At 58.5% G+C, this 46,170-nt stretch carries 41 protein-coding genes (1 of these 41 only partly in view); 20 read left to right on the top strand and 21 right to left on the bottom strand.

Annotation, left to right across the window (positions count from 1 at the left end; all coding sequences use genetic code 11):
- Window positions 1-154 precede the first annotated feature (154 nt).
- The 6 genes from ACEN2T_RS09790 to ACEN2T_RS09765 form a co-directional block, all read right to left on the bottom strand.
- On the bottom strand, window positions 155-1,465 hold the full coding sequence (locus ACEN2T_RS09790) for an MFS transporter (RefSeq protein WP_095185281.1): 1,311 nt from the start codon (window positions 1,463-1,465) through the stop codon (window positions 155-157).
- Window positions 1,466-1,652: 187 nt separating this feature from the next.
- A complete protein-coding gene (gene dgoD / locus ACEN2T_RS09785) occupies window positions 1,653-2,801 on the bottom strand; it encodes a galactonate dehydratase (protein WP_003170741.1) in 1,149 nt (382 codons plus the stop codon).
- Window positions 2,802-2,848: 47 nt separating this feature from the next.
- Window positions 2,849-3,469 carry a 2-dehydro-3-deoxy-6-phosphogalactonate aldolase gene (locus tag ACEN2T_RS09780; RefSeq protein ID WP_099601821.1) on the bottom strand — a complete coding sequence of 207 codons (621 nt, stop codon included), beginning with the start codon at window positions 3,467-3,469 and terminating at the stop codon, window positions 2,849-2,851.
- A gap of 1 nt (window position 3,470) precedes the next feature.
- The gene (locus ACEN2T_RS09775) at window positions 3,471-4,436 is read right to left on the bottom strand and encodes a 2-dehydro-3-deoxygalactonokinase (protein ID WP_442116620.1); all 966 of its coding nucleotides are present in this window, start codon (window positions 4,434-4,436) and stop codon (window positions 3,471-3,473) included.
- Window positions 4,437-4,613: 177 nt separating this feature from the next.
- Complete coding sequence (locus ACEN2T_RS09770) at window positions 4,614-4,940, bottom strand: DOPA 4,5-dioxygenase family protein (RefSeq protein WP_032885120.1); 327 nt, start codon at window positions 4,938-4,940, stop codon at window positions 4,614-4,616.
- 31 nt (window positions 4,941-4,971) lie between these two features.
- Window positions 4,972-5,922, bottom strand: a complete 951-nt coding sequence (locus ACEN2T_RS09765) for a choline sulfate utilization transcriptional regulator (protein ID WP_122754138.1) — start codon at window positions 5,920-5,922, stop codon at window positions 4,972-4,974.
- 103 nt (window positions 5,923-6,025) lie between these two features.
- Here ACEN2T_RS09765 and betC point away from each other — a divergent pair, with 103 nt between their 5' ends.
- The 3 genes from betC to ACEN2T_RS09750 all read left to right on the top strand — a co-directional run bounded on the left by betC (window position 6,026) and on the right by ACEN2T_RS09750 (window position 10,199).
- The gene (betC, locus tag ACEN2T_RS09760) at window positions 6,026-7,540 is read left to right on the top strand and encodes a choline-sulfatase (protein WP_442116619.1); all 1,515 of its coding nucleotides are present in this window, start codon (window positions 6,026-6,028) and stop codon (window positions 7,538-7,540) included.
- Between the two features lie 16 nt (window positions 7,541-7,556).
- A complete protein-coding gene (gene choX / locus ACEN2T_RS09755; RefSeq protein ID WP_095185278.1) occupies window positions 7,557-8,471 on the top strand; it encodes a choline ABC transporter substrate-binding protein in 915 nt (304 codons plus the stop codon).
- Between the two features lie 159 nt (window positions 8,472-8,630).
- Window positions 8,631-10,199: a SulP family inorganic anion transporter gene (locus ACEN2T_RS09750; RefSeq protein WP_442116618.1), complete on the top strand. Its 1,569-nt coding sequence runs from the start codon at window positions 8,631-8,633 to the stop codon at window positions 10,197-10,199.
- On the opposite strand, the gene aroE is transcribed toward ACEN2T_RS09750, so the two are convergent.
- Window positions 10,200-11,021, bottom strand: coding sequence for a shikimate dehydrogenase (gene aroE / locus ACEN2T_RS09745; protein WP_032885125.1), 822 nt, complete (start codon window positions 11,019-11,021; stop codon window positions 10,200-10,202).
- On the bottom strand, window positions 11,021-11,953 hold the full coding sequence (hemF, locus tag ACEN2T_RS09740) for an oxygen-dependent coproporphyrinogen oxidase (RefSeq protein ID WP_032885127.1): 933 nt from the start codon (window positions 11,951-11,953) through the stop codon (window positions 11,021-11,023). The genes aroE and hemF overlap by 1 nt, the downstream gene beginning before the upstream one ends.
- 160 nt (window positions 11,954-12,113) lie before the next feature.
- Here hemF and ACEN2T_RS09735 point away from each other — a divergent pair, with 160 nt between their 5' ends.
- The gene (locus ACEN2T_RS09735; RefSeq protein WP_442116617.1) at window positions 12,114-13,091 is read left to right on the top strand and encodes a quinone oxidoreductase family protein; all 978 of its coding nucleotides are present in this window, start codon (window positions 12,114-12,116) and stop codon (window positions 13,089-13,091) included.
- Between the two features lie 80 nt (window positions 13,092-13,171).
- On the opposite strand, the gene ACEN2T_RS09730 is transcribed toward ACEN2T_RS09735, so the two are convergent.
- The 3 genes from ACEN2T_RS09730 to ACEN2T_RS09720 all read right to left on the bottom strand — a co-directional run bounded on the left by ACEN2T_RS09730 (window position 13,172) and on the right by ACEN2T_RS09720 (window position 15,739).
- A complete protein-coding gene (locus ACEN2T_RS09730) occupies window positions 13,172-13,729 on the bottom strand; it encodes an L-threonylcarbamoyladenylate synthase (RefSeq protein WP_122754142.1) in 558 nt (185 codons plus the stop codon).
- Between the two features lie 75 nt (window positions 13,730-13,804).
- A complete protein-coding gene (gene dprA, locus ACEN2T_RS09725; RefSeq protein ID WP_442116616.1) occupies window positions 13,805-14,908 on the bottom strand; it encodes a DNA-processing protein DprA in 1,104 nt (367 codons plus the stop codon).
- Between the two features lie 63 nt (window positions 14,909-14,971).
- Window positions 14,972-15,739 carry a peptidoglycan-binding protein gene (locus ACEN2T_RS09720; RefSeq protein WP_442116615.1) on the bottom strand — a complete coding sequence of 256 codons (768 nt, stop codon included), beginning with the start codon at window positions 15,737-15,739 and terminating at the stop codon, window positions 14,972-14,974.
- Between the two features lie 135 nt (window positions 15,740-15,874).
- Between ACEN2T_RS09720 and def the strand changes: the two genes are divergently transcribed.
- From def to ACEN2T_RS09695, 5 genes are all read left to right on the top strand, one after another.
- Entirely contained in the window at window positions 15,875-16,381 is a 507-nt protein-coding gene (def, locus tag ACEN2T_RS09715; protein ID WP_032885135.1) for a peptide deformylase, read from the top strand.
- A 69-nt stretch (window positions 16,382-16,450) separates the two neighbouring features.
- Window positions 16,451-17,404 (top strand): methionyl-tRNA formyltransferase, encoded by a 954-nt coding sequence (gene fmt, locus ACEN2T_RS09710; RefSeq protein WP_442116614.1) that lies wholly within the window; start codon window positions 16,451-16,453, stop codon window positions 17,402-17,404.
- The gene (gene rsmB, locus ACEN2T_RS09705; protein ID WP_032885139.1) at window positions 17,401-18,711 is read left to right on the top strand and encodes a 16S rRNA (cytosine(967)-C(5))-methyltransferase RsmB; all 1,311 of its coding nucleotides are present in this window, start codon (window positions 17,401-17,403) and stop codon (window positions 18,709-18,711) included. Before fmt ends, rsmB begins: the two co-directional genes overlap by 4 nt.
- Window positions 18,712-18,734: 23 nt before the next feature.
- Window positions 18,735-20,108, top strand: a complete 1,374-nt coding sequence (gene trkA, locus ACEN2T_RS09700; protein ID WP_032885140.1) for a Trk system potassium transporter TrkA — start codon at window positions 18,735-18,737, stop codon at window positions 20,106-20,108.
- Between the two features lie 18 nt (window positions 20,109-20,126).
- Entirely contained in the window at window positions 20,127-20,438 is a 312-nt protein-coding gene (locus ACEN2T_RS09695) for a tetratricopeptide repeat protein (RefSeq protein ID WP_442116613.1), read from the top strand.
- 77 nt (window positions 20,439-20,515) lie between these two features.
- On the opposite strand, the gene ACEN2T_RS09690 is transcribed toward ACEN2T_RS09695, so the two are convergent.
- Complete coding sequence (locus ACEN2T_RS09690) at window positions 20,516-21,403, bottom strand: lysophospholipid acyltransferase (RefSeq protein WP_032885142.1); 888 nt, start codon at window positions 21,401-21,403, stop codon at window positions 20,516-20,518.
- Between the two features lie 40 nt (window positions 21,404-21,443).
- On the bottom strand, window positions 21,444-22,001 hold the full coding sequence (locus tag ACEN2T_RS09685; protein ID WP_032885143.1) for a DNA-3-methyladenine glycosylase I: 558 nt from the start codon (window positions 21,999-22,001) through the stop codon (window positions 21,444-21,446).
- 81 nt (window positions 22,002-22,082) lie between these two features.
- Here ACEN2T_RS09685 and glyQ point away from each other — a divergent pair, with 81 nt between their 5' ends.
- The 4 genes from glyQ to ACEN2T_RS09665 all read left to right on the top strand — a co-directional run bounded on the left by glyQ (window position 22,083) and on the right by ACEN2T_RS09665 (window position 26,479).
- Window positions 22,083-23,036, top strand: coding sequence for a glycine--tRNA ligase subunit alpha (glyQ, locus tag ACEN2T_RS09680; protein ID WP_003213601.1), 954 nt, complete (start codon window positions 22,083-22,085; stop codon window positions 23,034-23,036).
- Entirely contained in the window at window positions 23,033-25,087 is a 2,055-nt protein-coding gene (gene glyS / locus ACEN2T_RS09675; RefSeq protein WP_095185271.1) for a glycine--tRNA ligase subunit beta, read from the top strand. The genes glyQ and glyS overlap by 4 nt, the downstream gene beginning before the upstream one ends.
- A gap of 2 nt (window positions 25,088-25,089) precedes the next feature.
- The gene (gene gmhB / locus ACEN2T_RS09670) at window positions 25,090-25,626 is read left to right on the top strand and encodes a D-glycero-beta-D-manno-heptose 1,7-bisphosphate 7-phosphatase (RefSeq protein ID WP_012721458.1); all 537 of its coding nucleotides are present in this window, start codon (window positions 25,090-25,092) and stop codon (window positions 25,624-25,626) included.
- Window positions 25,627-25,708: 82 nt separating this feature from the next.
- Window positions 25,709-26,479, top strand: coding sequence for a lysophospholipid acyltransferase family protein (locus ACEN2T_RS09665; protein WP_442116612.1), 771 nt, complete (start codon window positions 25,709-25,711; stop codon window positions 26,477-26,479).
- 178 nt (window positions 26,480-26,657) lie between these two features.
- On the opposite strand, the gene ACEN2T_RS09660 is transcribed toward ACEN2T_RS09665, so the two are convergent.
- Window positions 26,658-28,940 carry a CHASE2 domain-containing protein gene (locus tag ACEN2T_RS09660; RefSeq protein ID WP_122764016.1) on the bottom strand — a complete coding sequence of 761 codons (2,283 nt, stop codon included), beginning with the start codon at window positions 28,938-28,940 and terminating at the stop codon, window positions 26,658-26,660.
- A 381-nt stretch (window positions 28,941-29,321) separates the two neighbouring features.
- Between ACEN2T_RS09660 and ACEN2T_RS09655 the strand changes: the two genes are divergently transcribed.
- Window positions 29,322-30,044, top strand: coding sequence for a response regulator transcription factor (locus tag ACEN2T_RS09655; protein ID WP_032885147.1), 723 nt, complete (start codon window positions 29,322-29,324; stop codon window positions 30,042-30,044).
- A gap of 103 nt (window positions 30,045-30,147) precedes the next feature.
- Here ACEN2T_RS09655 and gyrB read toward each other — a convergent pair whose 3' ends face one another.
- The 4 genes from gyrB to dnaA are packed head-to-tail and all read right to left on the bottom strand — an operon-like array spanning window position 30,148 to window position 36,356.
- A complete protein-coding gene (gene gyrB, locus ACEN2T_RS09650; protein ID WP_032885149.1) occupies window positions 30,148-32,565 on the bottom strand; it encodes a DNA topoisomerase (ATP-hydrolyzing) subunit B in 2,418 nt (805 codons plus the stop codon).
- Window positions 32,566-32,569: 4 nt separating this feature from the next.
- Window positions 32,570-33,673 carry a DNA replication/repair protein RecF gene (gene recF, locus ACEN2T_RS09645; RefSeq protein WP_012721452.1) on the bottom strand — a complete coding sequence of 368 codons (1,104 nt, stop codon included), beginning with the start codon at window positions 33,671-33,673 and terminating at the stop codon, window positions 32,570-32,572.
- 20 nt (window positions 33,674-33,693) lie between these two features.
- Window positions 33,694-34,797, bottom strand: coding sequence for a DNA polymerase III subunit beta (gene dnaN / locus ACEN2T_RS09640; RefSeq protein WP_122756192.1), 1,104 nt, complete (start codon window positions 34,795-34,797; stop codon window positions 33,694-33,696).
- Between the two features lie 38 nt (window positions 34,798-34,835).
- Window positions 34,836-36,356 (bottom strand): chromosomal replication initiator protein DnaA, encoded by a 1,521-nt coding sequence (dnaA, locus tag ACEN2T_RS09635; protein WP_032885151.1) that lies wholly within the window; start codon window positions 36,354-36,356, stop codon window positions 34,836-34,838.
- A 586-nt stretch (window positions 36,357-36,942) separates the two neighbouring features.
- Here dnaA and rpmH point away from each other — a divergent pair.
- The 5 genes from rpmH (at window position 36,943) to mnmE (ending at window position 40,871) form a co-directional block, all read left to right on the top strand.
- Window positions 36,943-37,077, top strand: a complete 135-nt coding sequence (rpmH, locus tag ACEN2T_RS09630; RefSeq protein WP_003213577.1) for a 50S ribosomal protein L34 — start codon at window positions 36,943-36,945, stop codon at window positions 37,075-37,077.
- A 16-nt stretch (window positions 37,078-37,093) separates the two neighbouring features.
- On the top strand, window positions 37,094-37,498 hold the full coding sequence (gene rnpA, locus ACEN2T_RS09625) for a ribonuclease P protein component (RefSeq protein ID WP_026013533.1): 405 nt from the start codon (window positions 37,094-37,096) through the stop codon (window positions 37,496-37,498).
- Entirely contained in the window at window positions 37,491-37,736 is a 246-nt protein-coding gene (gene yidD, locus ACEN2T_RS09620; protein ID WP_010207715.1) for a membrane protein insertion efficiency factor YidD, read from the top strand. The genes rnpA and yidD overlap by 8 nt, the downstream gene beginning before the upstream one ends.
- A 2-nt stretch (window positions 37,737-37,738) precedes the next feature.
- The gene (gene yidC, locus ACEN2T_RS09615) at window positions 37,739-39,421 is read left to right on the top strand and encodes a membrane protein insertase YidC (protein ID WP_032885153.1); all 1,683 of its coding nucleotides are present in this window, start codon (window positions 37,739-37,741) and stop codon (window positions 39,419-39,421) included.
- A gap of 79 nt (window positions 39,422-39,500) precedes the next feature.
- Window positions 39,501-40,871 carry a tRNA uridine-5-carboxymethylaminomethyl(34) synthesis GTPase MnmE gene (gene mnmE, locus ACEN2T_RS09610; RefSeq protein WP_442116611.1) on the top strand — a complete coding sequence of 457 codons (1,371 nt, stop codon included), beginning with the start codon at window positions 39,501-39,503 and terminating at the stop codon, window positions 40,869-40,871.
- 19 nt (window positions 40,872-40,890) lie between these two features.
- Here the strand turns inward: mnmE and ACEN2T_RS09605 are convergent, their stop codons facing one another.
- From ACEN2T_RS09605 to ACEN2T_RS09595, 3 genes are all read right to left on the bottom strand, one after another.
- Window positions 40,891-43,329, bottom strand: a complete 2,439-nt coding sequence (locus ACEN2T_RS09605) for a TonB-dependent siderophore receptor (RefSeq protein ID WP_442116610.1) — start codon at window positions 43,327-43,329, stop codon at window positions 40,891-40,893.
- 88 nt (window positions 43,330-43,417) lie between these two features.
- A complete protein-coding gene (locus ACEN2T_RS09600) occupies window positions 43,418-44,362 on the bottom strand; it encodes a FecR domain-containing protein (RefSeq protein WP_442116609.1) in 945 nt (314 codons plus the stop codon).
- Entirely contained in the window at window positions 44,362-44,868 is a 507-nt protein-coding gene (locus ACEN2T_RS09595; RefSeq protein WP_099601805.1) for a sigma-70 family RNA polymerase sigma factor, read from the bottom strand. Before ACEN2T_RS09595 ends, ACEN2T_RS09600 begins: the two co-directional genes overlap by 1 nt.
- 565 nt (window positions 44,869-45,433) lie before the next feature.
- Between ACEN2T_RS09595 and mnmG the strand changes: the two genes are divergently transcribed.
- Window positions 45,434-46,170 carry the 5' end (the start) of a tRNA uridine-5-carboxymethylaminomethyl(34) synthesis enzyme MnmG gene (gene mnmG, locus ACEN2T_RS09590; RefSeq protein ID WP_442116608.1) on the top strand. It continues 1,156 nt past the right edge of the window, so the window shows 737 of its 1,893 coding nt (coding positions 1-737); its start codon is at window positions 45,434-45,436; its stop codon lies beyond the right edge, outside the window.

Genomic DNA, 46,170 nt, shown 5'->3' with positions numbered 1-46,170 from the left:
GGGGGGGGGGGGGGGGGGGGGGGGGGGGGGGGGGGGGGGGGGGGGGGGGGGGGGGGGGGGGGAGAGGGGGGGGGGGGAGGGGGGGGGGGGGGGGGGGGGGGGGGGGGCGTGGGGGGGGGGGGGGTCCAAAAAACCCCCCCCCCCCCGCCACAGGTTATTCATTCAGCTCAATACGTTCGACTTTGCCTACAAGCAATATGTAAGAAAGCGCCCCAAGCAACGCCAGCACCGCAATATAGGTAATCGCCGGCGCAAACGAATCGCCGCTGGCCAAAAAGCCAATCACGATGGGCGTGGCAATCGCCGACAGGTTGCCGATGAAATTGAATACGCCGCCGGTCAGACCCAGCAAACGCGCAGGCGCGAGGGTCGATACCAGCGACCAGGTAATCGACGCCAGGCCGTTACCAAAGAACGCCACCGCCAGGAACGCAATCACCCACGCCGTTGAGTCCACGTAGTTGGCGCCGATGATCGCCGTGGAAATCAACAGCCCGCCAATGATCGGCAACTTACGCGCAAAACCCACCGAAGCGCCTCGGCGAATCAGCCAGTCGGAAAAAATCCCCGAACACAGCACACCCACAAACGCGGCCAGGAACGGCAGCGACGCCAGCAGGCCGGACTTGATGAAGTCCATGCCGCGATATTTCACCAGGTAGGTTGGGAACCACGTCAGGAAAAACCACAGCGTTGAGTTCAGGCAAAACTGGCCCAGGTAGATGCCCCAGAGCTTGCGCTTGCTCAGCACGATGCCCAGGTCGACCCAGCTGAATGGTGCCTTGGTGGCTTTTTCCTGCATATCCACGAGGCCGCCGCCATCACGGATCAGTTGGATTTCAGCGTCGTTGGCGCCTTTGAAGTCCTTCGGCTCGCGGTACACGGCGTACCAGATCCCCGCCCACAAAATACCGACACCACCGGTCACGACAAACACCATGTGCCAGCCGTAATAGTGTTGAAGCCAAGCCAGTACCGGCGTGAGGAACGCCAACCCGACGAATTGCCCGGAGGTGTAGAAACCGATCGCCGTCGCGCGCTCACGCTCAGGAAACCAAGTGGTGACCACGCGGCTGTTGATCGGGTAGGCCGGGGCTTCGAGCGCGCCAACGGCCATGCGCAATACAAACAGCGCGATGAAGCTGGCAGCGAAGCCGAGCATCACCGTGGCGATGGACCATAACAGCAAGGCTACGGTGTAGAGGATACGCGGCGGCACTCGATCCACCAGCCAACCGCCGGGGATCTGCATGGCGGCATAGGTCCAGCCGAACGCCGAGAAAATCAGCCCGACATGTACCGGGTCGATGCCCAGCTCGCTGGTCAACGCCGGGGCGGCAATCGACAGGTTGCTGCGGTCGAGGTAGTTGATCACCACGGTGATAAACAACAGCACCATGATGAAGAAGCGCTTTCTGGTAGGCGTGACTAAAGAAGCCTGCCCGGTGAAGGATTCAGGGTGCATGGGGGTTGCCTCTTCTTATGTTTGTTGAGGACTGAAACTGAGCTGACTGAAGAAATCGGATCAACCTGTGGGAGGGGGCTTGCCCCCGATTGCAGTCTGCCTGCTATGGATGTGCTAGCTGACACACCACTATCGGGGGCAAGCCCCCTCCCACATTTTTTGACCGCATTGATTCAGTCAGAGGCTATTACCACTCGGCAAAGCTGCCATCAGCATGGCGCCAGATCGGGTTGCGCCAGCGATGACCGATGGCCGCGCGTTCGATCACGTATTCCTCGTTGATCTCAATGCCCAGGCCCGGCCCGTTAGGGATCTTCACGAAACCCTGGTCATAGTCGAACACGCCCGGATCACGCACATAGTCGAGCAGGTCGTTGCTCTCGTTGTAGTGAATGCCCAGGCTTTGCTCCTGGATAAACGCGTTGTAGCAAACCGCGTCCAGCTGAAGGCAAGCCGCCAGGGCGATCGGGCCCAGCGGGCAGTGCAGGGCCAGGGCCACGTCGTAGGCTTCGGCCATGTTAGCGATCTTGCGGGTTTCGGTGATGCCGCCGGCGTGGGAGGCATCCGGCTGGATGATGTCGACGTAGCCTTCACTGAGCACGCGCTTGAAGTCCCAACGCGAGAACAGGCGCTCGCCCAGGGCAATCGGCGTGCTGGTCAGCGGTGCCAGTTCCTTGAGCGCTTCGTAGTTTTCGCTGAGCACCGGCTCTTCGATAAACATCAGTTTGTACGGGTCCAGCTCTTTCATCAGTACCTTGGCCATGGGCTTGTGCACCCGGCCATGGAAGTCGACGCCGATGCCCACGTTAGGGCCGACCGCATCACGCACGGCAGCCACGTTGGCCAGGGCCAGGTCGACTTTTTCGAAGCTGTCGACGAACTGCAATTCTTCGGTGCCGTTCATTTTCACGGCGGTAAAACCGCGAGCCACGGCCTCTTTGGCAGCGCGGGCGGTGTCGGCCGGGCGGTCGCCGCCGATCCACGAGTACACGCGAATCTTGTCGCGCACCTGGCCACCCAACAGGTCGCTGACGGACACACCGAGGGCCTTGCCCTTGATGTCCCACAGCGCCTGGTCGATACCCGCGAGGGCGCTCATGTGAACAGCGCCGCCACGGTAGAAGCCGCCGCGGTAGAGCACGGTCCAGATGTCTTCGATATTGCGTGGGTCTTTGCCGATCAGGTAGTCGGACAGTTCCTCGACGGCAGCGGCCACAGTGTGAGCGCGGCCTTCGACTACGGGCTCACCCCAACCGGTCACGCCCTGGTCGGTTTCAACCTTGAGGAAGCACCAGCGCGGCGGGACGATAAAGGTCGTCAGTTTGGTGATTTTCATCTGTTATCTCTCTTATAGATGCAGCGCCAGGGGCGCGGAACTTGATATCAGCTCAGGGCTTTCCATGCGGCGACATACGCTTGGGCGCGGCTCGCTACCTGATCAACTGTCATACCCGGTTTGAACAACCCGGAACCCAGCCCGAACCCTTTGGCGCCGGCATCGGTAAACACCTGCATGTTGTCCGGGGTGATGCCGCCCACCGGCAGCAACAGCGTGCCGGCTGGCAATACTGCAAGCCACGCCTTGATCACCGCCGGGCCCATTTGCTCGGCCGGGAACAGCTTCAACACATCGGCGCCTTCGTCCAGCGCGGCGAACGCTTCGGTGGGCGTAGCCACACCCGGCGACAGGTACAGGCCTGCGGCTTTCGCGGCGCGCAAGACCTTGGCATCGCTGTGGGGCATAACGATCACCTGGCCGCCAGCGGCTTTGACCTGCTCGACCTGCTCCGGCGTCAACACCGTCCCGGCACCGATCAGGCAATCGGCGGGCAGGCTGTCGCGCAGGGTGCGGATGCTGGTGTAAGGGTCCGGCGAATTCAGCGGGACTTCGATCACACGAAAACCGGCGTCGTACAGCACCTGGCCGACCGCCTGGGCCTCGTCAGGGCGCAGGCCGCGCAGGATCGCGATCAAACCGTTTTGTGCGAGTGCTTGCTTGAGCATGTCAGGCCTCCGTTGCAGGTTGAGTGAGCCCGGCGGCCACTGCCAGTTGCCACAGGCCGCGCTCGGTCGCTTCCTGCGCCAGGCTGACGTGGGCGAAACCGCAGAGGGCGAGGGCGCGTTGGTAGCGCACGCACAGCGGGCCGGCGCCTACCAGGATGATGGGGATGTGCCGTGCACTGGCTGGCAAGCCGGCCAGTTCATGACCGATCAGCAGGCCGGATAAGTAATCGGGCTGCTGCTCAGGGGTGAGTTCGGCGGTCAGGCCCAGGGTGCGCGCACTGAACAAGGTCGACAGCACGCCGCGCTGGCCATCTTTTGACAGCGCCACTTGAACGCCGCGGTCGAAAGCCTCGGCCTGGAACTGCTCGGATACCTTTTGCGTACGCCCCAAGAGGCTGTGCTTGCTCAGCACCGCGAACAGTTCACCGGTCATGAAGGTATCGAAGTGGGTGATGCAACCTTCCACCACCTCGACCCATTTGGAATGACTGCCGGGCAGGCCGATCAGCAATTCACCAGCGACCGACAGGCTTTGCAGCACACCCAGCACCTGGGTTTCTTCGCCGCGCATCACGTTGGGCAAGCCGACCTGCTCGATCACGCCGGGCACGATATGCACATCGACACCGCGCAGGCTGCGTACCGTGTGCAACGCCTTGCCCAGGCTGGCGACGTCGACCGGCGTACTGCGATACGCCGCTTCGCTCCAGCCTTGGGCGCTGCCGACCATGCCGCAGGCAATCACCGCAAGATCGGGTTGGGCGTCGAGCCAATCGCCGCACGCCGTATCGAACGCCAACTCGAAGCCATCGCTGCAGCGCACACCGGCGATGTCCCGGGGCTCGCTGGGCAAATGCATGATGCCCGACGCCAGCGAGCGCTGTTCCAGCACTACGCCCGCGGGGCCGAGTTTATAAGCACGAAGGGAGCTGGTCCCCCAATCGAGCGCGATCAATTGCGCCTGCATCGCTTCACCTGAAATGAGTGGGTGCTGAAAAAAGCAGATGGGCGAATATAAACCTATGGCCGGATATATCTCAATATATAAATAACAGTCCCATATAGTGAGACGAAACAAGATAAAACCTACAACTTCCTCGCCTTTTACTGGGGGAAGGAACGGGTTTCATCTGATAAAGAGAGGTTAAAAAACCGACAGGTCCAGCTCGCGCATCGCACCCATCCAGATCGCGTAGTCGGTGTGATCCTTCAAGTCATCACCGGTATCAGGGTGCAGGAACACCACCAAACCGTTGCGATGGATCACCAGCCACGGCAGCACCACGCCGATGTATTCGGGGTCGAACGCCAACTGGCAGCTCCAGTCCGGGTGTGGGCCTACGGGTTTTTCGTGCACACGCCCCATACGCAGTGGGAAGAGTTTGGCGGCGTCTTCGCACAGGGTGCGCGCCTGCTCAATGGTGCTTGCGTCAAAGTAGATATGGGCGTGGTAACCCTTGATACGTTGCATGACGGACTCCGGATCCAATGTGCGGCAAATCCTAGACCGCAATCGACGGCAGGGCCAGTCCGGTCAGGGACTGCGCGCTGCTGGCCTGTTCTGCCTGCAACCAGTCGACGAAACGTTCGACCAACTGTCCACGCCGCTTGCGCTGGGGCTGCACCACGTAATAGCCAAAGCGCGAAATCACCGTATTGCCGATCGGTCGGCACAACCAGTTCTGTTCCAGCAGGTTATCCACCAAATGGCGCCAGCCGATCGCCACCCCTTGGCCGGCAATCGCTGCCTGGATCAATAAGGTGTAGTTGTCGAATCGCAGCTGGCCGGGCGTGGGCGCGGCGGTGATACCCAGCTCGCGGAATACGCCACTCCAGTCGAACCACTGGCTGTTGTTTTCCTGGCGCAAGTGCAGCAAAGGCACATCGTGCAGATTCTGTAACGTCAGCGGCGCGGATTGGTCCTTGAGCCACTGCGGGCTGCACACCGGGAACACTTCCTCATTGAACAGCCACAGGCTGTCGCCCTGCTTGAAGCGGCCATCGCCAAACAGCACGGCCACGTCAATGTCGCTGCGCAGGGTCGCGTGATTACGCTCGCTGGTCACCAAGCTCACATCGACCTGAGGGTTGGCCTGATGGAAACGGTGCAGGCGCGGCATCAGCCAGTAGGCCGCGAAGGCGAAGTCGGTGGCCACTTGCAGGACTTCGTGCTGATCCTGCTGGGTGATGGCGCTGAGGCCCTGATTAATGGTTTGCAGGCCACCTTGCACATGCTCGAACAGCAAGGCGCCGGCGTCCGTCAGTTCGATGCCGCGGTAGATGCGATCAAACAGGCGGACCGCCAACTGTTCTTCCAGGCGCTTGATCTGCTGGCTGATCGCTGGTTGAGTGGTGCCCAGCTCCATCGCGGCGGCGGTAAAGCTGCGATGACGTGCCGCCGCTTCAAACGCGCGCAGCAGGTCGAGGGACAGGTCACCAAGGGATTCATACATAAGCTGTGCTTATCCTAGACATTGCTTTTCATGGGCTTTACCCCATTTTCCATGGGCCGCATGCTCAATCGCATAAACACCGCCTATGGAATGCCGAGAACCCATGAAGCGCAAGAACATTCTTTTCATCATGGCCGATCAAATGGCCGCGCCGATGCTGCCGTTCTACGGTTCCTCCCCGATCAAGCTGCCGAATCTGAGCCGCCTCGCCGAGCAAGGCGTGGTGTTCGACGCCGCCTATTGCAACAGCCCGCTGTGCGCACCCTCGCGCTTTACCTTGGTCAGCGGCCAATTGCCGAGCAAGATCGGCGCCTACGACAACGCGGCTGATTTCCCCGCCGATGTACCGACCTACGCTCACTACCTGCGTCGTCTCGGTTACCGCACTGCGCTCTCGGGCAAGATGCATTTCTGCGGCCCCGACCAACTGCACGGCTATGAGGAGCGCCTGACCAGCGACATCTACCCCGCCGACTACGGCTGGGCAGTGAACTGGGAAGAGCCGGACGTGCGCCCCAGCTGGTACCACAACATGTCCTCGGTGCTGCAAGCCGGTCCTTGCGTGCGCACCAATCAGCTGGATTTTGACGAAGAGGTGGTGTTCAAGGCCCAGCAGTACCTGTTCGACCATATTCGTGAGGACGGCGACCAGCCGTTCTGCCTGACCGTATCCATGACCCATCCCCACGACCCGTACACCATTCCCAAGCCGTTCTGGGATCTGTACGACGACAACGACATTCCTTTGCCTGCAACGCCCGCGCAAAGTGATCTCGACCCGCATTCCCAGCGCCTGCTCAAGGTCTATGACCTGTGGGACAAGCCGCTGCCTGTGGATAAGATCCGCGATGCGCGCCGGGCTTACTTTGGCGCCTGCAGTTACATCGACAGCAATGTCGGCAAGCTGCTGCAAACCCTGGAAGACACCGGCCTGGCCGACGACACGGTTATCGTGTTCTCCGGCGACCACGGCGACATGCTCGGCGAGCGCGGCCTCTGGTACAAAATGCACTGGTTTGAAATGGCAGCCCGCGTGCCGCTGCTGATCTGCGCTCCGGGGCAGTTTGCGGCGGGCCGCGTGTCCAACGCCGTGTCCACCGCCGACCTGCTGCCGACCCTGGTGGAACTGGCCGGCGGTCAACTCGACCCACACCTGCCACTCGATGGCCGCTCGCTGATCCCGCACTTGCAAGGGCAGGGCGGGCACGACGAAGTGTTCGGCGAATACATGGCCGAAGGCACCATCAGCCCGCTGATGATGATTCGCCGTGGCGCCTACAAATTCATCTACAGCGAAGACGACCCTTGTCTATTGTTCGATGTTCACAACGACCCACGGGAGCAGGAAGAACTCAGCCAGTCGCCGCAGCACCGGGCACTGTTCGACGCCTTCCTGGCTGAGGCGCGGGCCAAATGGGACATCCCGGCGATCCACCAGCAGGTGCTCGCCAGCCAACGCCGTCGACGCCTGGTGTTTGAGGCGCTGACCCAAGGCAAGCTGAAGAGCTGGGATCACCAGCCACTGGTCGACGCCAGTCAGCAATACATGCGCAACCATATCGACCTCGATGACCTGGAGCGCAAGGCACGTTATCCACAACCCTGCCAAAACCAATAAATACAGAGGGAAGGCCATGCAAAAGTTATCTGTGATAGTGGGCATGCTGGTGCTGGGCAGCGCCAATGTGTATGCAGACACCAGCTGTGAAACCGTAAAAATGGCCGATCCGGGCTGGAGCGATATCGCGGCCACCAATGCCATCACCGGTTTTCTGCTGACGAGCATGGGCTACAAACCCAAGGTCGACACCCTGGCGGTGCCGATTACCTTTGGCGGGCTCAAAGACGGCCAGGTGGATGTGTTCCTCGGCAACTGGATGCCCGCGCAGCAGGGTTTTTACGACAAGTTCGTGGCCAATGGCGATGTGGTGCAACTGGCGAAAAACCTCGACGGCACCGAGTTCACCCTCGCCGTGCCGGACTACGTGTGGGACGCGGGTGTGCATGACTTCGCCGACCTGAACAAATTTGCCGACAAGTTCGACAAGAAGATCTACGGCATCGGCTCCGGCGCGCCGGCGAATATCTCGTTGCAGGAGATCATCAAGAAGAATGACTTTGATCTGGGCCAATGGAAGCTGGTCGAGTCCAGCGAACAAGCGATGCTCGCGGAAGTGTCGCGGGCGGTGAAGAAACAGCGCTTCGTCACCTTCCTCGGTTGGACCCCGCACCCGATGAACGTGCAGTTGAAAATGCACTACCTCAAAGGTGGGGAAAAGTATTTTGGTGACACCGGCAGCGTTTATACCTTGACCCGCAAAGGTTATGCACAAGCCTGCCCGAACGTAGGAAAACTGCTGACCAACCTGAGTTTCACCCAGGAGATGGAGAACAGCATCATGGCCGAAGTGGCCAACAACAAGGTCAGCAACGCCGATGCGGCGAAGGCATGGATCAAGGCCAATCCGGCAGTATTGGATAAGTGGCTGGATGGGGTGAAAACCGTGGATGGCAAGGACGCGTTGCCGGCAGTAAAGGCCAAACTCTAGGGCCTTGCGCTATTCCAATGTGGGAGGGGGCTTGCTCCCGATAGCGGAGTGCCAGTCAGAGAGATTTAGACGGGTCCACCTATATCGGGAGCAAGCCCCCTCCCACAAGGACCAGTGTGTACTGATACCCTGAGTCAAACCTTTTCAGCCGAGTTATAAATGCCCCGGCCCAACCGCCATACACTCTTCCCCTTCCTCAGCTGGCTCCCGCGTCAAACCCGAGCCACTGTGGGCCGGGACGCGCTGGTCGGCCTCAGCGGCGCCGTGCTCGCGCTGCCCCAATCGATTGCCTACGCGCTGATCGCCGGTCTTCCACCGGAGTACGGTCTGTACGCCGCCATCATCCCGGTGCTGATCGCGTGCCTGTGGGGTTCATCCTGGCACCTGATCTGTGGCCCCACGGCGGCGATTTCCATCGTGCTCTATGCCAGCGTGAGCCCATTGGCCGTGCCGGGGTCGCAGGACTACATCACCTTGATCCTGTTGCTCACCTTTCTCGCCGGCGTATTCCAGTGGCTGCTGGGCATGCTGCGCTTTGGCGCACTGGTGAACTTTGTCTCCCATTCGGTGGTGTTGGGTTTCACCTTGGGCGCCGCCGTGGTGATTGCCCTGGGGCAGTTGCCGAACCTGTTGGGGCTGGATTTGCCGAGCCAGGCCACCGCAATCAATAGCCTGCTGGCGCTGATCCACCATGCTGGCGAGTGGGACCACGCGTCCCTTGTCCTGGGGATCGGGACGTTGCTGGTGGGTGCTTTGCTCAAATACCTCGTGCCACGCTGGCCGACACTGTTGATCGCACTGACGTTGAGCAGCCTCGCGGCATGGCTGTGGCCGGCGATGTTCGGGCATGTGGCGTTGGTCAGTTCGTTTATCGGCAAACTGCCGCCGTTCAGCCCGTTACCGTTGGACCTGGACATGATCCTGCGCCTGCTGCCCAGTGCCGTGGCGGTGGGCATGCTGGGACTGGTGACCAGCCTGTCGATTGCCCGCTCGCTGTCGGCTCGTTCGCAACAGTTGCTCGACGCGAATCAGGAAGTTCGCGCGCAGGGTTTATCCAATATCGTCGGCGGATTTTTCTCCGGCTATCTGTCGGCCGGTTCCTTTACCCGCTCAGGCCTCAGCTACGAGGCAGGCGCCTGCTCGCCGTTGGCCGGGGTGTTTTCCGCGTTATGGGTGGCGCTGTTTGCGTTATTTGGTGCGGCATTGATCGCGCGTATTCCAATTCCGAGCATGGCGGCGAGCATCCTGCTGATTTGCTGGGGCTTGGTGGATCATCGTGCTATTCGCGCGCTGTTTCGCGTCAGCCGTGCAGAGTTTGTGGTGATGAGCCTGACCTGTGTCGCCACGTTATTACTGGAGCTGCAAACGGCGATCTATGCGGGGGTGCTGGCGTCGCTGTTTTTCTATCTCAAACGCACGTCGCAGCCACGGGTTCAACAATGGCGAGACGGTGAAGAAGATATATTGCGAGTCGGCGGCTCGATCTTTTTTGGCGCCAGCCATTACCTGCAAGTGCGCCTGCAAAGTTTGCAGGGCAAGCGGGTGGTGATCGAGGCGCAGCAGATCAACTTTATCGACTATTCCGGGGTAGAGATGCTGCACCAGGAGGCGCGGAGATTGAAGGGGTTGGGGCGTAGCCTGACATTGCGCGGGGCACGGCCGCAGGTGGTTGAAGAGCTGAAGAAACTGGAAGGGGCCGATAACTGCCCCATCCAGTTTGAAGATTGATTACTGCGCCAACTGACGGCGCAGTTCAGCCAACACCGGCGCCGAATCCGGGCGCACACCGCGCCATAGAAAGAACGCTTCAGCGGCCTGTTCAACCAGCATGCCCAGGCCATCCATTGCCACAGCTGCACCTTGCTCAGCCGCCCAACGGCAAAACGCGGTCGGCTCCTTGGCATACATCATGTCGTAGCAAAAGGTCTTGCCCGGTTCTATCAAGCTGCCGGCAATCGGCGGTAAATCGCCTGACAGGCTGGCAGACGTGGCATTGATGATTACGTCCACCGGCTCACGCAGCCAGTCGAAACCACTGGCCGACACCGGGCCCAAGTCGTCGAACAGCTCGGCGAGCAATTCAGCCTTTTCCACAGTGCGATTGGCGATGATCAATGAAGCAGGACGCTCAGCCAGCAACGGTTCCAACGCCCCGCGTACCGCGCCACCGGCACCCAGCAACAGGATGCGTTTGCCTTGCAGGCTCAACCCGGCGTTTACCGTCAGGTCGCGCACCAGGCCCGCGCCGTCGGTGTTATCACCCAACAGCGTGCCATCGGCCAACTTGCTCAGGGTGTTCACCGCACCGGCGCGTTGAGCGCGCTCGGTGAGGCTATTGGCCAGACGGTAAGCGTCTTCCTTGAACGGTACGGTGACGTTAGCGCCACGGCCTTGCTGGAAAAACTCACGGGCACAACCGGTGAAATCCTCCAAGGGCGCAAGCAAAGTGCTGTAGTCCAATTGTTCGCCGGTCTGCTCGGCGAACATGCGGTGAATCAGCGGCGACTTGCTGTGACCGATGGGGTTGCCGAAGACAACATAACGATCCATCAGACCGCCGCCTTAGGCGCGACAACGCCAAGCCAGTCGCGGTCTTGCAGGAAGTAATCAGTGAGCCGCGCCTCTTCGCTGCCGGCCTCGGCCTTCCAGTCATAGCTCCAGCGCACTTGCGGCGGCAGCGACATCAGGATCGATTCGGTACGCCCGCCCGATTGCAGACCGAATAGGGTGCCACGGTCGTAGACCAGGTTGAATTCAACATAGCGGCCGCGACGGAATTCCTGAAACTGGCGCTGCTGCTCGGTATAGGCCATGGCTTTGCGACGCTGCACGATCGGCAGATAAGCATCGATATAGGCATCGCCGATGGCGCGGATGAAGGCGAAGCAGGTGTCGAAGTCCCACTCGTTCAAGTCATCGAAAAACAGGCCGCCGATACCACGGGGTTCGTTGCGATGCTTGATATGGAAGTAGGTGTCACACCAGGCCTTGTAGCGCGAGTACACGTCCGGGCCAAAAGGTGCGCAGGCCTGCTCGGCCACACGGTGCCAGTGGATGCAGTCTTCTTCGTTGCCGTAATACGGGGTGAGGTCAAAGCCGCCACCGAACCACCACACCGGCTCTTCGCCTTCTTTTTCTGCGATGAAAAAACGCACGTTGGCATGGGACGTCGGCACATGAGGATTGTGCGGGTGGATCACCAGCGACACGCCGAGGGCTTCAAAGCCACGACCGGCCAGCTCTGGGCGGTGTGCGCTGGCGGACGGTGGCAAACCGCTGCCGAATACGTGAGAAAAGTTAACGCCGCCTTTTTCGATCACCGAACCGTTTTCGATCACACGGGTGCGACCGCCACCGCCGGCAGGCCGGGTCCAGGCGTCTTCGATAAAGCGAGTGTCCGTCTCAAAGGTTTCCAGGGCGCTGCAAATGCGGTCTTGCAGGTCAAGCAGGTAGGCCTTTACAGCCTCGGTGCGGGTAGTCATGGCATCACCTTGAATCGGGCAAAGCTACGCGAGGCCATTGGGCGTCGGCGGCAAATGGGCGCACAGGATACCACTGCACCCTATGCCGTCGCAGTTGACGAAGATCAAGCTTAGGAGTCCGATAGGGGGCTACGCGAATTCGACCCAAGGAGAAGTGCAGATGGCCAAACGTATCCAGTTCAGCGCCCATGGCGGCCCCGATGTACTTGAATATGTGGACTACACGCCGGCGGAGCCGGGCCCGCAGCAGGTTCGTGTGCGTAACGAGGCCATTGGCCTGAACTTCATCGACACCTATTTCCGCAGCGGCCTATACGCACCACCGGCCTTGCCGTCCGGTCTGGGCGCAGAAGGCGCCGGCGTAGTTGACGCGGTTGGCAGCGAAGTCACCCAATTCAAGGTCGGCGACCGCGTGGCCTACGGCAGCGGCCCGCTCGGCGCGTACAGCGAACTGCACGTACTGCCCGCCGCTAACCTGGTGCACCTGCCGGACGACATCAGCTTCGAACAAGCCGCCGGTGCCATGCTCAAGGGCCTGACCGTGCAGTACCTGTTGCGCCAGACCTATGAACTGAAGGGCGGCGAGACCATCCTGTTCCACGCTGCGGCCGGTGGCGTGGGCTCCCTGGCCTGCCAATGGGCCAAGGCGCTCGGCGTGAAGTTGATCGGTACCGTGAGTTCGCCAGAGAAAGCCGCTTTGGCCAAATCCCTCGGTGCCTGGGAAACCATCGACTACAGCAAGGAAAACGTCGCACAGCGCGTGCTGGAATTGACCGACGGCAAAAAGGTCCCGGTGGTGTACGACGGTGTCGGCAAGGACACTTGGCTGACTTCCCTGGACAGCGCGGCGCCCCGTGGGTTGGTGGTGAGCTTTGGCAATGCCTCTGGCGCGGTGGATGGGGTGAACTTGGGGATACTCTCGGCCAAGGGCTCGCTGTACGTGACACGACCGACCCTCGCGACCTACGCCAACAACGCGGCGAACTTGCAGGCGATGGCGGATGATCTGTTTTCGATGATCCAGAGCGGCAAGGTGCGCATTGATATCAACCAGCGGTATTCGCTGGCGGACGCGGCGAAGGCACAGACGGAGTTGTCGGGGCGGCGCACCACCGGGTCGACCATCCTGTTGCCGTAAGGCTTAAGAGCGCTATCGCCGGCAATAGCACGCAATCCTCTGTAGGAGGTGCCTTGCCGGCGATCAGCCACACCTCAGTATTACGACGGTCGCACCACCTCACCGGTTGCCAAATTACGAATCAGGCTTGGATTCTTGCGCCCGCCGAGGGCGCCACCCAGTACCAAGTCGACCTGACCACGGAAATACTGCTCCACGCGAATCCGCGAGCGCGCAGCCGGGCGGCCTTGAGGGTTGGCCGACGTGGAGATCAACGGCCCGACCAGCGAACACAAATCCCGCACCAGAGGATGGTCAGTGACCCGAAGCGCGACCGTGTCGTGCACACCGGTCACCCATTCCGGCAGCAAGTCCTGATGGGGCACCAGCCAAGTGTTCGGCCCTGGCCAGGTGCTGGCCATACGGTCGATCCAGTCTTGGGGGAAATCTTCGAAGAGAAAATCAAACTGACGAATGTTGTCGGCCACCAGGATCAGGCCCTTGTCCACCGAGCGATTCTTGATGGCGAGCAAACGGTCGACTGCTTCTTCATTCCACGGGTCGCAGCCCAAGCCCCATACCGCCTCGGTTGGATAGGCAATCACCGCGCCTGCGCGAATTTCTCGTGCGGTTTCCAACACGCGCCACCTGTTGACCATTGCTCATTCTCCGGACTAAAGCTCTGGGCAGTTTACCGATCTTCTTTACAAAACCTAGTTCCAAAAAACCGGCAGCTATAAAAGCTGACCACGCGCCAGCCAGCGACCGCTTTCGCAAATCACCTGGCCTTCAAGCTCCAGCTCCGTGAGGGTCGCCAACACTTGGGAAAAAGGCCGACCGCTGGCAATCGCCAGGGCTTCGCTGGTGTGGGGCGCCGCGTGCAGCAACGCCACCAGCGGATGGATCACCGGCATAGGCGCCGGGCGCGACAAAGCCTGCCAGCCCCGCAAGCCTTCGAGGATGTGCTCAATGGTTTCCACCAGCATTGCACCATCGCGGATCAACTGATGACAGCCTTTGGCCCCAGGGTGATGGATGGAACCCGGGATGGCATACACCTCCCGGCCTTGCTCGGCCGCCAGCTTCGCGGTGATCAGCGAGCCACTGGCCACACTGGCTTCCACCACCAGCACGCCCAGCGACAGGCCACTGATGATTCGATTGCGCCGCGGAAAGTTGCTCGCCTGAGGCCCAGCGTCCAGTGGGAACTCGGAAATCACTGCGCTGCCCTGGGCAATCATCGCCTCTGCGAGCCTTCGGTGGCGCTGTGGATAAACATTTTCCAGGCCAGTGCCAAGCACGCCGATGGTGTGTCCACCCACATCCAATGCAGCTTGATGCGCCGCTCCGTCGATACCCAGTGCGAGGCCACTGGTGATGACAAAACCGGCGCTGGCCAAACTACGGGAAAAAGCGGCAGCGGTGTCCATGCCAGGGCGCGAAGCGCGCCGGCTGCCGACCATCGCCAGTTGCGGTTTTTCGAGGATTGAAGGGTCGCCAGCGACGAATAACAGCGGTGGCGCATCGTCGATCTGGGCTAGTAATGCCGGATACTCAGGCTGGTCCCACATCAGCAAATGCTGGGCCGGACGACTCAACCACGCCAATGCCTCACTGGCGCCATCTCGGATTTCGGGACTGCGACGAGCGTCTGCGCTGATGAGTGGCAAGCCCAGTGCACGCCAGGCACTCGCAGGCGCGCTGATGGCCTTTGAAGCGCTGCCGAACGCTTCGATCAACAACCTAAAACGCTTCGGGCCTACTTCTGGCAGCCTGTGCAAGCGTAGTCGGGCCTCCAGTTCTGAAGGGGAAATTTCACTGCTGTTTATCGGAAACATCTGATCATCCTTGACCGGAACAAGCTGTGGATAACTCTGTTGGTAACTTATTTAGCAGGCTATTTATTGCGTTTGCGCAGCAGTCTCGAAACGGTCCATGACTGCCAACGGGCGTGAGGCGCTGAGAACCAGGCCATAACTGAGTTTTTCGTAGGTGCGGAACACCAGCAGAGTGCCGGCGCGCTCATCGGGTAGCTTCGTGGGAACACCGGTGAGCGGGTCGCGGACGGTGGCGCCGGTTTTAATGACGGTCAGCAGTTGACCCTCCATCAGACCGTCGCGCCGGCCTTTACTCAGGGTGACGGCGTCCAGCACGCCAATCTGGGTGACGCCCCTGGGGATATCGATGATTTTTCCTTCGATGAAAGGCGCTGACTTTACGGGCTCCAGCGCCGTAGGCAATTGCGCGCGGAGCAGGCGGTCGCCAGGGCGTACCTCCTGAGTTACCCGTTGCACAGAGAGGGTGGTGAGGTCGCCAGCCATCACAAAGCGCGCGGTACCGATGTCATCGGCGTTGATACCCAGCAATTCCTGCGTTTGGGGGTCGGCGTAGACCTTGCCTCGGCGAAAGATCCCATAGCTTGGCTGGGCCGGATCCAGGTCGCCTCTGGCGTGCACACGTTCGCCATTGGCCCCCAGCACGCGCCCGCCGTCGGTCGCGACAATGTAAGGCGCATTGTCCAGATCCTGAGGCGTATCAAGAATACGGTTATGCAATAAAAACCGCTGAATGGCCTGTTGCGTCGGTTGATCCAGACGCGAGCCAGGTTGGGGAAGCAGGGCTGCGGCGAACGGGGCCCATAGCAGCAAGACGAGTAGCGATTTCCTCATGGGGTGAATCTCCTTTATTATGTGCGTTCGCGTGAAATGCCAGAGCCTTCGCGGCTTTCGAACCTTTCACACCGGCCGTATGGGTCCATCCCACCGCCGATTTGCCTTTACCTCACATGTGCAGCAATTACGCTTATGGCTATTTTGAACATCCTCGAATTCCCCGACTCGCGCCTGCGCACGATCGCCAAACCGGTGGCCGTAGTGGACGACAAGGTTCGTCAGTTGGTCGATGACATGTTTGAAACAATGTATGAAGCCCCGGGCATTGGCCTCGCCGCCACCCAGGTCAACGTGCATCAGCGCGTCGTGGTCATGGACCTGTCGGAAGACCGTAGCGAACCGATGGTGTACATCAACCCTGAGTTCGAGCCACTGACCGAAGAGATGGGCGAATATCAGGAAGGCTGCCTGTCGGTGCCGGAGTTCTACGAGAACGTCGAGCGCCCGCTGCGCGTGAAGATCAAAGCCTTGGACCGTGACGGTAAGCCGTTCGAGCTGATTGCCGAAGGCCTGTTGGCAGTGTGCATCCAGCACGAATGCGACCACCTCAACGGCAAACTATTTGTCGATTACCTGTCCACGCTCAAGCGCGACAGGATCAAGAAGAAGCTGGAAAAAAAGCATCGCCAGCAAGCTTGATGCCCTCCTTCCAAAGGCTTGCTGCGGCAAGCCTTTTTCTTTTGTGACTGTTTTTAACCGAGACTTCCCATGACCGAGCCATTGCGCATTGTTTTTGCCGGCACCCCTGAATTCGCCGCCGAACACCTCAAGGCGCTGCTTGCCAGCCCTCACGATGTCATTGCGGTGTATACCCAGCCGGATCGCCCGGCCGGTCGCGGGCAAAAACTGATGCCGAGCCCGGTCAAGCAGTTGGCGCTTGAGCACAACATTCCTGTACTGCAGCCGCCTACCCTGCGCAACGCCGAGGCCCAGGCCGAGCTGGCTGCGCTCAATCCTGACCTAATGGTGGTGGTGGCTTACGGCTTGATCCTGCCGCAAGTGGTGCTGGATATCCCGCGCCTGGGTTGCATCAACAGCCATGCGTCGCTGCTGCCACGCTGGCGCGGTGCGGCGCCGATCCAGCGCGCGGTGGAAGCCGGTGATGCGCAAAGCGGTGTGACCGTGATGCGCATGGAGGCAGGTTTGGACACCGGCCCGATGCTGCTCAAAGTGGTTACGCCGATCACCGCCGAAGACACTGGCGGCAGCCTGCACGACCGCCTGGCCGAAATGGGCCCAACTGCCGTCATCCAAGCCATCGCCGGCCTCGCCGAAGGCACCCTGGAAGGCGAAGTGCAGGACGATAGCTTGGCCACCTACGCCCACAAATTGAACAAAGACGAAGCACGCATCGACTGGAGCCGCCCGGCGGTGGAGCTGGAACGGCTGGTGCGTGCCTTCAACCCGTGGCCGGTCTGCCACAGCACCCTCAACGGCGAAGCCTTGAAAGTGTTGGCTGCCCATTTGGCGGACGGCAAAGGCGCCCCCGGCGAGATAATCGGCGCCAGCAAGGAAGGCCTGTTGGTCGCCTGCGGTGAACAGGCGCTGTGCCTGACGCGTCTGCAATTACCCGGCGGCAAGGCACTGAATTTCAGCGACTTGTTCAACAGCCGTCGTGAGAAATTTTCCCTGGGCACTGTACTTGGGGTGGCCGCGCAATGAACCCACGTCTGGCCGCCGCCAAGGCTCTCGCCGCCGTACTCAACGGCAAGGCTTCGCTGAACAGTTCACTGCCCACGCAGTTGGATAAAGTCGAAGACCGTGACCGCGGCTTCACCCAGGACCTGGCCTTTGGCACCGCCCGTTGGCAACCTCGTTTGTCGGCGCTGGCGGCCAAGCTGCTGCAAAAGCCTTTCAAGGCGGCCGATGCTGACGTCGAGGCGCTGCTGCTGGTAGGGCTTTATCAGTTGCTCTACACCCGCGTGCCGGCCCACGCCGCCATCGGTGAAACCGTCGGATGCGCCGACAAGCTGAAAAAACCTTGGGCCAAGGCCCTGCTCAACGCTGTGCTGCGCCGTGCCCAACGCGAAAGCGAGGCGCTGCTGGCGGAGCTGGAACATGACCCGGTAGTGCGCACCGCCCACCCGCGCTGGCTGCAAAAATCCCTCAAGGCGTTCTGGCCCGAGCAGTGGGAAGCCATTTGCGCGGCGAACAATGCGCACCCGCCGATGATCCTGCGGGTCAACCGTCGCCATCACAGCCGTGACGCATACCTGCAATTGCTGACGGCCGCAGGCATCAACGCGACGCCGTGCGTGTACAGCACCGACGGCATCGTGCTGGAGGCCGCCGCCGATGTACGCAGCCTGCCGGGCTTTGCCGAGGGTTGGATCAGTGTGCAGGACGAAGCCGCGCAACTGGCCGCCGACCTGCTCGATCTGGCACCGGGCCAGCGCGTGCTGGACGCTTGTTGTGCACCAGGCGGTAAGACATGTCACATCCTGGAAGTCGAAAAAGGCTTGGCCGGTGTCGTCGCTGTTGACCTAGAAGCCAAGCGCCTCGTGCGTGTAAGGGAAAACCTCGCACGCCTGGGCCTGAGCGCCGAACTGATCGCCGCCGACGGCCGTGACACCGCCGCATGGTGGGACGGCAAACCGTTCCAGCGCATTCTGCTGGACGCGCCTTGCTCCGCGACCGGTGTGATCCGCCGCCACCCGGACATCAAGCTCACACGCCAACCCGACGACATCGCCGCCCTGGCCGCGCTGCAAGGTGAACTGTTGGACGCGATGTGGCCGACCCTCGAAGTCGGCGGCATTCTGCTCTACGCCACCTGCTCGACATTGCCCACCGAAAATACTGAGGTGATCGAAGCCTTCCTCGCTCGCACAAGCGGCGCCCGTGAGCTGGATCTCGCCACGACGGCCGGTATCAAGCAGCCTCACGGTCGCCAACTGCTCGCGCAAGAAGGCGGACACGATGGCTTCTACTACGCCAAACTGATCAAGATCGCCGCCGCGCGTGGCTGAATGGTTATTGAGGGAGTGACCGGATGAAAATCATCATCCTTGGGGCAGGGCAGGTCGGCGGCACACTGGCCGAACATTTGGCCAGTGAAGCCAACGACATTACCGTGGTCGACACCGATAGCGAACGACTGCGCGACTTGGGCGACCGCCTGGATATCCGCACCGTACAAGGTCGTGCGTCGTTTCCTACGGTGCTGCGTCAGGCCGGTGCCGACGATGCCGACATGCTCGTGGCGGTGACCAACAGCGACGAGACCAATATGGTCGCCTGCCAAGTCGCCCATACCCTGTTCCACACCCCGACCAAGATCGCCCGGGTCCGCGAAGCCGCCTACCTGACCCGCGCCGGCCTGTTTGATAACGACGCCATTCCTGTAGATGTGCTCATCAGTCCTGAGCAAGTGGTGACCCACTACATCAAGCGCCTGATCGAAATCCCGGGCGCCTTGCAGGTGATCGACTTCGCCGGTGGCAAAGCCCAATTGGTCGCAGTGAAGGCCTATTACGGCGGTCCACTGGTCGGCCAACAACTGCGCCAACTGCGTGAACACATGCCCAATGTGGAAACCCGCGTAGCGGCGATTTTTCGGCGTGACCGGCCGATCCTGCCGCAGGGCGATACAGTGATCGAAGCCGACGACGAGGTGTTTTTCATCGCGGCCAAAGCGAATATTCGCGCCGTCATGAGCGAAATGCGCCGGCTCGACGAGAACTACAAGCGCATCGTTATCGCCGGCGGCGGCCAGATCGGCGAGCGGCTGGCCGAGGCCATCGAGAGTCGTTACCAAGTGAAGATCATCGAGATGAATCCGGCGCGCTGCCGGCATTTGTCCGACACCCTCGACAGCACCGTCGTCCTGCAAGGCAGCGCCTCGGACCGCGACCTGTTGATGGAAGAGAACATCGCCGACGCCGACATCTTCCTGGCCCTGACCAACGATGACGAAGCCAACATCATGTCGTCGCTGCTGGCCAAGCGGCTGGGGGCGAAGAAGGTGATGACGATCATCAACAACCCGGCCTATGTCGACCTGATCCAGGGCGGCGATATCGACATCGCCATCAGCCCGCAACTGGCGACCATCGGCACCTTGCTGGCCCACGTACGCCGTGGCGATATCGTCAGCGTGCACTCCCTGCGGCGCGGCGCGGCGGAAGCCATTGAGGCGATCGCCCATGGGGATTCGAAGTCGAGCAAAGTGATCGGCAAAGCCATCCGCGATATCGGCCTGCCGCCGGGCACAACCATTGGCGCGATCATTCGTGACGAAGAGGTGATCATTGCCCACGACGATACGATGATCGCCACGGGTGACCACGTGATCCTGTTCCTGGTGGATAAAAAACATATCCGCGATGTGGAGAAGTTGTTCCACGTGGGATTGAGCTTTTTCTGATCAACCGGAGTGACCGACATGCTCGAATCCCTGGAAAAAATGCTCGCCAAGGGTGTGGATAATTCGCTGCTGCGCTTCGGCTTGGGCAAGGGTTATCTGGATTTGAAGGACAACGCCAAAGCGGCGGAGCATTTGCAGAAATGCGTCGAGTTCGATCCGAAGTATTCGGCGGCGTGGAAGTTGTTGGGCAAGGCACAGTTAGGCCAGGGTGATAACTCCGCAGCGCGACAGGCGTGGGAGAAGGGCGCTGAAGCGGCCCAGGCCCATGGCGACAAGCAGGCCGAAAAAGAGATGACGGTGTTCCTGAAGAAACTCGACCGCCAAAGCTAAGCAGATCGAAAATGTGGGAGGGGCAAGTCGAATCGTCGCACCGCCCCTCCCACATTTGGTTTTGTATTGTCTTTGGGTCAATACCACCGCTCTTCACCCGGCGGGCGTTTCTTGAAGCGCTTCATGCTCCACATGTACTGGCTCGGGTAGGCGCCGACATAACGCTCAACGACCTTGCTCATCGCCGCGCAAGAAGTGGCTGTGTCTGTGCTGTACATGTCTTCCGGCGCAGCTTCCAGGATCACTTTGTAGCCCGAACCATCCGGCAGTCGCAGGGCATGCAGGAATACACCGACCGCCTTATGGCCCGCGAGCATATTCGGCACGAACTTGCTGGTGAGCGCCTGGGTTGCAAAGAACGGCACGAAGATCCCCGCCGATTCCGCCGGCTCCGGGTCAGCGGGAATACCCACTTGGCCACCTTTACGCACTTCCTTGATCACACTGAGGATGCCTTCCTTAGTAGAAGCCGCCACACGGTTGCCCAACTGCACGCGCTGTTTGCGCAGCAACTCATCCACTGCCTTGAGCTTGGGCGGGCGGTAAAAAATGATCGGTTTGCACTGGTTGCAGTAAAAGTGGTTCAACACTTCCCAGTTGCCCAGGTGGCTGGTGATGCCGACTACGCCTTTGCCCGAGGCCAGAGCTTCGTGCAGCACTTCCAGGCCTTCGACTTCACGCACCAGGTCGATGGAACGCTGGGCCGGCCAGATCCAGGCGCAGGCGCTTTCAGTCAGGGACTTGCCGATGTCCATCAGGCTTTGGCCGACCAGGCGCTCCCGGGCGGCGGGGTCCATGTCCGGAAAGCATTTTGATAGGTTGATCCGCACCGTTTCGCGGGATCGGTTGGGGGTTTTCCACATGATCCAGCCGATGGCCGAACCCACGGCTTGCACTGCGCGCCATGGCAGCAGGGCAAACAACCGAAGAGCGCCTACCAGCAAGGCGCCTTTAAACTTTTCCACAGGTCACTCCTGATCGTGTGTGGTGCGCAAAGCGCGCATTCTAACCGGCGTTGACCAAGTCCGCGTAACGGTCGCAGTCCTGAGTGTGGTCCATGACCATGCCAGAGGCCTGCATGAACGCGTAACAGATGGTCGGGCCAACAAAGGTGAAACCGGCTTTCTTGAGTGCTTTGCTCATGGCTTCAGCCTCCGGCGTAATCGCCGGCACTTCGCTGCGGTCCTTGAAATGGTTGACCTTGGGCACCCCGCCGACAAACGACCAGAGCAACCCCACCGGGTCCTCCAGCGCCAGCCAAGCCGCAGCGTTGCGCCGGGTGGCGTTGAGCTTGAGGCGGTTGCGCACGATACCTGGGTCGAGCATCAGCGCTTCGATCTCGTCATCGCCCAATTGCGCCAACCGCTGCGGATCAAAACCGAACAAGACCTTTCGATAATGCTCGCGTTTGCGTAAAACGGTGATCCAGGAAAGGCCCGCCTGGAACCCTTCGAGTAAAAGCAACTCGAACAAACCCTGCGCATCGCGTAGCGGCGTTCCCCACTCCTGATCGTGATATGCCATGTACAGCGGATCTTCAGAACACCAAAAGCAGCGTGGCATAAGGCTCCAGGGGATGGTGGCGCGGCCGAATCGGGTATACTCCCGCTCTTTAAATCGCAGCCCAAGTAACAGGTGAATTTCGTGAGCCAGCCTACGCCAGCCGTGCGTACCTTCCAAGACTTGATCCTCGCCCTCCAGCAATACTGGGCCGAGCAAGGTTGTGTGGTACTTCAGCCCTACGATATGGAAGTAGGCGCCGGCACTTTCCACACCGCTACCTTCCTGCGGGCCATTGGCCCGGAAACCTGGAACGCCGCTTATGTGCAGCCCAGTCGTCGCCCGACTGACGGCCGCTACGGCGAAAACCCGAACCGTCTGCAGCACTACTACCAGTTCCAGGTGGTATTGAAGCCGAACCCGGACAATTTCCAGGAACTGTACCTGGGCTCGCTCAAGCATGTTGGCCTGGATCCGCTGGTCCACGATATCCGCTTTGTCGAAGACAACTGGGAGTCGCCGACCCTGGGCGCCTGGGGCTTGGGCTGGGAAGTCTGGCTCAACGGCATGGAAGTAACGCAGTTCACTTACTTCCAGCAAGCCGGTGGCATCGAGTGCTACCCGGTGACCGGCGAAATCACCTACGGCCTTGAGCGCCTGGCCATGTACCTGCAAGGCGTGGACTCGGTCTACGACCTAGTATGGGCTGACGGCCCGTTCGGCAAAGTGACTTACGGCGATGTGTTCCACCAGAACGAAGTGGAGCAATCCACCTACAACTTCGAACACGCCAACGTCGAAAAGCTGTTCGAACTGTTCGACTTCTACGAAAGCGAAGCCAAGCGTCTGATCGAACTCGATCAGCCGCTGCCGCTGCCAAGCTATGAAATGGTGTTGAAGGCGTCCCATACCTTCAACCTGCTGGACGCCCGCCGTGCCATCTCGGTAACCGCGCGCCAGCAATACATCCTGCGTGTACGCACCCTGGCGCGTTCCGTCGCCCAAGCCTACCTGCTGGCTCGCGCCAAGCTGGGCTTCCCGATGGCAACCCCGGACCTGCGTGATGAAGTGTTGGCTAAGCTGGAGGCTGCACAATGAGTGCTCAAGATTTCCTGGTTGAACTGGGCACCGAAGAGCTGCCACCGAAGGCACTCAACACCCTGGCCGATGCGTTCCTGGCCGGGATCGAAAAAGGCCTGCAAAGCGCTGGCCTGAAGTTTGAAGCCAAGAAAGTCTACGCCGCGCCACGTCGCCTGGCCGTGTTGCTGACCGCGCTGGAAACCCAGCAACCGGACCGCAGCATTAACCTCGACGGCCCGCCGCGCCAGGCGGCTTTCGACGCTGAAGGCAATCCGACCCAGGCTGCCCTTGGTTTTGCCAAGAAGTGTGGCGTGGAACTGAGCGAGATCGACCAGAGCGGTCCGAAACTGCGTTTCAGCCAAGTCATCACCGGTAAGCCGACTGCCAGCCTGCTGCCGACCATCGTTGAAGACTCCCTGAACGACCTGCCGATCCCCAAGCGCATGCGCTGGGGTGCACGCAAAGAAGAATTCGTCCGCCCAACCCAATGGCTGGTGATGCTGCTCGGTGACCAGGTCATTGACTGCACCATCCTCGCCCAGAAGGCCGGCCGAGATTCCCGCGGTCACCGCTTCCACCATCCAGAAGCCGTACGCATCACCTCGCCGGCGAACTATGCCGCCGATCTGCGTGCAGCCTATGTGCTGGCCGACGCCAACGAGCGTCGCGAGCTGATCAGCAAGCGCACCGAAGAACTGGCCCGCCTGCAGGAAGGCACCGCCATCGTGCCGCCAAGCCTGCTCGACGAAGTGACCGCGCTGGTTGAATGGCCTGTGCCGCTGGTGTGCTCGTTCGAAGAGCGCTTCCTCGATGTGCCGCAAGAAGCACTGATCACCACCATGCAGGACAACCAGAAGTACTTCTGCCTGCTGGACGTGGACGGTAAGTTGCTGCCGCGCTTTATCACCGTAGCCAACATTGAAAGCAAAGACCCGCAGCAGATCATCGCCGGTAACGAGAAAGTCGTTCGCCCGCGACTGACTGACGCTGAGTTCTTCTTCAAGCAAGACAAGAAGCAGAAGCTCGAAGACTTCAACCTGCGCCTGCAAAACGTGGTGTTCCAGGAAAAACTCGGTAGCGTCTACGACAAGGCTGTGCGTGTTTCCAAACTCGCTGCCTACATCGCACCACGCATCGGCGGCGATGCGGCCTCGGCCGCCCGCGCTGGTTTGCTGTCCAAGTGCGACCTGGCGACCGAGATGGTCGGCGAATTCCCAGAGATGCAAGGTGTTGCCGGCTATTACTACGCCCTCAACGATGGCGAGGCCGAAGACGTCGCCCTGGCGCTGAACGAGCAGTACATGCCACGCGGTGCTGGTGCAGAACTGCCAACTACCTTGACCGGTGCGGCCGTGGCCATCGCCGACAAGCTGGATACCCTGGTGGGCATCTTCGGTATCGGCATGCTGCCTACCGGTAGCAAAGACCCGTACGCCCTGCGCCGTGCGGCATTGGGCGTGCTGCGTATCCTGATCGACAAAAAACTCGACCTGGACCTGACACAGGCCATCGTGTTCGCGGTGGGTCAGTTCGGTACCAAGGTCAAGCAAGCGGGTCTGGCCGAGCAAGTGCTGGAGTTCGTGTTCGACCGCCTGCGTGCGCGTTACGAAGACGAAGGCGTGGACGTTTCCGTCTACCTGTCGGTTCGCGCCCTGCAGCCGGGTTCGGCGCTGGACTTCGATCAGCGCGTACAAGCCGTACAGGCCTTCCGTAAGTTGCCGGAAGCCGATGCCCTGGCCGCTGTGAACAAGCGTGTGTCGAACCTGCTGAGCAAGGCCGAAGGCCTGGGCAATGGCGACGTCGACCCTGGCCTGTTTGCCGATGCCAAAGAGTTCTCGCTGAATTCGGCCATCGCCAAGGCAGAAAACGCCGTCAAGCCGCTGATCGCCGAGCGTAACTACGCCGAAGCGCTGGCGCGCCTGGCCACCCTGCGTGAGCCGGTGGATGCGTTCTTCGAAGCCGTGATGATCAATGCCGAAGATGCCGGCGTGAGGAAAAACCGTTACGCCATGCTGGCGCGTCTGCGCGGCTTGTTCGTCAACATCGCTGACATTTCGACACTGAGCTGACCATGTTGAAACTGCTGATTCTCGATCGGGACGGGGTGATCAACTACGACTCCGACGCTTACATCAAGTCGGTGGCGGAATGGATTCCACTGCCCGGTTCGATCGAGGCCATCGCGCAGTTGAGCAAAGCCGGCTGGACGGTGGCCATCGCCACCAACCAGTCCGGCATTGCCCGTGGCTATTACGACATCGCTACCCTGGACGCCATGCACGCGCGCTTGCGCACGCTGGTGGCGGAGCAGGGCGGTGAGGTGGGGCTGGTGGTTTACTGCCCTCACGGGCCGGATGAGGGCTGCGATTGCCGCAAACCCAAACCTGGCATGTTGAAAACCATTGCAGAACATTACAAGGTGCCCTTGGCTGGGATATGGTTCGTCGGGGACAGCCTCGGTGACCTGGAGGCGGCCAAAGCCGTCGACTCTCAGCCAGTTTTGGTAAAGACCGGGAAAGGCGAAAAGACCCAGGCGAAAAACCTGCCGGTAGGCACCTTGATTTTTGACGATCTGGCGGCGGTTGCCGCAGAACTTATCAACAACTAGCCGCCCTCGACTTCCTGACCAAGGACTGTTCGGGAGTGCGCTTTTAACAGGCGGGCCCTGTCCCGCAACGGTAAATGCCGCCATGTCGATTTTGCAGGCCATCAGAACCTTTTTCTTTTACCTGCTGCTGGGCACCAGTTCGTTTCTCTGGTGCACCCTGAGCTTTTTTATTGCGCCGTTCCTGCCGTTCAAGGCGCGCTATCGCTTTATCAACGTCTATTGGTGCCGCTGCGCGTTGTGGCTGACCAAGGTGTTCCTGAACATTCGTTTCGAGGTCAAGGGCGCGGAAAACGTACCGGACCAGCCGTGCGTGATTTTGTCGAATCACCAGAGCACCTGGGAGACCTTCTTTCTCTCGGCTTACTTCTCGCCATTGAGTCAGGTGCTCAAGCGTGAGCTGCTGTACGTGCCGTTCTTCGGCTGGGCCATGGCTATGTTGCGCCCGATTGCTATCGACCGTGACAACCCCAAGGCAGCGCTCAAGCATGTCGCCAAGAAGGGCGATGAGCTGCTCAAAGACGGCGTGTGGGTGCTGATCTTTCCGGAAGGAACACGAGTCCCCTTCGGGACCGTAGGCAAGTTCTCCCGTGGCGGTACAGCATTGGCGGTCAACGCCAACCTGCCAGTGTTGCCGATTGCACATAACGCCGGCAGGTTCTGGCCGAAGACCGGTTGGGCAAAACGCGAGGGCACCATCACGGTGGTGATTGGCAAGCCAATGTACGCAGAAGGCGAAGGCCCACGCGCAATTGCAGCGCTGAATGAGCGCGCCCAGGCGTGGAATGAGGCACAGCAGCGGGCCATGGGTTCTCTACCGCCGGAGCCAGTTGTTGTGGATACTCCGGGGATATGAGGATCTGTGGATAACCTGTGTACGGTTTGTTGGCGAATCAGCTTTTTTGAGTCATAAGAAGCTGATTTACTTACATATTTCCAGAGCCGATAAAATCTCGAAAAACGTGCATAAGTTTTTTCCGCATAAAAAACCGGTCCTTGTGACCGGTTTTTTATGCACAGCAGAAAAGGACGTTTTAACAGTCTTCCAGCAAGGGCAATTGCAGTCTGAATGTGGTGCCTTTGCCTAGAGTGCTTTCACATTCGATACGTCCTCCATGGCGCTCCACGACTGCCTTGACCATGGTGAGCCCTAGCCCCAACCCTTCGCTGCCTTGGGCTGAATCAAAGCGTTTGTACTGGCTGAACAGCTCCGGTAAATCCTTGGAGGCTATCCCGGGGCCCTGGTCGCTGATAAGGCATTCCAACCAACCTTGTTCGCTGCTGTGTCTCAACCGGACGGTGGTGCCGGATGGCGAGTACTTGATCGCGTTCTCCAGCACATTGAATAACGCGCGAGTGAGTAGGGACTGATCGGCTGACACCATCCCTTCATCCGCCTCTTCAAGATCGTGGACCAGGTGAATACCTTTGAGCTGGGCGATCAGTGCTACCTGGTCAAAAGCATCCATTACCAGCATGGCAAACAGCGTCGGTTGGAAGTGGTAACCATCGGCCTCCGCTTTCGCCAACTGGACGAAGGATTCAGTCAGGCTCAAGGCTCGGCGTACTTGCTGCTCAATCTGAGAAAATACTGGCGACTCGGCGTTGTGCACGTCGAGCAGCGCGAGGATCGCCGAGTGCGGTGCACGCAGATCATGGGAAAGGAAACGCAGCATGGTTTCCCGGTGCTGCTGGGCCTCGCGCTCTTTGCTCAGGTCTGTGAGGCTTAGCAACCAACCCAGCGCCACATCCCCTTCGGCAGGTAGTAAAGGAGCAAGCTCCATGCGCAGGCTGCGTTGGTGAATATCACGGAACTCAACAAGCTCCAACGCCGAAAGGGCAGGGCGCACGCCGTTGTGCAGGGGTGGATAACCCAGATCAACCAATTGGTCCAATAGGTTTTGGTTGACCAGATCGCTGCCGAACACGTCGCGGGCAATGCGATTGGCCAGCAGGATATTGCCTTGTGTGTCTGTGATCAGCGTCGCCACCGGCAGGCACTCCAGTCCATCGGCCATAAAGCGTCGTGTGTCCCTTGTACGGCTTACCGCTTGCTCTAGGGCAAAGATGCGCCCCTGCAACACATCACCTTTGCTGGCAGGCGCACGTCGGCGCTCGGGCAGAACTTTGGGTTCGTCATCCAATCGGGCCAACTCCCAGCCAAAGTACGCCAGGATTACGCTGAGACGTCGCCAGTTCCAGATCAGGTAGCTGAGCAGCAATCCGATCAGGCAGGCCGCAGGCGACCACCAGTAGCCGATACGCAATAGGGCAAATGAGCCGAGCAAAGCCGTGAACATACAACCAAGGGTCATCCACAGCGCAAAGCGTGGGCGGTAGAGCAGCAGCCCCAGTAGTGCCGCCACCAGGGATGTTGCCATCAGGGCTGCCACCCAGTCGGGCAAGTCCACAATGCTGCGACCTTGCAGCAATCCATTGAGCACGTTGGCCTGAATCTCCACGCCCGCCGTGGTTCCCACCATGGGTGAGAGCGGCGTGACATAGCGATCGCCCATTCCCGATGCTGGCGCTCCTACCAGAATCAGGCGATTGCGCAGCCGCTCGGGGGAGACTTCGCCACGTAATACGCTGACATAAGACACGCTTGGAAAATGGCTGTCGGGGGCGATATACGGGATGCGAACTGCATACTCTCGATGCCAATCCTGGGAATTCGAATCCACAGGCTCACCTGGCATCTCTGAAGGCTGGCCGCTCATCGTGAACGCCAACCACGCCAACTGAGGTGCCGTCGCATTGGGTGGGCCCTCACGTAAATAAAGGCTGCGCACCACGCCATCGCTGTCAGCCTCCACGTTGATATGCCCAACCCCCTTGGCACATTTGAGCAGCGGCCGCATTTGTACTCTGGGTGGGCTATAACTGGCAGAGTCGTCACGCCCCAAGGGCAACAGTACGTTGCCGGCGTTGCACACCGCATCTGCCAAACGTTTTTCTTGGAGGGGATCGGCGGGATCGCTGAAGATTACATCCAACAGAATGCTGGCGGGTTGTGCAGCGCTCAGACGATCGATCAGGTCGGCGTGCAAACTAGGAGGCCAAGGCCACTGGCCGAGCTTCTTCAGGCTGGCGTCATCGATAGTAACCAGCAGGATACGCGGATCCACCGGCAGCGGTGTTAGACGGCGAAGGCTGTCATACAGCGGGTTGTTCAAAGCCAGGCCAGTACTCATTGAGAGGTAGGCTGTGATCGGCAACAACAGCAAACCGATCCACAACCACTCACGAACCAGACCGTGGAACAGCCGTTGGGCATGGGTGGGTTGACGTTTTTCGGCCTTGCCCCAGAGCATCATTGATCAGCGTGTCCCTGTTGTTGGCATGCGGTAGAAGGTGGCATATAGCGCCCAGTGAAGCTCATTTTTGACGCGGTGGAAAAGTTTTACTGCTTGGGACTCGTAAAGGTGGGAATTCCAAAGGGCATCCACTATCAGGGCACAGGAGTTTACGACAGCGCACGCGTCGGCTGATCCTTTTCCTTAAGGCTTGGAGCCGGTATCTTTCCCACGTAGGTACCGAGGACTTTAACTGGGTTAATCACTTATTGATCCCAGCGTACCGAGAGATCCAAGGGGCCGACGAATCTGCGCACAATTCTTCAGATTCGACGGCCGGCATCTGTGCAGTACGTGCCTTCACTACGGCTGCAGTACTCTTCGAGAAGAAAGGACCCACCCATGCGTGTCGCAATACTGGATGACGAACCCGCTGAATTGAGACGGGTGGAACAGACACTGCGACAAATCCCCAGCACCGCCGAACAGCCCTGGACCCTTCATTGCTTCGAGCGTGGCGAAGACCTGCTGCGCCAATTGCGTCGGGAAACCTTTGACCTGCTGATACTCGACTGGCAACTGCCCGATATCACTGGCATCGCATTGCTGCGCTGGACCCGTGAACACATGGAGTCCCCACCCGCCGTGATCATGCTCACTAGCCGCGATGCTGAAAGCGATATCGTCACCGCGTTGAACAGTGGCGCCGATGATTACGTCAGCAAACCCTTTCGCCCCAATGAACTGAAGGCTCGGGTGACCGCCGTTCTACGTCGCCATGGCCTGCAGAAGCCGGCGACCCAGGAAGTACAGAGCTTCAATGATCTGACCTTTGACGATGCCGAATTGACCGTCACTCGTGCGGGAAAACCGATCAACCTCACCGAGCGGGAATACCGCTTGGCGAGCTGCTTGTTCGCCAACCTGGCCCGGCCACTGTCCCGCGAGTACCTCTATGAGCGGTTCTGGACCCATGAAGAAATGGTGTCATCGAGACCCTTGGATACGCATATCTATCGGTTGCGTAACAAGCTGGGGCTTACCGCTGACAGGGGTTGGCAGCTGTTGACGATCTATGGGTATGGGTACCGGTTGGAGAGTGTGGCGACAGCTTCCCATGGGTGAAAACGGTGATGTTCCACGTGGAGCATTTTAGAAAAACTGATTTTCACGTAATAAAAAAGGCCAACGCATAGCGTTGGCCTTTTTTCTGCGGGTCTCGCCTGGATCAGAAATCCAGGTTAGACACTGCCAGAGCATTACTCTCGATGAAGTCACGGCGAGGCTCGACCGCATCACCCATCAGGGTGTTGAAGATCTGGTCTGCCCCAATGGCGTCTTCGATGGTCACGCGCAGCATGCGACGCTGAGCAGGGTCCATGGTGGTTTCCCACAATTGATCAGGGTTCATCTCACCCAAACCTTTGTATCGCTGGATGGTGTGGCGCTTGGTGCTTTCTGCCATCAACCAGTCCAGGGCCTCTTTGAACTCCTTGACTGCTTTCTTACGCTCGCCACGCTGAATGTAGGCGCCGTCGTCCAGCAGGGTGCTGAGTTGCGCGCCCAAGGTGACCACAGTTTTGTAGTCATTGCTGCCGAAGAAGTCGCGGTTGAAGGTGACGTAGTTCGACAGACCATGGGAGATCAGTTCGACCTCTGGCAGCCATACGTTACGTTCACGGTCTTCACGCAGACTGGCTTTGTACACCAGGCCAGATTTCTCCACAGTGCGCAGACGTACTTCGTACTGGGCCAGCCACTCCTGCATCGCTGCATGATCGCCCAACTGCTCCAGGCTCACGGCCGGCAGATAGATGAAGTGTTCGGTCAGTTCCTGTGGGTATAGGCGCGACAGCCGCTTGAGGGTCTTCATCACCATGCGGAAATCGTTAACCAGACGCTCCAACGCCTCACCGGAAATACCCGGTGCTTCGTCGTTCAAGTGCAGGCTCGCATCTTCCAGAGCCGACTGCGTCATGTACTCTTCCATGGCGTCGTCGTCTTTGATGTATTGCTCTTGCTTACCCTTTTTCACTTTGTACAAAGGTGGCTGGGCGATGTAGATGTAGCCACGCTCGATCAGCTCCGGCAACTGACGGAAGAAGAAAGTCAGCAGCAGAGTACGGATGTGAGAGCCGTCGACGTCAGCATCGGTCATGATGATGATGTTGTGATAGCGCAGCTTATCGATGTTGTACTCGTCGCGACCGATACCGCAGCCCAACGCCGTGATCAAGGTGCCAACTTCCTGGGAGGAAATCATCTTGTCGAAGCGAGCTTTCTCTACGTTAAGGATCTTACCCTTCAACGGCAGGATGGCCTGGGTGCGACGGTTACGACCCTGCTTGGCGGAACCGCCAGCAGAGTCACCTTCCACGAGGTACAGTTCGGAGAGGGCAGGGTCTTTTTCCTGGCAGTCAGCCAGTTTGCCCGGCAAGCCGGCAATATCCAACGCGCCTTTACGACGGGTCATCTCGCGAGCCTTACGCGCGGCTTCACGCGCACGCGCAGCATCGATCATCTTACCGACGACCAGCTTGGCTTCGTTCGGATTCTCCAGCAGGAAGTCCGAGAAGTATTTACCCATTTCCTGTTCAACGGCTGTCTTTACTTCGGAAGACACCAGCTTATCTTTGGTCTGGGAACTAAACTTAGGATCCGGCACTTTCACCGAGATAATCGCGGTCAGACCTTCACGCGCATCGTCACCGGTGGTGGCAACTTTATGCTTCTTCGCCAGGCCTTCGGCTTCGATGTAGGTGTTCAGGTTACGCGTCAGCGCGGAACGGAAACCCACCAAGTGAGTGCCGCCATCGCGCTGGGGAATGTTGTTGGTGAAGCACAACAGGTTCTCGTTGAAGCTGTCGTTCCACTGCAGGGCGATTTCCACGCCGATGCCGTCATCGCGCTGGATGTTGAAGTGAAACACCTGGTTGACCGCAGTCTTGTTGGTGTTCAGGTATTCAACGAATGCACGCAGACCACCTTCGTACTTGAACAGCTCTTCCTTGCCGCTGCGCTCGTCCTTAAGGACGATACCCACACCGGAGTTGAGGAAGGAGAGTTCGCGAATACGCTTGGCCAGAATGTCCCAGCTGAAGTGGATATTCTTGAATGTTTCATCGGACGGCTTGAAATGAATCTGAGTACCGGTGGTTTCACTGTCGCCAACGATTTTCATCGGCTCCTGTGGAACACCGTGGACGTAGGTCTGTTCCCAGATCTTTCCGCTACGGCGAACGGTCAGGATCAGCTCTTCGGACAGAGCATTCACTACCGATACACCCACACCGTGCAAACCGCCAGATACTTTATAGGAGTTATCGTCGAACTTACCGCCGGCGTGGAGCACGGTCATGATGACCTCTGCTGCCGAAACACCTTCTTCTTTGTGCACATCTACCGGAATGCCACGACCGTTGTCGCGCACGGTGATGGATTCGTCCGGGTGGATGATGATGCTGATGTCGTCGCAGTGACCGGCCAAAGCTTCGTCGATGGAGTTGTCGACCACCTCGAACACCATGTGGTGCAGACCGCTACCGTCATCAGTGTCGCCAATGTACATACCGGGACGTTTGCGTACGGCATCCAAACCTTTCAGCACTTTAATGCTGGTCGAGTCGTACGTGTTTTCTTCGCTCATGCCTTCACTCCCGATGGTCGTGGGTCTGGGTGATACGGCCTTGTTCCACGTGGAACAAAGCGACTGGCGTTTCCGTCTGCCAGCCTTCCCTCAATAATTCGTGGTCTACACAGGTGATAAAAACCTGGCAGCGTAATTCTTCCAACAAGCGGCATAACGCACGGCGATGTTGCTCGTCGAGTTCAGACGGCAAGTCATCCACCAGATAAATACACTGACCACGTCGGGCTTGGCTAACCAGATGCCCCTGGGCGATACGCAGTGCACACACCACCAACTTCTGCTGGCCACGGGACAAGATGTCCGCAGCATTGTGTGCGCCTAATCTAAGACGCAAATCAGCCCGTTGGGGTCCGGCCTGGGTATGGCCAATTTGCTGATCCCGTTGCAGGGAAGTCGCGAGCACTGCACTCAGCTCACGCTCTTTATCCCAACCACGGTAGTAACTCAGCGTCAGCCCCTCGAGATCCAACAACTCACTCAAGGTCTGCTCAAAGACTGGTTTCAAGGCTTTGATATAGGCGCGGCGGTATTCATCTATTTCATCGCTGGCCAGGCACAATTCACGGTCCCAGGCCGCTTGCGAAGCGGCGTCAAGTGTACCATGCCGCAGCCACGAGTTCCGCTGCCGCAGGGCCTTCTGCAGGCGCTGCCATGTGGCCATGAATCGTGGTTCCACGTGGAACACTCCCCAGTCGAGGAACTGCCTGCGGATTTTCGGCGCACCTTCCAGTAATCGGAAGCTGTCAGGGTTGATCAGTTGCAATGGCAGGATCTCTGCCAGTTGCGCAGCACTGCGAGCATTTTGCCCGTCGATGCGAATCTGGAACTCACCGCCGCGATCACGAGAAATCCCCAGGCTGCTGTGGCCTCCTTCTGCCAGTTCGACTTGGCCAAAGACCGTGCAGGCCAGTTGTTCGTACTGAATCACCGGCAACAAGCGGGCACTGCGAAAGGAACGGGCAAGCCCTAGTAGGTGGATGGCTTCCAGCACGCTGGTTTTGCCACTACCGTTGGCGCCGTGGAGGATGTTGATGCGGGGGGAGGGGGAGAAGGTCACCGGGTGCAAATTGCGCACCGCGGTGACCGAGACGCGACTAAGGGACATCTAGCTTCTGCTGAGCATGATTACAGGCGCATCGGCATAACAACATAAGCCGAGTCGTCGTTGTCGGATTCCTGCACCAGAGCGCTGCTGTTGGAGTCAGACAGGATCAGGCGAACCTGTTCGGTGGTCATCACACCCAACACGTCGAGCAAGTAGCTCACGTTGAAGCCGATTTCCAGGGAACCACCGTTGTATTCAACGCCGACTTCTTCTTCCGCTTCTTCCTGCTCCGGGTTATTGGCCTGAATTTTTAACTGACCGTTGGCCAATTGCAGACGAATACCACGGTACTTTTCGTTGGACAGAATCGCGGTACGGCTGAACGCTTCACGCAGGGCCTGACGGTCACCGATTACCAACTTGTCACCACCTTTAGGCAGCACACGCTCGTAATCCGGGAATTTGCCGTCGACCAGCTTGGACGTGAACGTGAATTCGCCGGTGGTCGCGCGGATATGGTGCTGACCCAGTACGATGCTGACATTGCCATCCGGCTCGGTGAGCAGGCGCGCCAGTTCGAGAATCCCCTTACGCGGAACGATCACCTGGTGACGATCAGGTTGGCCGATATCGGCGCGCATCGAGCACATTGCCAGACGGTGACCGTCGGTAGCCACGGCGCGGATGATGCCTTCCGACACTTCCAGCAGCATGCCGTTGAGGTAGTAACGCACGTCCTGCTGGGCCATGGCGAAGCTGGTGCGTTCGATAAGACGGCGCAGTTTACTTTGCTCAAGGCTGCAGGTCAGTGAGCCTGGGCCTTCCTCCACAGTCGGGAAATCATTGGCCGGCAAAGTGGACAGCGTGAAACGACTGCGACCTGCCTTGACCACCAACTTCTGCTCATCAACCTTAATGTCGATCAGCGCGTCGTTCGGCAGGCTCTTGCAGATGTCCATCAGCTTACGCGCTGGCACAGTAATCTCGCCAGGCTCTGCAGGCTCTTCCAGCTGCACGCGGCCAACCAATTCGACTTCCAGGTCGGTACCAGTCAGGGACAACTGCTGGCCTTCGACAACCAGCAATACGTTGGAGAGCACCGGCAAGGTCTGTCGGCGCTCGACGACGCCTGCGACCAGTTGCAGGGGTTTCAACAGGGCTTCGCGTTGAATGGTGAAATGCATGGTCTAGTCCCTTGCCTTAATAAGCTGCGCTGGTGTCATCAAGTGGTCAGTGTACGCAGCAGGTTCTTGTAGTCCTCGCGAATATCCGCGTCGGATTCCTTAAGTTCGTTGATCTTGCGGCATGCGTGCAAGACTGTGGTGTGGTCGCGACCACCAAACACATCGCCGATTTCCGGCAGGCTATGGTTGGTCAACTCCTTGGAGAGGGCCATGGCCACTTGTCGCGGACGAGCCACCGAGCGAGAACGGCGCTTGGACAGCAGGTCGGAAATCTTGATCTTGTAGTACTCGGCCACGGTGCGCTGGATGTTATCCACACTCACCAGTTTGTCCTGCAGTGCCAGCAAGTCTTTCAAGGATTCGCGAATCAGCTCGATGGTGATGTCGCGCCCCATGAAATGCGAGTGTGCGATGACTCGCTTGAGCGCGCCTTCGAGTTCACGCACGTTGGAACGAATGCGCTGTGCGATAAAGAAAGCAGCGTCGTGTGGCAGATCGACTTTTGCCTGATCGGCTTTTTTCATCAGGATCGCAACGCGGGTTTCCAGCTCCGGCGGCTCTACCGCAACGGTGAGGCCCCAGCCAAAGCGCGACTTCAAGCGTTCTTCCAGGCCTTCGATTTCCTTCGGATAACGGTCACTGGTCAAGATGACCTGTTGGCCGCCTTCGAGCAGGGCGTTGAAGGTATGGAAAAACTCTTCCTGTGAACGTTCCTTACGAGCAAAGAACTGAATGTCATCGATCAGCAAGGCGTCAACGGAACGGTAGAACCGCTTGAACTCGTTGATGGCATTGAGCTGCAAGGCCTTAACCATGTCCGCTACGAAGCGCTCCGAGTGCAGGTAAACGACCTTGGCATTCGGGTTCTTCTTTAATAGGTGGTTACCCACAGCGTGCATCAAGTGAGTTTTACCCAAGCCCACGCCACCATAAAGGAAGAGCGGGTTGTAACCATGCTTGGGGTTATCCGCCACTTGCCAGGCCGCGGCGCGAGCCAGCTGGTTAGATTTACCTTCGACGAAATTCTCGAAGGTAAAGGTGCGGTTCAAGTAGCTGGTGTGCTTGAGCGCGCCTTCGACCTGTACGGTGCGCTGTTCGGCGCGAATCGGTGCCTGCTGCGAGCTGGCACCAGCCATGGGGTCAAAGCTGTCGCGAGACGGCTCTTCATTAATAGGTGCGTTTTTCTGTGACGCCGATTTGGAAGGCGTCTGGGCAACGGGAGCAGGCGAGTTATTAACAGGTGCCGCTGCGGCCTGAGCTTGAGAAGCGCTCGCCGCCAATGGCGCATTCGGCGCAGCGCGAGGCGCCGAGCTGCGTTTGCTGCCTATTAATAAGGAGAGCACAGGCGCAAGGCCATTGCCGTGTTCGTCGAGCAATTCGAGAACGCGGCTCAGGTACTTCTCGTTGACCCAGTCGAGAACAAAACGATTAGGTGCGTAGACACGCAACTCGTCGCCTTCGGCTTCGACCTGTAGCGGACGGATCCAGGTGTTGAATTGCTGGGCAGGCAGCTCATCGCGCAAAAGCTCCACGCACTGCTGCCAAAGTTCCACTGACACGGATATCCCCTAAGTTGAAAGCCGGTGAGGCAAAAACAGCCGCCATTGTAGCGGCGAGCCGCCCACTTATCCACATGTAGGTTGCCCACAGGGCACCCAAAATCAATGTCTTATCCCGGAAAAAGCCGACCAGTGGTCTGTGCATAAGGTCTGTGGATAAGCGGCCCTGAGCTCGTTGTACAAGTGGGGGTGAAAGTCTGTGGGTAACTGGGCTGTGGATAACATGCCATTCCACACACAGCTTATCCGACAGCGCAGCACAGGCAGAGCACCGCTTCTCCCCCATGTTGTCATCCTCTGTACATCAAGTGGAATATGGCCTCAAGGCAGTTATCCACAGAGGATGGCCTGCCTAGCTTTTATAAGCTTTACAGAAAAGCTTTAAATAACTTCCTTCTTTATTTTTATATCTATGACATTGCTCATGGAAGCCAGGCGGATAAAAAAGGGGGTTTTACCCGATAGAGATCTAATTGAAGGAAAAGCTGGTTGGAAATTGACCTAGAGGCTTGCTTTCTCTAGAATCGCCGGTCTCTTAAAACGGGGGCCATTCCGGCCCGTTGTGGACGAACCAGGTAACAACGCCATGAAACGTACTTTCCAACCAAGCACCATCAAACGCGCCCGTACTCACGGCTTCCGTGCTCGCATGGCTACCAAGAACGGCCGTGCTGTCCTGTCGCGTCGCCGCGCCAAAGGTCGTGCGCGTCTGGCAGTTTGATAATCCGGTACTGGTGGTGAGTCAGGACTTCAGTCGGGAAAAGCGTCTGCTAACACCCCGGCACTTCAAGGCAGTCTTTGACTCCCCCACCGGCAAGGTTCCGGGGAAAAATCTCCTGCTCCTTGCGCGTAACAACGATCTTGATCACCCCCGTCTCGGGTTGGTGATTGGCAAGAAGAGCGTAAAGCTCTCCGTTGAGCGCAATCGCCTCAAGCGTCTGATGCGCGAATCGTTTCGCCTCCACCAGGACACTCTGGTTGGTTGGGATATTGTTATCGTCGCGCGCAAAGGCTTGGGGGATGTAGAAAACCCCGAATTGATTCAGCATTTCGGCAAGCTCTGGAAACGTCTGGCGCGTACCAACAAACCAGCACCAGCAGTCAGCACCGAAACTGTAGGGGTAGACAGTACCAATGCGTAAACTGGCACTCGTTCCGATCCAGTTTTATCGCTATGCCATTAGTCCTCTGATGGCCAGTCACTGTCGTTTCTACCCCAGTTGTTCCTGCTACGCGTTAGAAGCCATAGAAAATCATGGTCTTCTGCGCGGTGGCTGGCTGACCTTTCGTCGTTTAGGTCGCTGTCATCCGTGGAATCCCGGTGGTTATGACCCGGTTCCACCTATCCCTACCTCCCGTTCTTCTTCGATGGCCGAGTAATCATGGATATTAAACGCACGATCCTGATCGTCGCCCTGGCAATCGTGTCCTACGTCATGGTTCTTAAGTGGAACCAGGATTATGGCCAAGCTGCCCTGCCGACTCAGAATGTTGCTACCAATCAGGCTGCGCCGGCTATTCCGGACACCCCGCTGGGTACCAATGCGTCCGCGAGTGCAGATGTTCCCAGCGCGAATGGCGAGACAAGCGCCCCTTTAGAAACGCCAGTGGTCACCAATAAAGACCTCATCCTCGTGAAAACGGATGTGCTCGACTTGGCTATCGACCCACAAGGTGGTGATATCGCGCAGTTGAAACTGCCGCTGTATCCACGTCGCCAAGACCATCCGGATGTACCGTTCCAACTGTTCGATAACGGTGGTGAACGTACTTATCTGGCGCAAAGCGGTCTGACCGGCACTAATGGTCCGGATGCCCGCGCTACCGGTCGTCCGGTTTATTCGACCGAAAAGAAGGTTTATCAACTGGCGGATGGCCAAAACCAGTTGAACGTCGACCTGAAATTCAGCCTCGACGGCGTCAACTACATCAAGCGTTTCAGCTTCACTCGCGGTTTGTACGACCTGAAGGTCACTTACCTGATCGACAACACCAGCGAAAAACCTTGGAGCGGCAATCTGTTTGCCCAACTCAAGCGTGATGGCAGCTCCGATCCTTCTTCCAGCACCGCTACTGGTACCGCTACCTACTTGGGCGCAGCCCTGTGGACAAGTAACGAGCCGTACAAAAAAGTGTCGATGAAAGATATCGACAAAGGCGCGCTGAAAGAAACCGTCCAAGGCGGCTGGGTTGCCTGGTTGCAACACTACTTCGTGACCGCCTGGATCCCGAACAAGGGTGAAGCCAACCTGGTTCAAACCCGTAAAGACAGCCAAGGTAACTACATCATTGGCTTTACTGGCCCGGCGTTGACCGTCGCTCCAGGTGCCAAGGCTGAAACCAGCGCTACCCTGTACGCCGGCCCGAAAAGCCAGGCCGTGCTGAAAGAGTTGTCCCCAGGTCTGGAACTGACTGTGGATTACGGCATTCTGTGGTTCATTGCCCAGCCTATCTTCTGGCTGCTGCAACATATCCACAGCATTGTGGGTAACTGGGGCTTCTCGATCATATTCCTGACCATGCTGATTAAGGGGATCTTCTTCCCACTGTCGGCTGCCAGCTACAAGTCGATGGCTCGCATGCGTGCCGTGGCTCCGAAACTGGCCGCGTTGAAAGAGCAGCATGGTGATGATCGGCAGAAAATGTCGCAGGCCATGATGGAGCTGTACAAGAAAGAGAAGATCAACCCGTTGGGTGGATGCTTGCCTATTCTGGTGCAGATGCCGGTGTTCCTCTCGCTGTACTGGGTACTCCTGGAAAGCGTGGAAATGCGCCAGGCACCGTTCATGCTGTGGATAACTGATCTGTCGATCAAGGACCCATTCTTTATCCTGCCGATCATCATGGGCGCGACCATGTTCATCCAGCAGCGTCTGAACCCAACACCGCCGGATCCGATGCAGGCTAAAGTGATGAAAATGATGCCAATCATCTTCACCTTCTTCTTCCTGTGGTTCCCAGCTGGTCTGGTTCTGTACTGGGTGGTCAACAACGTGTTGTCGATCTCTCAACAGTGGTACATCACACGTAAAATCGAAGCGGCTACCAAAAAAGCCGAGGCGTAATTTACTCTGTGGATAACCACTCAAGACGCCCCCTAGTGGGGCGTTTTGCTTTCCGTCACTTTTGTTCTGGAACCTGCTGATGAGCGCTCCTCGTGAAACCATCGCTGCTGTCGCAACCGCTCAAGGTCGAGGCGGTGTGGGTATCGTTCGAATTTCCGGGCCCCTCGCCGGCATGGCAGCCAAGGCCATCAGCGGCCGGGAATTGAAACCGCGGTATGCCCATTACGGCCCGTTTCTGGATGCAGACCACAGCGTATTGGATGAGGGCCTGGCCCTCTATTTCCCTGGACCTAACTCTTTCACCGGTGAGGATGTCCTGGAACTGCAAGGCCACGGTGGTCCTGTAGTCCTGGATATGCTGCTGCAGCGTTGCCTGCAATTAGGCTGCCGTCTCGCCCGGCCGGGTGAGTTCAGTGAACGCGCGTTCTTGAATGACAAGCTCGATCTGACCCAGGCCGAAGCTATCGCGGACCTGATCGAAGCGAGTTCCGCACAGGCCGCACGCAATGCGTTGCGTTCGCTGCAGGGGGCATTTTCCCTGCGTGTGCATAACTTGACCGAGCAATTGATCAGCCTGCGCATCTACGTAGAGGCGGCGATTGATTTTCCTGAGGAAGAGATCGACTTCCTCGCCGATGGCCACGTATTGGCAATGTTGGATAAAGTCCGCGAGGAGTTATCCACAGTGCTGCGTGAAGCGGGGCAAGGCGCCTTGCTGCGCGATGGCATGACGGTGGTCATTGCCGGTCGCCCCAACGCGGGTAAGTCCAGCCTTCTAAATGCCTTGGCCGGACGTGAGGCTGCCATCGTCACCGAGATTGCCGGCACCACCCGGGACATCCTGCGCGAACATATCCACATCGACGGCATGCCGCTGCACGTGGTTGATACCGCAGGCTTGCGCGATACCGATGACCAGGTGGAAAAGATCGGCGTAGAGCGCGCCCTCAAAGCCATCAGTGAAGCAGACCGCGTATTACTGGTGGTTGATGCCACTGCGCCTGAGGCTGCGGATCCTTTTGCCCTTTGGCCGGAGTTTCTTGAACAACGACCTGACCCGGCTAACGTCACCTTGATCCGCAACAAGGCTGACCTGACAGGCGAAGCCATCGCGCTTGAAATGGGTGAGGATGGCCACGTCACGATCAGCCTGAGCGCCAAGTCGGCGGGTAATGGCCTGGAATTGCTGCGCGACCATCTCAAGGCCTGCATGGGTTACGAGCAGACCTCGGAAAGCAGTTTCAGTGCGCGTCGCAGGCACCTGGAGGCACTGCGTCATGCCAGTGCGGCCCTTGAGCACGGACGCGCGCAGCTGACCTTGGCGGGGGCAGGGGAGCTGCTGGCCGAGGATCTACGTCAGGCACAGCAGCTGCTGGGGGAAATCACCGGCGCCTTCAGCTCCGATGATTTGTTGGGACGGATCTTTTCCAGCTTCTGCATCGGTAAATAGCAACGTTATCCACAATGGTTTACCAGTTGTAGGACACCGTACCGAGCAAGGTACGGCTGTCACCCCAGTAACAACGCCCTGCATCGTTGCAACCGGATACATATTCCTTGTCGAACAGGTTCTTGGCATTCACATCAACCGACCAGTTTTTGTCGAACTGAAAGCCAACGGATGCATCCACCAAGGTGACGCTTCCCGCGTCCAATTTTCCGTACAGCGTGGGCGCGGTGTAGGAAAAGGTACTGTCGAAATAACGCACGCCCGCCCCCAGGGACAACCCCTTGAGCTGACTGTCGAGGAATCGGTATTTGCCCCATACAGACGCCTGATTCCGCGGCACCCCGGTCAGTTGGTGCCCTTCGACCAGAGAAGTAGCGGAGTCCTTAGTGATTCGAGCGTCAGTATAGGTGTAGGCCGCCGTTAAATTCAGGTTAGGCGTGACGTTGCTGTTGACCTCGACTTCAACGCCCTTGGACCGACTTTCGCCTACTTGGCGGTAGCTGTTAGTGGTGGCGTCGAGGTAGGTGTCATCTTCCTTGCGCAAGTCATACACCGACACAGTCATTGCCGTATCCCAGCCGATCGGTTCGTACTTCACGCCTACTTCGTATTGGCTGCTGGTAATCGGCTTCAAGGGTGAACCGGCGTTGGAAATCTGCTGTACCGGCACGAATGCAGTGGAATAGCTCACATACGGTGTCAGGCCGTTGTCGAACTGGTACATCACCCCGCCTTGATAGGTGAACTTGCGATCTTTAGAGCCGGTATCGCTGGCCTTGTTGACCTTGTCGCGGAAATCACTCTCGACCCAGTCCTGACGGCCACCCAACAGGAATAACCAGCGGTCATACTTGCTCTGCAGCTGTGCATAAACCCCTTTCATCTGCTGTTCGAGCAACGTGTTCTGTACTGCCAGAGGCGTGGTCGGGTCGCGCAAGTAAACAGGGTTATACACATCGATGGTGCCGGCGAACCCGGCATTCCAATCTTGATTGAAAGAAGTGCGGTCGTAGCTGGCGCCGAACAGCAGGGTATTTTCCAGCCCGCCGACCTGAAATTTGCCTTCCAGCTGGTTATCCAAGGAATAAACCATCGACTTGTTGTAGCGATCGTAAGCGTTCATGTTCAGCCGAGTCCCGAAACCGCCGTTGTTCAATTGGCCCGGCCAGGTTTCGTGACGGTTGATACGCGACTGCATGTAGCGCGAGTTCTGGCGGAACTGCCAGTCGTCATTGAAGCTATGAGCGAGCTCATACCCCGTGCTCCAGGCTTCACGTTCGAAGGTGTTCCAGTCTGGATTCCCGAGCATGGTGTGCTTGGACAACTTACCGTTGGGATTCGTCAGTAACGTGCCGGCAGCTGGTAGGCCGAGTTCCAGGTTGGTGTGATCCTTCTGGTAGCTGGCGAGCAGGGTGAGGGTGTTGTAGTCGTCGAAATTCAGGGTCAGGGAGGGAGCAACGTAGAGGCGATCATCCGGCACATGATCAGTCTGGGTATCAGACTTGCGCCCCAGCATCACCACGCGTCCAAGGATGTCGCCGCTGTCGTTGAGCGGACCGGAGATATCTACACCCACCTGACGGCGGTTATTCGAACCATAGCCCAGTTGTACCTCGCCTTGCGGCGTGGCGGTTGGATGTTTACTGACCAGGTTTACCAAGCCACCGGGGGCATTTTCACCGTAGAGCAGCGACGAAGGCCCACGGAATATTTCGACCCGCTCCAGGCCATAAGGCTCACTGGTGGTGTCGTACCGATTGCCCTGAACACGTAGTCCATCACGCAGCAGGCCGTAGCCATAGTCTGTGGCGTTGAAACCGCGAATGAAGAACAGGTCACCGGCCAGACTATCGCCGGCAGCGAAGGGCGGGGCGAAAATACCCGGCACGTAGCCCAGTACTTCGGTAAGGGACTGGGACTTCTGGTCCTTGATGCGCTGACCGGTGACGACCGATACCGACCGCGGTGTTTCCGACAGTGGCGTGCTGGTTTTGGTCCCAATCCGGCTGTTTTGAGCTTTGTAGCCCACATCCCCGGCGATCTCCTGATTGAAACCGTCCAGTTGAACCGTGCTTACAGTCGTAGGCGCAAGGGTCAGTTCTCCTGTGGGCGCCGCTTGCAATATGTAGCTACCAGGCGCCTGGGCCACAGCCTCTAACGCTGAGTTTTGCAACAGCAGCGCAAAGCCCTGCTCCACCGAATAGTCCCCCTCAAGCCCAGGGGTGTTCAAATGAGCGGTCTGCTGGGGCGAAAAGGACAGGATCACATTGGCCCTGGCCGCAAATTGGCTCAAGGCGCTGTCGAGCGGACCTGCGCCAATAGCGAAGTGCTGCACCACGCTGGCTGCAAGGGCGCCTGTTGATAACAACACGCAGGCAGCGGCGGTAGAGGTAAGCAGCAAACCGTAGGTCATGCCGTGGCAGGAGAGTCGCTGGCGAAGCTTAGGAGGAAGGCGCATAGGTGGATAAACCCTGAAGGTAGCGTCGTGATTACCTGTAGGGCCGCGTCAGGTAAAAAAAAGATAACCCTGTAGATTATTTTTTTGCTCAGCCGATTCGCTTCACCGAAACCCAGTAACGGGTGAAGTAATTGACCTGGATCGGCAGCGTCGCTTGCAGGTTGGCCAGCACCGCATCGGTGGAATCCAATCGGAATGTGCCGGAAACCCGCAGGCGCGCCGAAGCTGGATCGCATTGCAGGACCCCAGGTCGATAACGACCGAGCTCGTCGATCACATCGCCGAGCCGGGCATCGAGCACGATCAATTGTCCGTCGACCCAGGCAGCTTCAGCCCCGCTGTAAGGTTGGCTTACCCCTACGCTTTGCCGATTGAATTGCGCACTCTCGTCTGCAACGAGCAGCCGGCTGAGGTCTGGTCGATCAGTGGGTGAAATGCTGACGCGGTCTTCCAGCACTCCGACCCGTGTGAAATCCGCCAGTTGGCGCACAGTAAAGTGTGTCCCTAAAGCCTGGATGCGACCCTGCTGAGTCTCAACATAGAAGGGCATCTGCGCGCCCGACTTGCCAGTGTGGATAAGAACTTCGCCTTCGCGCAGGCGTATCAAGCGCTGGCGTCCGTCGAACAGCACATCAATGGCGGTTTGGGTATTCAGGTCAATCCGGGTGCCGTCGGCCAGTTCGATGCGCCGGCGCTTGCCCAAAGGTGTACGGAAATCGGCCCAAACATTGCCCAGGGACGTATGTTGCTGAACATTCCACCCCAAGTAACCGGTGCTGCCGAGTACCAGCATCCACTTGAGCACCTGGCGACGTTGCTGTGTGGCCGACAAAGCGCGGCGAGTGAAATCCTGGGGCAAGGCACCCAGGCTGCGTTGCAATTGCTCCAGCTGATTCCACGCCGCCTGATGGGACGGATCGATGTTGAGCCATTGCTGCCAGGCATGGCGTTCGGCCGCTGTGGGCGTCTGGGATTGAAACTGCACGTACCAGCCGGCGGCCGCCTCGAAGGTCTTGCGATCAGGCGCTGCCATTACAAGGTGGCCATGATCATTGAACATTCGGTCAACGCGCGAACCATGTGCTTCTTCACGGTCGTCAGTGACACCTGCAGTTGATCGGCGATCTGTTGATAAGTCAGGCCGTCAATCTGCGACAGCATGAAGATCCGCCGCGAGCGTTCGCCCAAGCTGGCGAGAGCTTTATCCACAGCCACCAGGGTTTCGATGATGATCGCCTTATCTTCTTCACTGATGGCAGTGGCATCAGGACGCTCGGCCAGGCTTTGCTTATAAGCCTGTTCAATGGCGTGACGCCTGTAGCGGTCAATTACCAGACCCCTGGCGATGGTCGCCAGATAATCACGTGGCTCAAGGATCTGCGCCGCATGGCGCCCACCAAGAATGCGCACGAACGTATCGTGTGCGACATCGGCCGCATCGCAGGCGTTATGCAACTTACCTCTGAGCCACCCGTGCAACCAAGAATGGTGCTGTTCGTAAATATGCTGGACGGCAACCGTGTGTGAAGGAGTAGACATAGGGTGCGAGAGGGCAGGTTAATGATAATCGCTATTATTAACTGCACTGCAGATTTCTCACAATAGATCTCTTTTTACGCTGTTCACTTCCGAGTCGAAGGATTTCGGTGGCTTCACCGAGACCTCGGTATAGCGTGTTTGCTCGATTTCTGTGGATTAAGCCCTGTGAATAACCGCCCCTGTGCCCAGTTGATAACAGGGCTTGAAACCTGAGCAAAAACCCCTCTGTGGATAAATGCCTGTTTAATCCACAGGCTTAGCGTACTTATCCAAGGGCCTCATTGGCACATGACCACAGACTTTTGAATCTCTGTACATACCGTAAATAAAGGCCTGTAGAGATCTATCCACAGAAATGATGCTCAGTAGAAATAAACATAAAAACAAAGATTTAATAAATTTCTCTCTTTTAATTTCTATTGTCTGTGATTCATCCACAGCTGGTTAAATTTTGTGCAAAGGGTTCTTTAGGAAGGGCTAAGTCCCTATACTTGCCGCCAAAGCTCTAAAACCAGTTCAATCAATCAATTCCTAATTACCTACTTAAGCAGGCACGAGGTGCGTGGTGGATTTCCCTTCCCGTTTTGAAGTGATCGTCATCGGCGGCGGTCATGCCGGTACCGAGGCAGCACTGGCGTCAGCACGCATGGGCGTAAAAACCCTGTTGCTCACGCACAACGTGGAAACCCTCGGTGCAATGAGTTGCAACCCCGCCATTGGTGGTATCGGCAAAAGCCATCTGGTCAAGGAAATCGACGCCCTTGGCGGCGTAATGGCCATGGCAACCGATAAGGGTGGTATTCAATTTCGCGTTCTCAACAGCCGCAAAGGCCCGGCAGTGCGCGCCACTCGGGCACAAGCTGACCGCATTCTGTACAAGGCTGCTGTACGTGAAACCCTGGAAAACCAGCCGAACCTGTGGATATTTCAACAAGCAGCGGATGACCTAATCGTCGAACAAGACGTGGTGAAGGGCGTTGTCACCCAAATGGGTCTGCGCTTCTTCGCAGAATCTGTGGTTTTGACCACGGGAACCTTCCTTGGCGGACTTATCCACATCGGAATGCAGAATTATTCCGGTGGCCGTGCCGGTGATCCTCCGTCGATTGCCTTGGCAAAACGCCTGCGTGAATTGCCGCTGCGTGTCGGTCGCCTGAAAACCGGAACCCCGCCGCGTATCGACGGGCGTTCTGTGGATTTCTCGTTGATGACTGAGCAAGCCGGCGATACGCCGATCCCGGTGATGTCGTTCATGGGTTCCAAGGAGCAACACCCCAAACAGGTGAGTTGCTGGATTACCCA

The organism is Pseudomonas sp. W22_MBD1_FP4, assembly GCF_052113765.1.
Taxonomy (GTDB): domain Bacteria; phylum Pseudomonadota; class Gammaproteobacteria; order Pseudomonadales; family Pseudomonadaceae; genus Aquipseudomonas; species Aquipseudomonas sivasensis.
Note: the sequence above shows the minus strand (reverse complement) of the source record. Positions and strands in the feature narration are given on the sequence as shown.

Coding starts and splice junctions, on each gene's coding strand:
- ACEN2T_RS09775 (WP_442116620.1), bottom strand. CDS start 4,436: ATGCAGGCGCAATTGATCGCGCTCGATTGGGGGACCAGCTCCCTTCGT.
- ACEN2T_RS09655 (WP_032885147.1), top strand. CDS start 29,322: ATGCGTGTCGCAATACTGGATGACGAACCCGCTGAATTGAGACGGGTG.
- ACEN2T_RS09600 (WP_442116609.1), bottom strand. CDS start 44,362: ATGGCAGCGCCTGATCGCAAGACCTTCGAGGCGGCCGCCGGCTGGTAC.
- rsmB (WP_032885139.1), top strand. CDS start 17,401: ATGAACCCACGTCTGGCCGCCGCCAAGGCTCTCGCCGCCGTACTCAAC.
- ACEN2T_RS09780 (WP_099601821.1), bottom strand. CDS start 3,469: ATGCTCAAGCAAGCACTCGCACAAAACGGTTTGATCGCGATCCTGCGC.
- betC (WP_442116619.1), top strand. CDS start 6,026: ATGAAGCGCAAGAACATTCTTTTCATCATGGCCGATCAAATGGCCGCG.
- dnaN (WP_122756192.1), bottom strand. CDS start 34,797: ATGCATTTCACCATTCAACGCGAAGCCCTGTTGAAACCCCTGCAACTG.
- aroE (WP_032885125.1), bottom strand. CDS start 11,021: ATGGATCGTTATGTTGTCTTCGGCAACCCCATCGGTCACAGCAAGTCG.
- ACEN2T_RS09735 (WP_442116617.1), top strand. CDS start 12,114: ATGGCCAAACGTATCCAGTTCAGCGCCCATGGCGGCCCCGATGTACTT.
- rpmH (WP_003213577.1), top strand. CDS start 36,943: ATGAAACGTACTTTCCAACCAAGCACCATCAAACGCGCCCGTACTCAC.
- fmt (WP_442116614.1), top strand. CDS start 16,451: ATGACCGAGCCATTGCGCATTGTTTTTGCCGGCACCCCTGAATTCGCC.
- ACEN2T_RS09730 (WP_122754142.1), bottom strand. CDS start 13,729: ATGGTCAACAGGTGGCGCGTGTTGGAAACCGCACGAGAAATTCGCGCA.
- ACEN2T_RS09765 (WP_122754138.1), bottom strand. CDS start 5,922: ATGTATGAATCCCTTGGTGACCTGTCCCTCGACCTGCTGCGCGCGTTT.
- gmhB (WP_012721458.1), top strand. CDS start 25,090: ATGTTGAAACTGCTGATTCTCGATCGGGACGGGGTGATCAACTACGAC.
- dgoD (WP_003170741.1), bottom strand. CDS start 2,801: ATGAAAATCACCAAACTGACGACCTTTATCGTCCCGCCGCGCTGGTGC.
- yidD (WP_010207715.1), top strand. CDS start 37,491: ATGCGTAAACTGGCACTCGTTCCGATCCAGTTTTATCGCTATGCCATT.
- trkA (WP_032885140.1), top strand. CDS start 18,735: ATGAAAATCATCATCCTTGGGGCAGGGCAGGTCGGCGGCACACTGGCC.
- ACEN2T_RS09660 (WP_122764016.1), bottom strand. CDS start 28,940: ATGATGCTCTGGGGCAAGGCCGAAAAACGTCAACCCACCCATGCCCAA.
- ACEN2T_RS09605 (WP_442116610.1), bottom strand. CDS start 43,329: ATGCGCCTTCCTCCTAAGCTTCGCCAGCGACTCTCCTGCCACGGCATG.
- gyrB (WP_032885149.1), bottom strand. CDS start 32,565: ATGAGCGAAGAAAACACGTACGACTCGACCAGCATTAAAGTGCTGAAA.
- glyS (WP_095185271.1), top strand. CDS start 23,033: ATGAGTGCTCAAGATTTCCTGGTTGAACTGGGCACCGAAGAGCTGCCA.
- ACEN2T_RS09770 (WP_032885120.1), bottom strand. CDS start 4,940: ATGCAACGTATCAAGGGTTACCACGCCCATATCTACTTTGACGCAAGC.
- ACEN2T_RS09695 (WP_442116613.1), top strand. CDS start 20,127: ATGCTCGAATCCCTGGAAAAAATGCTCGCCAAGGGTGTGGATAATTCG.
- ACEN2T_RS09665 (WP_442116612.1), top strand. CDS start 25,709: ATGTCGATTTTGCAGGCCATCAGAACCTTTTTCTTTTACCTGCTGCTG.
- mnmE (WP_442116611.1), top strand. CDS start 39,501: ATGAGCGCTCCTCGTGAAACCATCGCTGCTGTCGCAACCGCTCAAGGT.
- hemF (WP_032885127.1), bottom strand. CDS start 11,953: ATGACTACCCGCACCGAGGCTGTAAAGGCCTACCTGCTTGACCTGCAA.
- recF (WP_012721452.1), bottom strand. CDS start 33,673: ATGTCCCTTAGTCGCGTCTCGGTCACCGCGGTGCGCAATTTGCACCCG.
- choX (WP_095185278.1), top strand. CDS start 7,557: ATGCAAAAGTTATCTGTGATAGTGGGCATGCTGGTGCTGGGCAGCGCC.
- ACEN2T_RS09790 (WP_095185281.1), bottom strand. CDS start 1,465: ATGCACCCTGAATCCTTCACCGGGCAGGCTTCTTTAGTCACGCCTACC.
- ACEN2T_RS09750 (WP_442116618.1), top strand. CDS start 8,631: ATGCCCCGGCCCAACCGCCATACACTCTTCCCCTTCCTCAGCTGGCTC.
- ACEN2T_RS09685 (WP_032885143.1), bottom strand. CDS start 22,001: ATGCCACGCTGCTTTTGGTGTTCTGAAGATCCGCTGTACATGGCATAT.
- def (WP_032885135.1), top strand. CDS start 15,875: ATGGCTATTTTGAACATCCTCGAATTCCCCGACTCGCGCCTGCGCACG.
- ACEN2T_RS09720 (WP_442116615.1), bottom strand. CDS start 15,739: ATGAGGAAATCGCTACTCGTCTTGCTGCTATGGGCCCCGTTCGCCGCA.
- yidC (WP_032885153.1), top strand. CDS start 37,739: ATGGATATTAAACGCACGATCCTGATCGTCGCCCTGGCAATCGTGTCC.
- ACEN2T_RS09595 (WP_099601805.1), bottom strand. CDS start 44,868: ATGTCTACTCCTTCACACACGGTTGCCGTCCAGCATATTTACGAACAG.
- dprA (WP_442116616.1), bottom strand. CDS start 14,908: ATGTTTCCGATAAACAGCAGTGAAATTTCCCCTTCAGAACTGGAGGCC.